The organism is uncultured Parabacteroides sp. (assembly GCF_905196875.1).
In the GTDB taxonomy this organism is placed as follows: Bacteria; Bacteroidota; Bacteroidia; order Bacteroidales; family Tannerellaceae; genus Parabacteroides.
In genome coordinates, this window is record NZ_CAJJWO010000045.1 from 1 (window position 1) to 42553 (window position 42553).

Genomic DNA, 42553 nt, shown 5'->3' on the forward strand with positions numbered 1-42553 from the left:
TTTACGTACCTGGATGTATCCCAACGGAACGCCTGCCTCTCTAGCTTCGTCCTTATTTTCACGAAAGATGGCATCTGTTGAATAGAGATAGAAAGTATCCCCTATCTTCCGGCAAGCCGGATCATGTACATTATAAGTTCCCCACGAACGGTAATCTTTCATGGAGGAGACGGATGTATAATCGTCTTTCCACGGATTAGGGTTCTTTTCCGGTGCTACCGGTTGCCTGCTCAGGCTGCATCCGGAGACAACAAGGGTGGTAGCAGCCATTAGAATGGCTGCCTTAATGAATGTATTACACATGAATGATACGTGTTTAAATTATTTCAGCTCGATCGTTACCAGTGATTTGGCAGGGATCTTCACGGTCAGTTCTCCGTTTTTATACTTTGCTCCTTTGAAGTTTGCCAAACGCACGTTTTCAGGTTTGTCAAATGTGTTGCATGCACGTACATTCTCTCCCGTAATGATCTGTGCATTGCTTACATTAACATCATTCGTTCCACGTACGGCACAGGATATTTCAATATCGTTTGCCGGATCGATATTAACCAGCGAAATATGTATCGCTCCGTTTTTATCTTTAGAGGCAGAAGCACTTACAGCAGGAAGACTGCGTCCCAGGCGTTCATAATTGCCGCATTTCACTTCGACAGGGAGCAGGGTTGCATCCTGATGAACTTTATACATATCGAATACATGGTATGTCGGTGTCAGGATCATATTTTCGCCTTCGGTCAGGATCATAGCCTGCAATACATTGACCATCTGTGCGATGTTGGCCATTTTTACGCGGTCACAGTGTTTGTGAAAGATATTCAGGGAGACACCGGCCAGCAAAGCATCACGTAATGTATTCTGCTGATACAGGAATCCAGGGTTGGTTCCCGGTTCTACATTATACCAGGCACCCCATTCGTCAATGATTAATCCCAGACGTTTTTCCGGATCGTACTGATCCATAATTGCAGTATGACGTTCGATCAGTTCTTCGATATGTGCAGCATTCTCGATTGTGCGAAAGTATTCGTTATCATCGAAACCGGTAGCATTCCCTTTATTTGTCCAACTATCGGCGAACGTATAATAATGCAGAGAGATACCGTTCATCATGTGACCGGGGATATTCTTCATTAAAGTACTAGTCCAGTTATAGTCGTCCACATTCGGACCACCGGCTATTTTAAACAAATGATTTGTTCCGTAATCGCGACAGTAAGTTGCGTAGCGGCGGTAGTTTTCTGCATAACCTTCGGGGGACATATTTCCACCACAACCCCAGTTTTCATTACCAACTCCCCAGAACTGAACCTTCCAGGGTTTCTCACGACCGTTCTGTTTACGCAGGTTTGCCATAGGGCTTTCTCCATCGAAGGTGATATATTCGACCCACTTCGACATTTCCTCTACAGAACCACTCCCCATATTACCACAGATATAAGGCTCCGTTCCCAGTTCTTCGCAAAGATTCAGGAATTCGTGTGTTCCGAAACTGTTATCTTCTGTAACGCCTCCCCAGTGGGTGTTGACCATTTTAGGACGTTGATTACGTGGACCGATACCGTCACGCCAATGGTATTCGTCGGCAAAGCATCCGCCCGGCCAGCGCAAATTGGGTATATTAATATGTTTAAGGGCGGCGATAATATCGTTTCTGACTCCATTTGTATTAGGGATTTTTGAGTTTTCCCCTACCCAGAGACCATCATAGATACATCTTCCCAAATGTTCGGAAAACTGTCCGTAAATGTGTCGGTTGATCGTTTCTGTCCCCAAATCGGCATTAACAACCATCTGGGCTTTCTCTTGCGCGGATATAAATGGTATTGCCACAAAAAGCAATAATCCGGCTAACAAATTCCGTTGTGTATTCATGTCTATTAAATTTATGTGTCATATTAACAACAGCAAATGTAGAATAAACACTTTAGGAGAAGGTGGATATATTGCTTTTTGTGGTGGATAAAAGTGTATTTAGCACATTGAACATATCATTTCCCAATTATGTTCTATCTTTGTAACGACGATATGGGAAAATACTGGCAAATTCTTAAACGATATAAAGTGGGATTGTTGATCAGCCCGCTCCTTGTACTGATCACTGTGCTGTGTGAAACGGTCCAGCCGATGTTTATGGCTGAAATCATTGACAACGGGGTCATGCCACGTGACCTGTCGGTTATTACCCGGATCGGAACCTATATGGTGTTGGTATCCGTCGGGGGATTATTAGTCAGTATTGTGAATACTTACATTTCTTCCCGCATCGGAATCGGTTTCGGTACAGATCTACGAGGAACACTTTTCAATAAAATACAGCAACTATCCTTTTTCGATATCGACAAATTCAGTTCAGCTTCGCTGGTCACAAGGCTTACAAGCGATATATCTCGCATACAGCAGATCGTTCTGATGTCGATGAGACTTTTACTGCGCTCCCCGTTGATGCTCATTATGGCTGTATTCTTTGTCGTCAGCATCAATAAGCAACTGGCATTAGTTTTGATAGCTGCCATCCCGATACTCGGAGGAAGTGTCTATCTGATCTTAAGCAAAGGATTTCCCTTTTTTCTGAAAGTACAGCAAAAAGTAGATCAGCTGAACGGTGTGGTTAGGGAGAATCTCATCAATATCCGTGTCGTCAAATCATTTGTCAGGGAAGACTTTGAGACGGATAAATTTGTCAAAAGCAGCGAAGAGTTGCGTGACATGGTGATCCGGGCTTCCAACATCGTCGTTTCCATCTTTCCGGTCATGCAACTGGTCATGAATCTATCCATACTAGCTATCCTCTGGCTGGGCGGACAGAAAGTGATGCACGGCGAACTGAAAGTGGGCGAACTGATCTCATTCGTAAATTATCTCGCTCAGGTATTAATGGCTCTAATGATGCTTTCCATGATCATCATGTCATACGCCCGCGCTTCCGCATCTTCCAAACGGATCATGGAAGTACTGGAAACGGAACCTTCCCTGACGAACACCAAAGAAGGACTTCAGAACAAACACCGGATAAAGAAAGGAGAAGTGACATTTAATAACGTCAGTTTCCGCTATATCGGTGGAGAGAATGATATTCTACAACATATCAGCTTCCGGGCGGAACCCGGCGAAACGATCGCACTGGTCGGCGCTACCGGCTCTGCTAAAAGCTCCCTGGTACAACTGATACCGCGGTTATACGATGTTACTGCCGGAGAAATCCAGATCGACAATATCCCGATAAAAGACTACAACCTGGATGAACTTCACCAGGGGATCGGCATGGTTCTTCAAAAGAACGAACTGTTCACCGGTACGATCATCGAGAACCTCAAATGGGGAAAACCCGACGCATCGATGGAAGAGATAGAAGAAGCCACCCGTGCCGCCGAAGCACACGATTTTATCCAGTCCTTCACAGACGGTTACAATACGTTGCTGGGACGCGGAGGTATCAATCTTTCCGGCGGACAGAAACAGCGTATCTGCATCGCCCGTGCTCTACTCCGTAAACCCAAGATACTGATCCTCGATGATAGTACAAGTGCTGTCGATACGGAAACCGAACTGAAAATACGGAACAACCTAAATAAGTTGTTGCACGACACGACTGTATTTATCATCACCCAGCGAATCAATACGATGCAATCGGCTGACCGGGTGATCGTACTTGAAGACGGTGAGATCAGCGCCATAGGTACTCCGGATGAATTGATCGAAACATCTACCGTTTATCAGGAAATATATCATTCACAACAAGTATTATTATAATAGGATATGGCACACGGAGATCATTTAAAAGAAAATGCAAAGCCCCGGGAAGGAAAGAAAACTTTCTTCCGGCTGATTTCGTACCTGTCCTGTGACAAGCGTCTATTGTTAGTGATCGGCTTCCTTATCATTGTCAGTATCGTGGCTAACCTGTTGGGCTCATACATGTTGCGCCCGATTATCAATGATTACATCCTTCCCGGAGACTTCCACGGATTGATCAGGGTTTTGGCTATCCTTGCCTCCATTTACCTTACAGGAGTCGCCGCCGTCTATATCCAATATATCCTGTTGAATAAGATTGGTCAGCGCACCGTTACCCGTATGCGTGCCGACCTTTTCCGGAAAATGGAACATCTGCCGGTTAAATATTTCGATACCCATCAGCATGGTGACCTAATGAGTCGTTACACGAATGACATAGATAAGATCAGCGACGCACTGACCGACAGTCTGTCGGATATGCTATCGAGCGCCCTTACCCTGATCGGTATTTTCTGCCTGATGTTATATATCAGTCCCATACTGACCCTGGTAACACTGGTTACTGTTCCGCTGATGTTCCTTTTTGCCAAAGGGATCGTGAAACGAAGCCGCAAATACTTCAAAGCCCAGCAGGAATCTATTGGTACCCTGAACGGGTATATCGAAGAAATGATAAGTGGGCAGAAGGTGATCAAAGTATTCGGACACGAAAAGAAAGTCCAATCCGATTTCGACACACTCAACGACGACCTGAAAGGTAAATCGGAGAAAGCCCAGTTCTATTCCGGCATGATGATGCCCGTTATGCAGAATCTGAATACGTTGAATTACGTCTTTATCACGATTGTGGGTGCTTTACTCGCCATCTTTCGTGGTTTCGATGTCGGCGGTCTCGCAGCCTTCCTGCAATATTCCCGCCAGTTCGGACGTCCGATCAATGAATTGGCCAGCCTTTACAACAGTATCCAGGCTGCCATCGCGGGAGCCGAACGTATCTTCGAAGTGATCGACGAAGCACCGGAAACACCGGACGCTCCTGGAGCCATCGCTTTACAACAGGTACAGGGAGATGTTTCTATGAAAGATGTTTATTTCGGATACAAACCGGAAAAAACAATCCTGAAAGGGATCTCGCTCCATGCCTCCGCCGGTTGTAAAATAGCATTGGTCGGTGCTACCGGAGCCGGAAAGACAACTATCCTGAACATGCTCCCCCGTTTCTTTGATATCCAGTCGGGCGAAATTGCCATAGACGGTCACCCGATACAACAGATCAAACGAAACAGCCTCCGTCAATCCATGGCGATCGTTTTACAGGACACCCATCTGTTCACAGGAACTGTCCGCGAAAATATCCGCTTCGGACGCCTGGACGCTACCGATGAAGAAGTCATACAGGCGGCCAAACTAACCGCCGCCCATTCTTTCATCAAACGTCTGCCCCAGGGATACGACACCTTACTGGAAAACGATGGTACCAACCTTAGCCAGGGGCAACGGCAGTTGCTCAATATCGCCCGTGCCGCCATTGCAGATCCTCCTATCTTGTTATTGGACGAAGCGACCAGCAATATCGACACCCGTAGCGAGATACTCATCCAAAAAGGTCTCGACCAACTGATGCAAGGACGCACGAGCCTGATCATCGCGCATCGTCTCTCCACCATCAGAAATGCAGACGTGATCCTGGTACTCGAACAAGGACAGATCGTAGAACAGGGAAATCACGAAGAACTTCTACGTTTGAAAGGGAAATATTACTCGCTGAATCAGGAGCAGTTCAAGTAAAGACAGCCAGAAAATCGTGTATGAACGGTTTTGCCTGAAGAGTAACATTAAATCCTACGATAAACATCCTCAAACGGCAGTCTGCACCGCTCTCCCCAGATCCCTTTATTTCCATCCCGTATTCCACAGGGAATAACCATGTTTATTTCAGCGCCATGAGGTAATTTCAATGCTTTTTTCAGCCGACGACTGTCCAAACCTTCTAAGGGACAGGTGTCGTACCCTTCGTTTGCCATCGCAATCATAAACGTCTGGGCGGCAAGTGCACATGATTTATGAGCAACCACACGCACATCGTTCTCGGACACTTCAAGCATCATCGGACGAAAGATACTGATAGTATTAGCCAGCAGTTTTCTGAACAACCCCAAAATCCCGAAGAACCGGGCATAAATGAACGGCATCAATTTCCCGTAGTATAATTCCCGATCTTTGATACGTTTATCCTGACGTTCTTTCGGACTGTTCCGGCGAATATTCTCCCGTTCAAAATCGAGAACGAACCGAGCATGCTTCTTGTACAAGTCTCGCCGTACAACGAAAACAACAATTTGCGAAGCTGTTGAAGCCGCTTTCTGGTCGAGACAAGCTCTTGAAACTTCCGCCAACAATTCGGGCTCCGTTATATGGTAAAACTCCCACAACTGCATATTCGAACTGTTGGGAGCCAATGTCGCCAGTTCCAGACAATACTTTACCCTTTCCGGATCTATCGGTTTTGCTTTATCATACGCCCGTACGGAACGACGGTAATCGAGGACTTCTTCTAAATTCATAATGCTGACTTATTTAATTAAAAAACTTTTCTATATCACTACAAAATTAAAACATTCCTGCAATATGTTTGTTTACCAGCACAACATCTCTATCCTTTACTTTATGTTTCTTTAGCGGATAACCCTCAGGACTGATAATCACTTTTACCTCTATCTGCTGATTTAACAAAGTTACCCTCAATCCATCATTGCTGAACTCCGGATTGAGGGAAGACTAATATTTTTGAATTATCCCTCTACACTATGTAAAGGAATAGTTCGTAATTAATAAAATGTCAAAAAGCTATGCGATAAACAGAAAAACTTAACGGGAGAAGTACTACTTCTGCAGCCGGAGCTTCCAGTTCGATTTCCGAAACAACAGGCACTACCTGGTCCGGTTTGCAGATCGTATTTTTAGCTTCCAGATCAGAGGCGTGAAGTACAGTTACCGTACCTTTATGTTTTCCACCGGAAAGGCCGTTCAAATCCAGTTTGACTTTTCTGTTTTGAATACCGGTATTGGCGATCTTAATGATCAACTCACTTGTCTTCTTATCGACTGCAGCCGTTGCATACAAATCATTTTGTCCGGTAACAGATTCATTCTGCATAGTCAAAGGCACGACATTTGTACCGGCATTATGACCGTAAAGTTGCTGCACATAGTAATTCGGAGTTTTCACCAAAGAAAGATTATCAAACCATATCAAATCCGGACGCCACTGCCAGGCATCCACATGGGCAAACAGAGGTGCATAAGTACAGATCTGTACTACATCCGCATTACGCTCAAAGCCAGTCATAAAAGCAGCCTCAGCCAATGCTGTAAGGAAACTATTCTCGCGATTGTTCGGATGGCAGGCATATTCACCGGCAAAAACCTTAGGACCGTTACGATCGTATGAGTCATAGCGTTTCGCTCCCTTCAGGAACCATTCCGGAGAACGGTAATAATGCTCGTCCACCAGGTCGACTTTCATGCGCTTCATCTCCGGCCATAAGAAGTCGAAGTCTTCGCCTTCTGCCTGCGGGCCGGAACTACCAATAACTTTGATATCCGGATATTTGGCGCGAATAGCCTTTACAAAAGGTTCCAGGCGTTCGGTAAACAAAGTACCCCACTGCTCGTTACCAATAGCAATAAACTTCAGGTTGAAAGGAGCCGGATGTCCCATATCGGCACGCAGTTTTCCCCATTTAGAGGTCACAGGACCGTTGGCAAACTCGATCAGGTCGAGCGCATCGTCGATATAAGGTTGCAATTTATCGACCGAGCAGTTTTCTTTCGGATCATCATTTTCATACTGACAGGAAAGACCGCAATTCAATACAGGAAGCGGCTCGGCACCAATATCCTCACTCAACTGGAAATATTCGAAGAAACCTAAACCGTAAGACTGATAATAATCGGAGAACTTCTTATGAGGAAATGTGTAATTCCAACGATTGATATTGATCGGACGGTTTTCAACCGGACCAACCGTATTTTTCCACTGATAACGGGTAGCCAGGTTTGTTCCTTCTACGATACAACCTCCGGGGAAGCGGAATACACCCGGCTTAAGGTCTTTCAATGCCTGCGCAAGATCGGCACGCATACCGTTCGGACGATTATTGAATGTTTTCTGAGGAAATAAAGATATATGTTCGAGATCCGCCGTTCCCTGTGTAAGCATCGTGATACGTAAACGGGAATGGGCTTCTGTTGCCTCGGGAGTAAGGACTACGGAATACTTTTTCCAATCTTTACCGTTTATCTCAACTTCCTTTGTTTCATAAATATCATGCTCACTATTTACCAGATTTATACGAAACTTGATCGTACCGTTAGTTACCGTACGAGCATAAAAAGAAAAGTCATACTTCTCCCCTGCCTTAATACCAATGCCCTTAAAACCTTCGTTATCCAGTCCTGTACCGGTCAGTTCTTTATTATAAGAAAGTCGTACATAATGCGGGTTCTTGTCAAAACAAGGGGATTTGGTTTGTACCGTTATATTTCCAAAAGGAACCCAGCCCCCGAAAGGATTTTCAAACTCAAAAGAACGGTTCTTAATCAGCTCTGCATACAATCCTCCATCCGCTCCGAAGTTAATATCTTCAAAAAAGATACCGTACATGGTGGATTGGATAGGCGCACCCGTTTGCTGCACGTCTATTTTGAACTCATTAATCTGTGCCATCAGGCTGCTTACCCCCATGCTTAAGAGGAACAGGGAGATAACGTTTTTCATGCTTCTTCTCATATCAAGTGTTTTTCTGTGAAATAAAAGATTTATTTAGTTGCAAATATACACTAATCACCCATACACAAGGTGGACAAATACACCTATTTGGTGGACAAAAAACTATTTTATGCTCTATAACATCTTTTCATACATCTACATTACGAAGAAGTAGGCTAATTTTACACGCAATTTTGATAACATTACATACATGAAGAACAAGAGTACGCTGTCTGGCTTGACTGTAGCAAACTTCAGCAAGCTTATAGACGGAAAGGAGACGATGCTATGTATCCTGACCAATAAAAAAGGTGCAGAACTTACCATTACCAACTACGGTGCAAAAATTGTATCGCTTATGGTACCGGATCGGTCCGGCAAGTTAACCGATGTAGTCACCGGACACAATTCCCTCGATGAATATCTGGTCTCTGAAGAACCCTATTTCGGAGCTATTTGTGGACGTTACGGAAACCGTATTGCCAAAGGTACATTCACTCTGGATGGTGTTGTGTACGATAAACTGGCGATAAATAATGGCCCGAACAGTCTTCATGGCGGAATTAAAGGATTCAATTCTGTCGTTTGGAATGCAAACCAAACGGATGACCAGACCGTAGAACTGAAATATACTTCAGCAGACGGCGAAGAAGGTTTCCCCGGTAATTTAAAAGTAACTGTTACATATCATCTGACCGACGACAACGAAGTCGTGATCATGTATCATGCTGTAACAGATAAACCGACCGTATTAAACCTGACCAACCACTCCTACTTCAACCTCTCAGGAGCCGGTGACCCGTCAGTTGCAGACCATACATTGACAATCAACGCAGACCAATATCTACCTACGGACGAGACTGCCATTCCTTACGGTGCTCCTGAAAAAGTAGAAGGTACGCCGATGGACTTCCGCACTCCATATCTGGTAGGTGCCCGTATCGACGAACCGACCGACCAGCTCACCTGGGCACGAGGTTATGACCATACCTATATATTAAATAAAGAACAGGGAGAACTAGGTTTCTGTGCCCGTTGCCAATCCCCCAAGACCGGTATTATTATGGAAACATATACAACTGAACCCGGCGTACAATTATATACAGGTAACTGGATGACCGGTAATTTTGAAGGTAAGAACGGACAACGCTATCCGGCAAGAGCTGCTTTATGCCTGGAAACACAACATTTCCCCGACAGTCCGAACAAACCGGAGTATCCCTCTACCGTACTTCGTCCGGGAGAAGTATTCGAAAGCAAGACTATTTATAAATTCTCTGCTGAATAACAAACTCGATTCATTAATAATCTAAATAATCAAAAGAAATGGAATCTACAAAAAAGAAGAATTATGCACTACCCATTGCGATGATGTTCGCATTATTCGCAATGATCTCTTTCGTTACCGGTCTGCCGGCACCTTTCGGTGCAATTGTGCAGAGCGAATTCGGAGCAACAAACCTGCAAGCTACGCTGGGTTTTGCTGCTAACTTTATCGCTTACGCCTTTATGGGTATCCCTTCCGGTCTGTTATTACAGAAAATCGGTTATAAGAAAACAGCATTGATCGCGATTGTTGTTGGTTTCGTGGGTGTAGGTATTCAGGCTCTCTCGTCTACGATGGGATTTGCCGTTTATGTAACCGGTGCATTTGTTTCTGGTTTTTCTATGTGTATGTTGAATACAGTAGTTAACCCGATGTTGAATACATTAGGTGGCGGTGGTAAAAAAGGTAATCAGTTGATCCAGATGGGTGGTTCACTGAACTCTTTGTCAGCTACAATCGTTCCTGTATTGGTTGGTTACCTGATGGGTACAGTTGTAGAAGAACGTACGATTGCAAAAGCATTACCGGCATTGTATATCGCTATGGCTATCTTCGCTATTGCATTCCTGGTATTATTCATCATGAACATTCCGGAACCGAACTTGTCTGTCGCTAAGAAAGATGTAAAAGATACTCACAGCCCATTGTCATTCCGTCACTTCAAACTGGGTGCTTTGGCTATTTTCGTATACGTAGGTATTGAAGTTGGTATCCCTCACTTCGCCGGTCTGTTTATGATGACTCCGGAAGCTGGTGGTGGTCTGGCTATTGACTCTACTATCGCAGGATCAGTTGTAGGTACTTACTGGTTCCTTATGTTGATCGGTCGTTTAGTAGGTGCATCACTGGGTGCTAAATTTTCTAGTAAACAAATGCTTACTTTTGCTTCTACCTTAGGACTGATCTTTATCGCTTTAGCATTCGTTTGCCCGATTACAACACACGTAAGTATGCCGGTATTTATGAGTGATATCTCATTCGGTATGGCACAGGTTCCTATCAGCATCATGTTCTTTGCGCTTTGCGGACTTTGTACTTCTATCATGTGGGGTGGTATTTTCAACCTGGCAGTTGAAGGTCTGGGTAAATATACAGAAGCAGCTTCCGGTCTCTTTATGGTATTAGTTTGCGGTGGTGGTTTGTTACCATTACTTCAGGGTGCAGTATCCGACTCAGTTGGATTCATGGCAAGTTTCGTAGTAATTATCATTGCATTGGCTTACCTGTTGTTCTACGCATTGATCGGATGTAAGAATGTAAATACAGATATTCCTGTTAAATAAAAAATAAGTGTAAAATTTATGATTGAAGAAATTATCTAACTATATTTGTGGTCGGATAATTTCTTCATCTTTTATATAACCTTTAAAAGTAATAATATCATGCAGAAAAAAATCAGAGATAAATTTCAAGAGTTATTTAATACAGAAGGTAGTGTATATGCTTCTCCAGGTCGTATTAACCTGATCGGTGAACACACAGACTATAATGGCGGTTTCGTATTTCCAGGTGCTATCGATAAAGGTATGATCGCAGAGATCAAACCGAACGGCACAGGTAAAGTTCGCGCATTCTCCATCGACCTGAACGACTATACCGAATTCGGATTGAACGAAGAGGACGCTCCAAAAGCAAGCTGGGCCAGATACATCTTCGGGGTATGTCGCGAAATCATCAAACGTGGTGGCCAAATCCAGGGTTTTGACACAGTGTTTGCCGGTGATGTACCTCTGGGTGCCGGAATGTCTTCATCTGCCGCTTTGGAGAGCACTTACGCATTCGCATTGAATGATCTTTTCTCTCTGGGTATCGACAAATTCGAATTAGCTAAGATCGGTCAGTCTACAGAACACAACTATTGTGGTGTTAACTGTGGTATCATGGACCAGTTCGCTTCCGTATTCGGTAAAGAAGGAAGCTTGATTCGTTTAGATTGCCGTTCTTTAGAATATAAATATTTCCCATTCAATCCGGTTGGTTATAAACTGGTTTTGCTGGACTCTGTTGTAAAACACGAACTAGCTTCTTCTGCTTATAACAAACGTCGCCAGTCTTGTGAAAACGCTGCTGCAGCTATCCGTCGCAATCATCCGGAAGTTGAGTTCCTGCGTGATGCTACAATGGAGATGCTAAATGAAGTAAAAGGAGACATCAGCGCAGAAGATTACATGCGTGCCGAATATGTGATCGAAGAAGTACAACGCGTACTCGACGTTTGCGAAGCTTTGGAAAAAGGCGACTACGAAACTGTAGGTCAGAAAATGTATGAAACTCATCATGGCATGAGCAAGCTATACGAAGTAAGCTGCGAAGAGTTGGACTTCCTGAACGATGTAGCCAAGAAATGTGGCGTAACAGGTTCACGCGTAATGGGTGGTGGCTTCGGAGGTTGTACGATCAACCTTGTAAAAGACGAATTGCATGATGCATTCATCAAAGAAGCCTTCGATTCTTATACAAAGAAATTCGGTCACGAACCTAAAGTATACGAAGTAGTAATCAGCGACGGCGCACGCAAACTCGCTTAATAAATTAATTCAATATCCATAAAATCATGACAGCCGCATTTTATCAGAACGAAGTCAAATTTTTTGTTTCAGTAGATTGTATCATCCTGGGGTTTAATAACAGTGAACTCAATGTTTTACTTTACAAACGGAATTTTGAGCCACTACAAGGACAGTGGTCTCTGATGGGCGGTTTTATCAAATCCGGCGAAAGCATCGGCGAAGCGGCTTCACGCGTACTTACCGAATGCTCCGGTATCGATAATCTTTTTATGGAACAGGTAGGTGCTTACGGAGATGTTACCCGCGACTTAGGGGAACGGGTTATCTCCGTAGCATACTATTCGCTGGTCAATATGAATGACTTTAATCCGGAATTATTGAAAGAGCATAATGCCCAATGGACAAAACTCAGCGAAGTACCCAATCTGATCTTTGACCATAACCAAATGATCACCGACACGCTGGCTCGCCTGAAGAGAAAGGCAGCTACCCGTCCGGTCGGTTTTAATCTTCTTCCTGAGAAATTCACCCTTCCACAGCTTCAAAGTTTGTATGAAGCTATTTACCAGACTCCACTGGACAAACGTAACTTCCGTAAGAAACTCAACTCAATGGATATCCTTGAAAAGCTTGACGAGAAGGATAAAAAGAGCTCTAAAAGAGGTGCCTTCTATTATATGTTCAACAAAGAAAAATATGACAGGCTACTCGATCAGGGATTCTATTTCTCCCTATAGCCAGACATTGATATATAGCACTATAGTATCAGACTGCCAGGACAGTAGTGTCAACAAGTATAACACTATATTCCTAGCAGTTTATCCATATAGTGCCAGCTCCTGCCCTATAACCAGTATCTTCCTATCCGATTAATAGAAAAAAACACCAGCTATGTTCTATAACATAGCTTTTTTTGTGTAACCGAACGAATAAGGTGTTACTTTTACACCATCAAATAATAAGTGTACTTATTTATACTTATTATCAAATACAAAACTAGTTATTAAGTAAATAACAAACCACAAAACAATAACGGTAATGGTTGAAGAATTAAAAGAAAAGGTTTTCAAAGCCAACTTAGATCTGGTAAAACATGGATTAGTCATTTTTACCTGGGGAAATGTAAGCGCGATCGACCGCGGAAAAGGTTTGGTTGTGATCAAACCATCCGGCGTTTCGTATGAAACAATGAAAGCCAGTGATATGGTTGTTCTCGACTTACAGGGAAATATCCTGGAAGGAGCTCTAAAGCCATCATCTGACACTCCTACTCATCTGGTACTATATAATGCTTTTCCGGAAATCGGCGGCATCGTTCATACACATTCCACCTACGCGACATCCTGGGCACAGGCCGGACGGGACATTCCTAATATAGGGACGACACATGCAGACTATTTCAGCGATGCAATCCCTTGCACCCGCCAGATGACACAACAGGAGATTGAAGGGGAATATGAAAAAGAAACCGGAAATGTGATCGTTGAACGCTTTAACGGTTTAAATCCGGTCCATATACCCGGTGTACTGGTTGAAAACCACGGACCGTTTTCCTGGGGAAAAAATGCCGATGATGCCGTACATAATGCAGTCGTCATGGAGCAAGTAGCTAAGATGGCTTATATCTCCTATGGAATCAATCCCGGACTTACAATGAACAAACATCTGATAACTAAGCATTTTTACCGCAAACACGGTCCCAATGCTTACTACGGACAATAATAAAACAATCATTATAACTATTAAATCAACAAGCCATGAATTTTAAAGATTTAGAAGTATGGTTCGTTACAGGAGCCCAGCTTCTGTACGGAGGCGACGCAGTCGTACAAGTGGATGCACATTCCAATGAGATGGTAAAAGGTCTCAATGAGTCGGGAAATCTACCTATTAAGGTTGTATACAAAGGAACGGTCAACTCCGCCAAAGAAGTTACAGCAGCTTTCAAAGCCGCTAATAACGATGACAAGTGTGTAGGTGTTATTACCTGGATGCATACTTTCTCTCCTGCCAAAATGTGGATTCACGGATTACAGGAATTGAAAAAGCCGTTACTACATTTCCACACACAGTTCAACAAAGAAATCCCCTGGGAAACCATGGATATGGACTTTATGAACCTGAACCAGTCAGCACATGGCGACCGCGAGTTCGGTCACATGGTAAGCCGCATGCGCAAAAACCGCAAAGTAGTAGTCGGTCACTGGCAGGACGAAAAAGCACAGGCCCGTATCGCTGTATGGATGCGTGTCGCCGCTGCATGGGCAGACGCGCAGGATATGTTGATCATCCGCTTCGGCGACCAGATGAACAATGTAGCCGTTACTGATGGTGACAAGGTGGAAGCCGAACTGAAGTTAGGCTATCACGTCGACTATTGCCCGATAAACGATGTAATGGAGTACTACAACAAAGTAGACGACAAAGACACACGCGCCCTTGTCCAGCAATACTTTGCAGACTACGACCATGCACCCGAACTGGAAGACGAGAAAACAGAAGCCTATACAAAGGTATGGAACTCGGCAAAAGCCGAAATCGCTATCCGCCGTATCCTGAAAGAAAAAGGAGCAAAAGCCTTTACCACCAACTTCGACGACCTGGGTAATTTTGATCAGATTCCCGGACTGGCTTCACAGCGCCTGATGGCAGAAGGATATGGTTTCGGAGCAGAAGGCGACTGGAAAACTGCCGCATTGTTCCGCACGATGTGGTATATGGGACAGGGAATGCCGAAAGGCTGTTCTTTCCTTGAAGATTATACCTTGAACTTCGACGGCGAACAAAGTGCTATCCTGCAAGCCCACATGCTGGAAATCTGCCCGCTCATCGCTGAACAGAAACCGAAATTGGAAGTACACCGCCTGAGTATCGGTATCGATAGCGAAACAGCACGCCTTGTATTCACCAGCAAACCTGGTGAAGGAGTAGCTGCAACTATCGTAGACATGGGCAACCGTTTCCGCCTCATTGTAAATAAAGTTGATTGCATCAAGAGCAAGCCACTTCCCAAACTTCCGGTGGCCAGTGCTTTGTGGATACCACAGCCCAACCTCGAAATTGGAGCTGCTGCCTGGATTCTGGCCGGTGGAACACACCACACCAGTTTCTCATACGACCTGACTGTAGAATACCTGGAAGATTATGCTGACATAGCCGGTATCGAAATGGTAGTTATCGACAAGGATACAACTATTTCCTCTTTCAAGAAAGAATTGCAGTACAACGACCTGTATTATATGTTGAACCGCGCTTTACAGTCTTAAATCATGGCTAACGAAAGATATGTAATAGGCTTGGATTACGGTAGCGACTCTTGTCGCGCCGTAGTCGTAAACGCTGCCACAGGCGAAGAGCTAGCTTCCGCCGTTAAATATTATCCACGCTGGATGGAAGGTAAATACTGCGATCCACTCAAAAATCGTTACCGCCAGCATCCGTTGGATTATATTGAAGGACTGGAAACTACCATAAAAGAGTCATTGACTAAATGCCCGGCAGGTACTGCTGAAAAAGTAGTGGGTATTGCCTTCGATACAACGGGTAGTACCCCTGTCCTGACAGACAAAGAAGGTACTCCCCTCGCCCTTCTGCCTGAATTTGCAGAAAATCCGAATGCCATGTTCGTGCTTTGGAAAGACCATACAGCGATTAAAGAAGCTGCAGAAATCAACGAACTGGCAAAGCGTTGGGACATCGATTATACAGCCTATGAAGGTGGAATTTACTCCTCCGAATGGGTATGGGCGAAGATGGCACATGTACTTCGTGAAGATGAAAGCATCCGCAAAGTGGCTTATGCTTGGATCGAACATTGCGACTGGTTACCAGCCCTGATCACTGGAAAGAACAAACCGGAAGAAGTGTATCGCAGCCGCTGTGCAGCCGGACACAAAGCCATGTGGTTGGAAAAATGGGACGGTCTTCCTTCCGAAGAATTCCTGACAACACTCGAACCGCTACTGGCCGGTTTCCGTAGTCACCTGTTCGAAAAGACATATACCAGTGACACTTCCATAGGTCACCTGACAGAAGAATGGGCTAAACGCCTGGGGTTAACAACCAATGTAGCCGTAGCCGTAGGAGCATTCGACTGCCATATGGGTGCAGTAGGTGCTGAAATTACTCCACGCACATTTGTCCGCGTGATCGGTACTTCTACCTGCGATATCATGGTATCCTCTTATGAAGAGATGGGCGATAAACTGGTTCCCGGTATCTGCGGACAGGTAGACGGTTCCGTTATCCCCGGTATGATCGGATTGGAAGCCGGGCAATCCGGATTCGGCGACATCTATGCCTGGTTCAAAAATGTACTGGCATGGCCACTCGAAAACATTCTGTCTAAAAGCAGCCTGATCGACGAAGAGACAAAAGCTAAACTGATTGAAGAAACAGCCGGTAAGATCATCCCCATTCTATCCGAGGAAGCAGCCAAAGTTCCGGTAAGCGAAAGTACCATTCTGGCTGTAGACTGGATGAACGGGCGCCGCACCCCGGATGCCAGCCAACTGGTAAAAGGAACGATAACAGGCCTGAATCTGGCAAGCTCTGCTCCGCTTATCTTCCGTGCACTGGTTGAAGCAACCGCATTCGGATCAAAAGCCATTGTAGACCGCTTCCTGGAAAACGGTATCAAGATCGAAAGTGTGATCGGTATCGGTGGTATCTCCCTGAAATCACCGTTCGTCATGCAAACGTTGGCAGACGTACTGAATATGCCGATCAAAGTAGCCAAAGCGGAACAAGCCTGTGCCTTCGGTGCCTCTATGTTCGCCGCAGTAGCTGCCGGTGTATACGCTAAAATAGAAGATGCTCAGCAAGCTATGGGACAAGGATTCGCGAAAGAATATTATCCGAATCACGAGAATCACCAGGCCTATCTGGCTCTCTATGAGAAATATCGCAAGTTAGGAAACTTTACAGAAAATGAATTGTTTGTATGATATGGCGGTCTATATGAAGAGATTCCCTATCTTTGTACAAAAATTAAACTAATTCATCAAAATGAACGATATTAAAGTAATGAACAGAGCAGCGGACAATATCCGCGTCTTGGCAGCGTCAATGGTAGAAAAGGCTAATTCCGGTCATCCGGGTGGTGCAATGGGTGGTGCAGATTTTATCAATGTGCTATTCTCAGAGTATTTGGTCTATGATCCTAAGAACTCGGAATGGGAAGGCAGAGATCGCTACTTCCAGGACCCGGGACACATGTCGCCCATGCTTTATTCAGCCCTCGCTCTTACCGGCAAATTCACCATGGAAGAACTGTCACAGTTCCGCCAGTGGGGAAGCCCTACTCCGGGTCATCCTGAAGTAGACATCAAGCGGGGTATCGAAAATACCTCAGGTCCGCTGGGACAAGGCCATACATACGCAGTGGGTGCTGCTATTGCCGCCAAGTTCCTGAAAGCCCGCCTGGGAGATGTAATGAACCAGACTATTTATGCATATATATCCGATGGTGGTATCCAGGAAGAGATCTCGCAAGGTGCCGGACGTGTTGCCGGAACACTCGGACTCGACAACCTGATCATGTTCTACGACTCCAACAACATCCAGCTTTCTACCACCGTAGAAGAAGTAACAGCTGAAAATGTTGCCATGAAGTACGAAGCATGGGGATGGAAAGTAATCAGCATCAACGGAAATGACGTAAATGAAATCCGCAAGGCGTTGGATGAAGCAAAAGCTGAAGCCAACCGTCCTACTTTAATCATCGGTAATACCATTATGGGTAAAGGTGCCCGTGGAGCCGACGACAGCAGTTACGAAAATAAAGTATCCACTCACGGTCAACCTCTGTCTGCAGCCGGTGCATCTATCGAAGAGACAATCAAGAACCTGGGAGGTGATCCTAAGAATCCGTTCGCCGTATTCACAGATGTTGCCGAACTATATGCAAAACGTGCAAAAGAACTGGAAGCTATCGTAGCCGAACGTTATGCTGCTAAAGAAGTATGGGCTAAAGCAAATCCTGAACTGGCAGAAAAGATGGCATTCTGGTTCTCCGGTAAAGCTCCTAAACTGGACTGGGCAGCTATCGAACAGAAAGCAAACCAGGCAACTCGTGCCGCTTCCGCCACAGTATTAGGCGTATTGGCAACAAAGGTTGAAAATATGGTATGTTCTTCTGCCGACCTTTCCAACTCGGACAAGACCGACGGGTTCCTGAAGAAAACACATTCATTCAGAAAAGGTGACTTCAGTGGTGCCTTCTTCCAGGCCGGTGTTTCGGAACTGACAATGGCTTGTGTATGTATCGGTATGTCACTACACGGTGGCGTGATCGTAGCTTGCGGTACCTTCTTCGTATTCTCCGATTATATGAAGCCTGCAATCCGTATGGCAGCATTGATGGAGCAACCGGTTAAGTTCATCTGGTCGCACGACGCTTTCCGCGTTGGTGAAGACGGGCCTACTCACGAACCGGTTGAACAGGAAGCACAGATCCGCCTGATGGAAAAACTGAAGAACCATAAAGGACACAACTCTATGCTGGTTCTCCGTCCGGCCGATGTCATTGAAACGACCGTTGCATGGAAGATGGCTATGGAAAACACAGCCACTCCTACCGCTTTGATTCTTTCCCGTCAGAACATTACTGACCTGCCCGCCAAAGAAAATCGTTACGACGAAGCTTTGCAGGCTGAAAAGGGTGCCTATATTGTAGAAAGCGACGCAAACCCAGATGTTATTCTGGTAGCTTCCGGTTCGGAAGTCTCTACGTTGGAAGAGGGAGCAGCATTGCTTCGTGCCGATGGCGTAAAGGTTCGTGTCGTATCGGTTCCTTCCGAAGGGTTGTTCCGCAACCAAAGCAAGGAATACCAGGAATCTGTTATTCCTACAGGAAGTAAAGTATTTGGTCTGACAGCCGGTCTGCCTGTCAATCTGGAAGGATTGGTTGGAGCAAACGGTAAGGTTTGGGGGCTCGAGTCATTCGGCTTCTCCGCTCCTTACAAGGTTCTGGACGAAAAACTAGGCTTCACCGGAAAGAATGTATACAATCAGGTAAAAGAATTATTAGCATAAGAAACCATTAATAAAAAGGGATTCTATATCCCTTTTTATTAACCTCTAACAGATAAAGATGAAAACACTAGGTTTATGTTGTGACCACGCAGGTTACGAATTAAAAGAGTTTGTAAAACAATTACTGGATTCTAAAGGGATAACCTATAAAGATTTCGGAACCTGTTCAACAGAAAGTTGTGATTATCCGGATTTCGCCCATCCGTTGGCATATGCATTAGAAGCCGGAGAAGTATATCCCGGAATAGCCATTTGCGGATCAGGAAACGGTATTGCAATGACTTTAAACAAACACCAGAAAATACGGGCCGCACTGTGCTGGCAGGAAGAGATCGCGAAACTTGCTCGCGAGCATAACGATGCCAATATACTTGTCATGCCCGGTCGATTTATCAGTCAAGAGGAAGCCACTCGCACTGTCGAGGCCTTTCTGAACACCCCGTTCGAAGGCGGTCGGCATATACGACGAATTGACAAAATCCCGTTGTAAAAACAACGGGTAATATCATGTAAAACACTATTATGGTAACATTAGATTATATTGTAATAGGGCTATTCGCTTTAGCTCTAATTGGGATTATTGTATGGGTATTTAAACAAAAACAAGACAGTTCCGGCGACTACTTCCTTGCAGGTCGTGATGCCACCTGGTTAGCAATCGGAGCTTCTATTTTCGCATCAAACATTGGTTCAGAACACCTTATCGGCCTTGCCGGAGCAGGAGCTTCCAGCGGTATGGCGATGGCACACTGGGAAATCCAGGGGTGGATGATCCTTATCCTCGGTTGGGTATTTGTACCTTTCTACGAACGAAGTATGGTATTGACCATGCCCGAATTTCTTGAGAAACGTTATAACAAAGAATCACGAACCATCCTCTCACTTATCTCGCTGGTCAGTTATGTATTGACCAAGGTGGCCGTTACAGTGTATGCCGGAGGTTTGGTGTTTAAAGAAGTATTCGGCATCCAGGAACTCTGGGGAATCGATTTTTTCTGGATCGCAGCCATCGGGTTAGTAGTACTGACAGCCCTTTATACAGTGGTAGGTGGTATGAAATCCGTTCTTTACACCTCTGTATTGCAAACTCCTATCCTGCTTCTGGGTTCAATCGTTATCCTTGTATTGGGATTGAAAGCCGTTGGCGGATGGGATCAGGTCCTGGCAGCTTGTAGCCTGACCCCGGCTAACGAATATGGAGATACGATGGTGAACCTGATCCGCGACAACCGCGATCCGGATTTCCCCTGGCTGGGAGCTTTGATCGGCTCTTCCGTTATCGGTTTCTGGTACTGGTGTACCGACCAGTTCATCGTTCAACGCGTATTATCAGGTAAAAATGAGCAACAGGCTCGTCGCGGTACTATCTTCGGTGCTTACCTGAAACTGACTCCGGTATTTTTGTTCCTTATCCCGGGCATGATCGCTTTTGCCATGCAGAAGAACGGTGTGACGATCAATGGTATTCCTTTCACGATGAGTACAGCCGATGCAGCTTTCCCGTCATTGGTAGCACAGTTGCTTCCTGCCGGATTCAAGGGCTTGGTTGTTTGCGGTATCCTGGCGGCTTTGATGAGCTCGCTGGCTTCTCTGTTCAACTCGTCGGCCATGTTGTTTACGATCGACTTCTATAAGAAATACAAACCGGAAGCCAGTGAAAAAACGTTGCTTTATGTAGGACGTATAGCAACAGTTGTTGTCGTTGTCCTGGGTATCCTCTGGATACCAGTGATGAAGAGTGTAGGATCGGTATTGTATAACTATCTGCAGGACGTACAATCTGTACTGGCACCGGGTATCGCAGCAGCATTCCTATTGGGTATCCTGTCTAAACGAACTACCCCTCTGGGAGGTATGTGGGGATTGATTATCGGTTTCATTATCGGTATTACCCGTCTTGGAGCAAAGGTTTATTATACAACGGCTGGTGTCGATGCCGGCGACAGTTGGTTCAAAGCTTTGTTCTTCGATACGAACTGGTTGTTCTTCTGCGGTGGCATGCTGGTATTCTGTCTGGCTGCGATTGCTATCATCAGTAAGTTTACCCCAGCTGCACCGGAAGCTCAGATACAAGGACTCACATTCGGATCATCTACTCCGGAACAACGAGCAGCGACCCGTGCCAGCTGGAATAAATGGGATGTGATACATTCTTGCATTATTCTCTTGATTACAGTGGCATTCTATATCTATTTCTGGTAATAAAAACCCATCATATAACGCTTTGCGTTATCTTAAAATAGCCGATACTGTCTGTTTTTACAACAGTATCGGCTATTATATTGTTACTTATCTGTCATCAAACTAAAGGCATACTATCCCGGAACTTGTCTTTCTTCCGTTTTGTCAGGAAGTTGCGGGCTACCATGGGGAAGAGTTCGAGTAATAAAACTTCTTTCTCATTTTCGGCTACCAATATACCCAGTTCTTCTATGAAGGGGTTTTCTTCCATTTCGTAATCGGAGGCGTCATAGAAATGCTCTTCTCTATCACCTGTTATCTGAAGGCGAAATTCGGGATCGATAGGAAGCGGAGTTTTTCCATACTCACCACGTACCAGGGAGACGAAAGGATAAACAGGTTTGCTGTATATTGGTTGTCCGTTCATTTCGCACAATGCACTCGATACAGCTTGGGAAGCTATTACTCTGTTTACAGGAGTAACCAATGGAGGAAGACCGGCGTCCATCCGTATCCGCGGGATCAGCAACATAGTTTTCTCCAAGAGCTCGGGATGACTTTGCTGTTTTAGCTGGGCAACGATCTGATTGAACATACTGGCCGGTATCTGCGATTTCTGTACAATCTCATCGGGGGAAGGGAAGTTGAAATATTCCTCGATGGCATGACAGAAGATCAACAGGTCTTCTTCTTTATCTTTACGAGCGGCATCGATAGCATCGTTAAAGAAACGGTCGATCTCGGTAGGCAATTTATCTGTCAGCGGATCGAAGGGGTTGGGTAATTCTTTTGAGGTGTCGTAGCCTTTTAACTCTTTACGTATCTTTAATAATTCGGAGTTGATGCGGGCGATAGCTTCCATATCGATCTCCAGTTCTATTCCCATCTTCTTACAGAACACGTAGATCAATTCGATAGCGGGGGCGGAATAACCTCCGGCAAAATACCAGATATTGGTATCTACAATATCTACGCCGTTGACGATAGCAGAGAGCATAGAAGCAAGGCCATAACCGGCTGTACAACGGGTATGGAAATCGATCGGGGCTTTCAGTTCCTTCTTAAAGAGGCGGACAAGTTCAGCAGTCTTTCGCGGAGTAATCAGTTCGTTAGCATCTTCAAGAGTGATGATGTCGGCAGTGATATGCTCCATCTGTTGTGCTTTTGACAAGAAATAATCGTTGGTAAAGACCGGTTTATGTAATGGATGACCGTGCAAGGCGGCTTCGATACGCTCTAATGCCGAATGGTGGGGATCTATTGAATAGCAAACTGCACAATCCACCATTCCTCCATACCGGTCAGTATATTTAATTGCTGATTTCATATTTTCAATATCGTTCATGGCATCGAAAATGCGCATAATGTCGATACCCGACTCAATCGTATTACGGCAAAGACTTTTTACAACAGCATCCGGATAGGGATTATAGCCAAACAAATCACGTCCTCGGCAAAGGGCGGCAAGTTTGGTGGATTTACCTACGACTGCCTTGATCTTCTCCAGCCGTTCCCATGGGTTCTCATTCAGATAACGCATAATGGTGTCCGGTACGGCTCCTCCCCACACTTCCATTGCATAGAAACCTACATTTTTATAGAAAGGGAGTACACGGTCGATTTGCTGTTGTGACATGCGTGTTGCAAAAGAGGATTGCTGACCGTCACGAAGCGTTACGTCACGGATAAATAGTTTATGTGCCATAATTCTTTTTGTTTAAGATGGTTGTCATACTTTATATATAAAACATTGGCGTTTAAGGTTTGGTTCCTGTTTTAAGGAATATGCTAAGGGAGGGAAATGTTAAATGATAGTCCCCGTAGGGAGTGGGATTGAATATTCTCCCCCTACGAGGTTATATCTTTCTATTTTAGATTCCACCATAAAGGTGTTGTCGTCAGATCGGGTCCTCCCAACAACTCTAATGCTTTCTGGTAACCTTCCTGATTGTTGGTCTGGATATTGGCCGGATAGCGGTAGCGTTTCGGATAGAAATCCAGGCGACATTCTTTAGCGGTTGCCATCGTCAGAGGAACCTGATTCAACGGGTTGTAGTCCTTTTCAACTGCCTGATTCTCAAAGAACGGCAAACCAAGACGACGGTGATCGCTCCATGCTTCTTCTGGTAACCAGGGTACCTGTGCGATATATTTCTGGGTGATGATCTTTGTCAACGCATCGTTATTATAAGAACCGCCACGATAGATCGAATTCTTCGGATAAGTATAGGTCATCGTCTTATTTTCTTTAGTATATGGATCTACATAATTGATAGTGTAAGGCTGTGCTTCGGTTGTATGATCGAAACTAACGGAAGTACCTACACGGTTATAATCGGTAGAAGCCAGATATTTACCGACTTCGCTTATTATGCCATGATACTGGAAGCTGGCGGTGATACCGTTTTCGTAATTCGACTTCGCTGTTCCCGGAACAGTCCACCCCTTTACTGCAGCTTCTGCCATCAGGAAATAACTTTCCCACGGACCGAAGAATACACGTTTCATCGTACTCATACGATACTGTTTAGCCATAGAAGGATAATTGTAATTCTTTCCCGTCAGTTCGCTGACCAGACCGGCCAGGTCATTCCATTCTCCGGCAACCCAGGTACCCCAGGTATATTTGGGATCGATGGAAAGCATTGGCTTGGAATTATCGCTCGGATCCATCAGGTTCACAGGTACTACGCTGTTGGCTGCACCGATATAGTCGGAATAGACTACACCATCATTCCATCCCACCACACTGAACAGTTTCGGAGCACGCGGATCGACATACTGAGGTATACCGTCAAAATAGAATCCGGCACACGGATCGTTTGTGTTCAGCGGGAAATGTTTATTCAGATATAATCCCATATAGGTATGAGGATCTTTCAGATGACTTTTCAAAGAGTCGGGTAACGGAAACTCAGTATTACCCAGACCGACTACCAGATTCTTGAATGTTACCGACATCGGTTGCGCATTCCATGTACGCGACATAACTCCGGTCAGGTCGCTCCATCCGTCTTTTTCCTGTACGGCAGCCATATCGTCGAGTGTAGAGATAAAAGTCTTACTTGCCGCATCTTCAAACTCTGTCTTTGCCAGAGCCGGTGAAACGCCGGAGATACGCATGGCGAAACGCATACGCAGGGAGTTCGCATACTTCTTCCATTCATTGATATTACCGGCATAAAAAGCATCTTCGTTTGCCATATCCGACATATCGATAGATGGATCGAGAGCAGCCTCGGCCTCCTTCAATTCTTTCAGGATAAATCCATAGATCGTTTCTACGCTATCATACTCAGCCGGAACACCAGTGAAGGCTGATAAGGCAGGGATCGGTCCGAAACCGTCGGATACTTCCGAGTTGAGGTAGGCACGCCAGATACGGGCCATTTGGATGACATTCTTATAATAAGGATACTGTTCGGCTTCACCTTCAGCCACTTTCTTTTCACCCAACTCAATCGCTTTAGTGGCTTTGTTCAGCCAACTTACAGCATAAGAGTTACTCAGATAGAGCGTGATGTAGTCGTTATTATCGGTACCGATAGTAAAACCGCTTCCGCGATTGAAGCGTGAAGCACGATTCCATTCGGCAATAAAGATACGTTCGGCAATTTCCGGGTTCATCTGTGCGCCGATAATGGAGGCATTGAGGAACCATTCGGGCTTCACCTTACTCTCTCCCACCTGGTTTGGGTCTTCGTTGATCTCCTCGAAATCGGAGCAGGAAGACAGCAAGGCAGCTATAGAGAATAGACCGGCTAATAATATATTTTTTGTATTCATCTTACTTTATTTCTTTATTGTTATTTCTACTTATCAGCTTTAAATTTGTTTACGATGTCCAAACAGCAGTGTTTATGATGTCCAAACAGGAGTGTTTGCGATATACAAACAGAAGCGTTTAGGGTGTCTAAACAAATTCAAAAGGAAATGTATTAAAACCCTACCGTCACATTAAACGTAAACGACCGGCTGGTCGGAGCAGCTCCATTTTCAAATCCGGTTGCATTTGTATTCGTTGCCGATACTGACTCAGGGTCGATACCCGGCAGGTTGTAATGGATCATCCATACATTATTACATGTTGCCGACAGACGCAAACGCTGGAATGGTGTACTCTTTAACATTGCCCGGTTAAAATCGTATCCGAGCGTGATATTACGCAGACGGATATTTGTTGCATCATAGGTGTACATTTCCGGCAGGCCATAGTTTCCGGTCGAACCGATACGTTCCCAATAATTCTGCGGAGTCACAGCGACATTATTTTCTTTATATCCATCAGGAGTCTGAACGACTGAGTTCGGTACAACAAAGTTTTCACGGCCACCGTTCACAACCGTTCCGGCTGCATTACCACGAGCATACAGATTGGAAGCTGTTGCCGAATAAAGATCACCACCAATGCGGAAATCGATCAGGAAACTCAGGTTGAAACCTTTGTAGGCGAAATTGTTGGTAAGACCGAGCATCCAGTCAGGACTTTGGTTACCCACTTTCGATTTACCGGTCGTGATCAGAGGAAGTCCGTCCTCCCCTACAATTTGTCTACCATAGTAAGGACTATTCTTATCTTCTACACGCTGGAAAGTCTGACCGTAAATATCACCATAGTAACTACCCTGCACGGCTACGATCTGGATCGCATCGAGTGTTTTGATGTCATACAGGCTGACACCCGGATAAAGGTCGATGATTTTATTACGGTTCAGGGAGAATTGTGCTGTTGCATTCCAGCTCAGTCCTTTCGGATTGTCTAGTATCGAACCGTTCAGAGAAACTTCAACCCCTTCATTCTGAATATTACCGGCATTCACTTTACGGGAACTATAACCGGAGAATGGGTCCATCGGCAGGTTCAATAACTGACGGGTAGCATTAGTCTTATACCAGGCTACATCCAAACCTAAACGATTATTGAAGAAACGTACATCGAAACCGGCTTCCCAAGACTTGATCAACTCACTACGAACACTCGAGTCGAACAACACATTTCCCGGAGCGGCTGTCGTATTACCGTTTTCATCTTTTCCAACCGTAAAGTTATTGTATAACTGGTACGGATCAAGGTCGTTACCAACTTCTGCATAAGAAGCTCTTACCTTGGCAAAGGTAAACCATTCGGGCATCGAACTTCCTATTTTAGGAAGCATATCGGAGATCACTGCCGACAAACTTACTGAAGGATAAAAATAAGAACGGTTGGCTTTCGACATGGTAGACGACCAGTCGTTACGGGCCGTTACATCCAGGAACAGATAACCATCCCAGTTCAACTGCAATGACCCGTAAAGAGAATTCATCTTACGGCGGATCAACTCGGAAGTAACGGTCGGTTTATTTATACCATTGTTCAGGGAGAAAAGGTTCGGAACAAGCAATTCGCCTGCCGAAGCATTCATCTTCGTACGTTTCTGCATCATCAGGTTACCACCGAAAGTAACGAAACCACCCAAGCGATCCAGGAGGTTATCCTTACGGGCTGTAGCCAGGAAGCTGTAATTGTTTTCGTAGAACGTTTCAGAACCTTCATTATACAAACCACGGGGAGATGTGTTACCTCCAGCGTACACTTTTTCGTTCTTGGTAGTAGTATAATAGTCGGTACCGCCGCGGAGTTCGATATCGAACCAATTGGTCGGTGCATATTTCAAAGCAATGTTGCCCAATAAACGATTACGGGTATCGTTGTTTTGTCTGTATTTAGTTACCCAGTACGGGTTTTCCTGTGGATTCTTGGAAGCATCCCACCAGATCATATTGCCTTCTTCGTCGACACTGTTCTTAAACTCTTTCACATTCAACGAACGTGGCAGGTTATAGATTGTGTTAAAAGCATTCGATGGATTGACACCCTGGATCGGACGATTGTGAGCATTCATATTAATGTAGTTCACCTTGGCATCGATTTTCCACTTCTCGGCTTCATCCAGGAAAGTGGTTGCACGCATAGTGATATTGGTCTTGTTCAGCTTCGACTCGGGAGTGATACCGGCATCATCCGAACGGTTGATAGAGGTAAAGACGGAAGTCCCTTTTATATTCTGCTGAAAGCTAACGCCTTCGTTGAAGGAAGTACCGGTACGGAAAAAGGCATCAATATTATCGTAGGTCTGCAAAGGAACTTGACGGCCCAGCCAGTCGGTGACCATCTGTCCTTCTGCTTTCGGTCCCCAGCTAAGACGCGACTGGTTATCGTATGCACCGACCGAACCTTGACCGAAGTCGTTCTGCAAATGAGGTTTCAGAAAAATCGACTCGGTAGTGATACCGGCATTTACCGTAATTCCCAAGCCTTCATTCTTCTTTCCAGACTTGGTAGTGATCAGGATCACACCATTACCGGCACGCGATCCATACAGGGCGGCAGCCGAAGCTCCCTTTAATACCGTCATTGACTCAATATCTTCGGGGTTGATATCCGAGAGTCCGTTCCCCATATCGGCACCGGAGTTACCCCATACATCATCTACCCCACCGGTGAAGTTATCCATCGGCGTACCGTCTACTACGATAAGTGGCTGGTTACTACCTGTCAGGGAGCTGTTACCACGAAGCACGATCTTGGATGATCCTCCTACCCCGTTACTGGAACGGACAATCTGCAAACCGGAAACTTTACCTGAAAGGGAGTTTGCGAGGTTAGGTTCGCGAGAGGACAATAGTTCGTCACCTTTCAACTCCTGCATAGCATAACCTAATGCTTTCTTGTCGCGCTTCATACCTAATGCCGTAACGACAACCTCATCCAGTTTCTGCGCATCTTCCTGCATTTTTACATTCAGAGTGGTCTGTCCGGTGTAAGGAATATCTTGTGTGGCAAAACCAATAAAAGAGATTTGGATAATGTCTCCCTTCTTTACGCCCTCGAGAGTGAAGTGACCGTCCATATCGGTCATCGTACCGTTAGTGGTTCCTTTTATTACAACAGAAGCCCCTGCTACGGGTCCGAACTCATCTTCAACTACTCCCGTAACTTTCGTATCCTGTTGGGAAATGTCAATAGCAGGATTCCCGGCCTCCGGATTAGCATAGGCGTTTCCGGTGAAACCCAACGCCCCCGCGAGCAGAATCATGCTGACAGATTTGAATCTTTTCAACATACTGATGTTTTTTGTTTAATTTATTAGACAAATGTGTTTGGCGTAAACCAACGTCATTTGCTAATTGAAACAGAAAAAAACAGGAGTTGTTGCAAGATTAACACTGTAAAAAAAAAACAATGTGTCTTATCAGATATTTATAGAATAAACAGAAAGGAAATAATTCAGGGGATATAGAACTAGCAGTTCACACATCCCCTGCTTATTACAATAATATTTTTTTAGATATACTTACAAATAGAAAAGAAAAGATACATACTTATAAACCCATACAATAATTTGTCAATTCAATTACCTGTTGCAGATTTTTCATATTAACATTATGTTCTTTTATATACTTCTTTATCAACTCTTCTTTACCAGGAAAAAGTTTCAACAAAGATTTTTCATTACGAAATTTAACAGGCTTGTTATCATGGAAAAGCCAATAATCATTCTCGTTGATATTTTCCATTATATCCGGATTTTCTACTTTATAATAATTTTTGTTATAATAACCGGTATTGATTGAAGTAGTTGTCGTACTTTGATTTGCATACCCATAAGCTCCGGTTCTTCCTTTATAAAGTTCCCTCAGCAACCAGTTAACATAAAGATTCCCATTAGGCATTTCTATTACCTCCAGAAAGCTACGATTGTAAGGAATGAATTTATGTGAATTTAAGTAAACGCATACTACTATTGATTAGCCGACTTAAAAGGGAAGGAATGTTGCCGACTTGATTTACTTATATATAGAGTTAGGTTGGCAAAGAAGAAGTATTTAGAGAAAAAGCGGTGTGTCAAATACTATTACTGAATGCAGATGCTGCAGAATACGCAAAATATTGCAGACCTATTTTTGACACACCACCTTCTCTTTTATAACCCCAGGCAATAATTGACTAGTGTGATGACATCTTTCGCATTCTTCATGTCTGTTTTCGTTTCTTTAATATAAGTTTCGATGAGGTTCTCTTTGCCAGGAAAGAGCTTTAATAACGACTTTTTATTTTTGAACTTGAAAGGGGTGCCATCACGGAAAATACAATATTCATTCTGATTGGCGAGTTTATAAACTTCAGTGTATTGATTTTCGTAAACACCGTAATTCAACTGGTTTGTGTTTAAACTTTCCACTTTAGCCTGTTGGGTTACGCCGAAAGCATTTTTATATCCCTGGGAAGCATTCTTCAACAACCAGTTAATACCGATAGTGCCATTCGGTATCTGAAGTATCTCATAGAAATTTTCCCTGGAACCGGTCGGAATGAATTTGGCATTCCCAATATAAACCGTGTCAACCTGGGCTATGTTTGTAAGGAGCATTTCTTCCGAACCGTTTTTGAACATCATCTTCTGATTGCCGGCATCATAGTTCAGCTCCGCCGGTGTCTTCGAGTTGTTCTTCATTAACACGACACCTTTCGAGTAATCTTCGAAAAGCATCTGACGCTTCTTTTGTGCATTAGCACTACCTAGAGTAGCTATACAGCACAGGATGGTAATTAAAAGGTATGTTCTCATTGCAGTAGAATGTGGGAAAGAGTAGTTGCTTTTTTGCAACTACTCTTTTAGGTTATTATTAAAACAAATTAATTCTTCGGTCCTTCCCCCCATTGCGGAGCACCCTGATCCTGCCAGGTACGTTCTGAGTTCAGGATAGCTGTATTGGCATCGCCGGCACCAGTAATGGTATAGCCCTGTGCTGCATAAGCATCCCTTTGAATCTGATACAGCTGGCTCGTTTCATTAGGTACACCTGTCTGGAAACGACGCGGGAAGTTAGTTACAGGAATAGCACTGTAATTCTCACGGCTGATCAATTGTGAGTTGAATTTAGGCAAACCGGAACGACGAGCTGTTACAAACTGGTCGTAAGGATACATGATGAAATGTATCATTTGCTGTAAATAGACTTTTTCCAATTGGTCGCTGATAGAACCGGTCAGGTTGTAATCGGGAGATGCCAACATCTCATCGATTTCTCCATCTTTCAGTTCGATAGAAACTTCATTCGGATCATAATCGTAAGTAGTTCCGTAATAAGGGATCTGATTTAATCCGGCTGTTTTATCATATTCCTGAACAGAAAGTCTTATACCTTTTTTGAAATAATCTTCTGCCGTACCTGGTAAATTAGCTCCTAACAGCTTGAACTCTGCCAGATACAGGTTTACTTCACTACCACCCAGATACATTCCATACCAGGGACGGTTTTCTGTTCTAGTGATTACCGGACCTCCCGGAACTGTCGGCAGGGTAAAGGTGTAATAACGTCCGATCACCATCATGTGTTGATACAAAGAGTACGGACGATATGATTTTGCACTCTGACCGTTTTCATCGGTAATCAGATAGCGGTTACTATAATCAAACCATTCACCATAGACAGCCGAATTATTGGCCGCATTATATTCAACCGGAAGACCTTCATAACGTACCCAAGGTTCGCCTAATCCTTTCCATCTTACAAACGTTTTCTTTCCGCTGGCATCTGTAGTGTATTCAACGTTTTCTTCAATATAAGAAGGAATAGCTTTCCCCTGATTGTAGAATTCTTGAATGATTGTCGAGTTCCAATCGTTTTTCCGGTAACAGAAACGAACGCGCGGGTCCTTGTTTTTAAGCATGAAGTCTACTACGCGCTGGCTGGATGCTCTTCCATCCATAAAACCATTACTCCAGTGATAGATATAATCATCACTACTTGAGTTTACAACACTCTTATTAAACAACATAGCCTCTTCCAGCGAATCGATATAACCGCAGGAAGCATTTGCTACTTCCGAAGCGATTGTCAGCGCTTTTGCTTTATCTTGATGTATCAGACGGGCAGCAATTCTTAGTTTCAAAGAGTTTGCCATTTTAGCCCACTTTGTCAAGTCGCCTCTGTAAACGATATCCTGATTGCTTGTGAAAATCTGATCGGTAGCCGTAGTAAATGTCGTGATAGCGGCATTCAACTGACTTAACCACAGGTCGTACAAATCAGCAATTCTGTCGTAAGCCGGAGTCAACGTACCACCATGCAGAGCATTACCGGCTTCCGTAAACTGGATATCACCATTGATATCGCTACTTGAAATAGCAAGATAAGCAGTGAGAACATCCACACAAGCAGCAGTTGCAGCATGTTTGGCTGACTCTTCTTCACTCATGTTCGAGCGCAGATAGGTGATTTCGTGTGCCAGTTTTAATGTATTCACATAGTTTACACCACCTGTAACAGTCGTCAATGCGGTACTTTCAACAAAGCTACCTGTAGGTACAGCCATCTGGCTCCATGCGGTCAACATAGGGGCATCATAGAACCAAAATGTATAATCGAAAGGATCGAAATCCATAACAGCTTTTGCAAATAAATAGGATGGCTCGGCCTTCGTTACTTGCGAAGGGCTGGAGTTGATATCCGCGAAATCGTCACGGCATCCGGTGGTGCACAATAAGGCTACACCCAATCCGAATCCCATTAATATATTATGATAATTGTTCATGTCTTAATTAATTAAAAGTTTCTTTTTCAGGTTTAGAATCCAACATTAATAGTAAATGTGTAATTAGCAGTCAGACCGTTGAAAGAACGGATACGGAACTCGGAAGCAGATGTACCGCGGACAGATTCCGGGTTGATCTTATTCGGCATTGTATTCAGCAGATAACCCAGGTTACGTCCGGATACTGATAAATTCAAGTGCTGGGCTCCCAGTTTGTGTGCAATCTTGTTCGGCATTCTGTATGATACGGTGATTTCGCGTAAAGCAATATAATTCAATTTCTTCACCCAGTCGTCATTGACAACTCCTGTTCCCCATGCATTGTTCCAGTAATGCCATGCGGAAGCGTGTTGCGGGTCAACAAGTCCTTTATCATGTAAAGCCTGGTACGTTTCGCCGCCATCGGCTACAGTGTAAGAAGTTCCGTTCGGTAGAGGAATAGACGTTCCGCCTTCGATCAATCCGACAGGGATCAATCCGTCATGGTAAGTCTGACCGTCCCAGATAGAGGTATAAGTCATACCACCATTTTCTGAATCACGCCATTTCAAAGAACTTTCAGTAAAACCGTATGCCAAGCCGTAACGGTTTGCATAAGAAGCGACATAACCTCCAAAGCGCATATCGAATAAAGCACGCAGGCTCCAGTTCTTATAAGTAAGTGAAGTACTTACAGAACCCAGGAAGTCCGGAACCATTGAACCAACTACTTCGGCTTCACCGCTACGTTGGTAATACATGGCATGCATACCTCTGTCGCCACCGTAATAAGATGTTGCATTTAATATAGGTAAACCTGTCTTTTCATCGACTTTGGCTTTAGAGTCACTCATCAATACACCGTAGGATTCGCCAACTTTAGCAACTGAACCGATACGATAGTTACCATAAGCTACACTACCTGATAGTTCAATATAATCAGCCACATTAGGATGCAATTCTACGATCTTATTGTTGTTTTTGGTGTAGGTAAAGTTCAAACCCCATTCCCAATCTTTGTTTTTGAACGGAATTGTATTCAATGCTATTTCAAGACCCTTGTTCTCGATATTACCGGCATTGATATGCTGGTTGCTGATACCTGAGATACTCGGAACGCTGATAGACATGATCTGATTCTTCGTATTTTCCTTGTAATAAGTAGCATCGATACCGATACGGTTGTTCAGGAATCTCCAATCCAAACCTATTTCCCACGCATTCTTACGTTCCGGTTTCAAATTGGTTGAATAAGCAGTAGTCGGAAGACTCAACGCATACACATTGGATCCACCTTGCAATTGGGCAGTCAGCAATGAATAAGCCGAGTTGATCGTATAAGAATCCGTATCATTACCTACCTGTGCCCATGAACCACGTAATTTGGCAAAAGAGATCCAATCGGGAAGTTGATCACGGAACGTTTCGTGAGCCAGCCAGGATGCGGAAACAGACGGATAGAAATAAGAGTAGTTGCCATGAGTATCTGAATAAACCAGAGCAGAAGACCAGTCGTTACGTCCGGTTACATCCAGGAATAACTGATCTTTCCAGCTGGCACTAGCCTGGAAGGATAATGATAACATTCTCTTTTCTCCTTCAATTGCACCACTGTAAGAAGGTGTATTGATGGAGTTTGCTATAAAATATTGGTTAGGTACAACCAGACCTCCATTCGTGTTTTCAGCCATCGTCTGTTGAATATTATTGAAATATTCACCACGGATAAAACCACCGAAGGTAAAATCGCCTACACTTTTGTTGAAAGTGAATGCGGCATTCAGGTTGGTTTGTTCCTTAGAGTATAATCCCATGCCATAATATCCACTATTAGTATTCGCATAACCGGTACCGGGTTGTTTACTTTCGTAACGTCTGTAGTAATAGTTATAGTTACCTTCAGCGCGGAATTTCATCCAATCGGTTAATTCTACATTCAGCACCAATGTCGGACGAACGGATGTTTCTTTCTGTGAATAATCATTTTCATAAATATTCCACCAAGTATCCCTTCCCGGATTGCTACCATACTCGTCACTGTAGTCTGAGCTGGCCAATCCTCCGTGAGACCCTTTATAACGTTTGCGGAAGTAATTCGTATCATAAGTACGTCCCCAAGTTCCGTCTACAAATAACTCACCGATATTAGGCTGGGCATTTTTAGGATTCGAGTTGGCGAAAGAAATAGATGCTTCTACTTCAACTTTGTCGGTTATCTTATGAGATGCTTTAGCCAGGAACGACGTACGGTCGAAACTGTTGTTGGGCAATGTACCGCTGGCATACTTATAAGACAGGGAGGTGTAGAAAGATGTTTTCTCGCTGCTTCCACTCACTGAAACATTGGTATTGCTGTTGAAACCCAAGTTGTATGCATCCTTAAAGTTGTTCTCAACCGGGCTGTATGCGATGGTCGAATAATCATAGTTTTCGATATTGCGTCCGTCGAATGCCGGCCCCCAGTGACGTCCTGTTCCACCACGAAGCGTTGGATCTCCGGCAGAGTTCAGATTGAACTGTCCGATGTTATCATACAGATAGTAGTTCCCATTTGCATCGGTTTCTCCATAACCGACATTACCGGTGTACTGTCCGCGGCCATACTTGTTCTGTAATTTAGGTTGTTTGAACATGTGATCGATACCGAAAGTCTGCGAAACATTCACACCGATACCTTGTTTACCCTTACCTGATTTAGTAGTGATAACGACTGCACCATTCAAACCGCGTGAACCGTAAAGAGCAGTAGCTGCCGCACCTTTCAGTACAGACACCGTTTCAAAATCATCCGGGTTCAGGTTCTTCAACTCGTTACCGTAGTCGTAGTTGTGGGCTGTCCAGTCTGCATCACCATCTCTGATGGCATTGTCCAGGATAACGCCATCCACTACATAGATAGGCTGGTTGTTTTTACCCAGTGTAGAAGCACCACGGATCTGGATCTTGGTAGCACCGAACATACCACCGTCGGAACCTGCAATTTCAACCCCTGCCACTTTACCTTGTAAAGCAGAAACCGGGTTGATCGCGTTGTTCAGCAGTTCTTCACCTTTTAATTCGGTAACTGCATATCCCAATGCTTTCGTTTCGCGTTTCATACCTAAAGCGGTAACAACCACTTCGTCAAGAGCTTGTGAATCTTCCTTTAACTTTATGTTAAGAGAAGATTGACCGGTATACCTGATCTCCTGTGTGGCATACCCGATAAATGAAACTTGGATGGTTGTTCCGTTTTGCACACCTTCCAAAGTAAAATTACCTTCCATGTCGGTAATTGTACCATTTGTGGTTCCTTTCACTACGATAGAGGCTCCGGCAACGGGACCGAAGTCATCCTCTACTACCCCGGTAAGTCTCCCGCTTTGCTGGGAAATCCCGGTACTTTGCTTACTTGGCGTCAGATCTGCGTACACGTTTCCGGAGAAACTAAGTGCTCCTGCGATCAGAACTAAGCTAACAGGCTTTAAGTTTTTCAACATAATTGATAGTTTTTAGATTACCGAAGTGTTATTTTGGCGAATAAGCACTTCTTTGTTTAAAATGATATATAATGTATAAGTCTTGTATTTTAACGTCTGTGTGAAAATGTGTTTTGTTGCTCCCGTAGTTCTAAAAGAACCATTTCAAATTTAACATCATATATTGCTGATAATCAATTATACCACACTGAAATGATACATATATTAACATTTAAGCAAGGAAGAAAAGAACCCTTTTTCTATCGTTTTGGGGACTAGGTTATTAGTAAATATTAATTAATATGATTATTGTGATTTTTAGGATGGAAGAATTCATCTCTATTATGTAAATTTAAGCAAACTCAACATCACTCGTTTTTATTGTCGTTACAAACAACTGTATAACAAAAGCATACAGGCAACAATACGGTATCAAAACTACATCACTCCCTTTGTTTTACAAAATACATGTTGCATGATAGCAATTACCGGTTTTAGCCTGTTTTTGATTACACTATTTTCAGGTAATCTCGGACCGGATAAAACCATCTACCGGCTACCTGCTTTTTATCTTGTCGCGATGTAAACCAATACCCTTCGCTATTGTATAATGCGACTGTTGCCTGAACATATAATCGTTTACGATTCACCTTCATATTATAGTCGATATTATTGTAGTAATTCTATGCCTATGAAACGTTAGCTTCCTGTCCAGAATCTTCTGATATTATTGTCTATATCGGAGTACTGATTTGATACAACCGGAAGTCAATCTTTATCAGGAGGATAATAATTAATTCTTCTATTGAAAACATAGATGGAATCTATTGTGTTTCTACCAGTTTTTTATATCTTTGGTCCTATCTCTTTAATCTTTCGACCAAGATCGAAGATGTTGTTGACCTGGGTCGAATTGAAATTTCCCCTTGGTCAACTATGTGGTTTCCCAGGGTCAAATACTTAATATGTCCTTTCTTTTGCTTTAAAAGCATATAGGGAGGACAATAAAAACACACTGGTATGACAGCAATTTACAAAATGGAGAAAAATCCGCCGAAAAAGGGTTCGAGTAAAAAAGTGGTATTACATCCCCGTATCATTCCCTGGAGTACACTAAATACTGAAGCATTGATAAGTGAGGGCTCTAAACGTTCCACTTATACAGGTGGCGATTTAAAAGGGGCTGTTCGCCTGATTGCAGATATGTTGGCGGAAAAGCTGAACGATGGTTACAATGTCTATCTGGATGGGATCGGCTATTTCAGTGTGTCGCTGCATTCGCGTCCGGTGGAAGATAAAAAGGAGTTACGAAGTGAGTCCGTCCATTTCAAGAACGTCAACTTCCGTTGTTGTGCCCAACTAAAGAAGAGATTGAAAAATATACCTCTGGAACGTTATAAAGAGCCTAAAAAAAATGATTTTTCACAGGAGGAGAAAGAGAGACGTTTGTTATGGTATCTGGGACATCATGCCTATATTACTACGGTAGGGTATCAGGGGTTGAATGGTTGTACGCAGTATATGGCTCGTAAAGAGTTGAAACAATTTGTGACAGACGGCCTTTTGATAGAGGACGGGACGAAGAGGATGTGTATTTATTCAAAGCGGCAGGAGTTGGTGGAATTATCGGATAACTTTGTGGGCAATTCGAATGCAGGGAAGGTATGATAAAATAAAAAGATGCAAGCAAGTGGCATGCATCTTTTTATTTTATAGGATATGATCAATGTTTAGCCCACCATAACGGTGTAAATACATCATCTTCTCCATTCAGCATTTCTACTGCTTGTTTATAACCTTCGGGGCTGCTGTTTGCCAAACTGGAAGGGAATTTCAGGCGTTGCGGAAAGAATTTGATTGTCTGATCCATATAATTGGTCTTTGTCAGAGTCGGCATATAAATCAATGGTTGTTCAACTGCCGGTGTTTCAAAGAACGGAAGTCCCAAGCGGCGATGATCGCTCCAGGATTCCATCGGCAACCAAGGCATATTAGCGATAAACTTCTGGGTGATAATCTTAGTAAGTTTATCATTCAGAGCTTTGCCATATAAAGTTTGAGATGCTACCGGATATTTATAGGTATATGTGCCTTCGGCTTTTGTATAACCGTCAATCATTTTCATGATCTTTGTCGGAGCCGGTTCAGTAGTATGATCCCAAGCCACTGAAGTTCCTACATTGTTATATTCCGTTGATATCAGATAATCTTCTACAAATTTGGAAACCCCGTTATATTCAAAGCTCGCACGGACACCAGCTTCATAAGCCTCCTTGCCTCCCATAGAAGCAGCCCAGCCTCTTACGGAAGCTTCTGCAATCAGCAGATAAGACTCCCATGCGCCGAAGAAAATACGAGAACTATTGCTGTCTCTGTACTTCAATACCAGACGCGGATTTGTCCCGTTGAATGTATAAACCTGATTCAATGCCCCTTTATCTCCATGTGAGCCGATGGCTGGTGCATTCCATGTGAAAGTAGCATCGATCTCTTCCAAAACAGTTTCCTTGTCCTCTTTCAACAGGTTGCGTTTTACGGTTTTAGCCGTGTTATCCCATGAAGGATAGTTACAGAAATTATCATTATCTACATCACCCGGAAGATAGAATAACGCATAAGCACGCGGATCTATCATATTGCGTAAGCCGTCGAACCAGAAGCCCGCTCCGGGTTCGTTGGTATATAATGAATAATGCTTTTCATAACGTTGTCCCATATAATCAGCCGGTTTGATATATGGCTGGTATTTGGGGTCTGTCAGTTGGTCGGCTGTTTTGATACCTCCCAAGCCGATCAGCAAGTTATTCAAGGTAGCGGATAGCTGCTGCGAATTCCACTCACGTGACATAACACCGGTTAAGTCGTCCCATCCTGGTCTTTCTGCTACAGTAAAGTTCTCGCTATTGCTGGCGATATAACTACCTTTTACTGCATCTTCAAACTCAGACTGTGCTTTAGATGGATCAACTTCAGATAAACGCATGGCCAAACGCATACGCATAGAGTTTCCGAACTTCACCCATTTGCTGAGATCAAAATTGTAAGCACGATCGTATTTCTTTTCGCCGTCATCGGGAGTTACGCTAACATCCAAGCTGTTTACTGCCTCTTTCAGTTCATCTAACATAAAATAATAGATATCCTTGGTACTGTTGAACTCTGGGTTTATTCCCTGGAAAGCGTCTTTAGGAAGTGCACCGAAATTATCGATAAACTCGCTCATCAGGTAAGCGCGCCAGATACGGGCAACTTGTTTCATATTAGGAATCATAGCCGCATCATGCCCGCTCAGACCTTTCCCGATTTTATCATCTGCCAATGTAATAGCCAGAGTGGCCGATTTCTGCCAGTCCGCCGATTTATTATAGTAGGCGGAAATCCAGTCATCGTTGTAAGAACCAACAGCTAAGCCCGAAGTGAAATGTTGGCGTCCGGCTGTTTTCCAGTTCAAAACGAAAGCACGTTCTGCTACATCCGGATTCATCTGAGCGCCCGTGATAGAACTGTTTATAGCGTATTCGACACGTGCCTGATCAATCGTTGTTGCTGTAGGGTCGGTATTCACCTCTTCAAAGTCCGAGCATGCGGTAAATAGCAAAGACCCTATACCTAGTGTATAAATGAATTTATTTATATTTTTCATATTGCTTATTCTTTTGTGTAATTAGAAACCAAGTGTTACGTTAAACAAATAGCTACGCGATGTAGGAGAACCTCCATTCTCGAAACCGGTTGCATTTGTACTTGTTGCATATACTGATTCTGGATCTACTCCGTTTAAATGGCTCTTAATCATCCATACGTTGTTACAGGAAACACCTAATTTAATTTGTTGGAACGGGGTCTTTGACAACATTTGCTTATTAAAAGCATAGTTTAATGAGAGATTACGCAAACGGATATTAGTTGCACTGTAAATATTTGCTTCACCAATACCCAGGTTACCGGTAGAACCAGTGACAGCTTCCCAATACTGTTGGGTGGTAATTGATGAACCGTTCGGCTGATAAGCCCCATTATCATCAACAAAGACTGCGTCTAATGTCATATCCGGTCGTTCGCCGTTAACGACAGTTGCAGCTGCAGTACCGGAAGCCTGCATTGCACGGTTTGTTCCTGAGAAAATTTCACCACCGAAGCGACTATCAATCAAGAAACTGAGTGACCATCCTTTATAAGCAAAGGTAGAAGTGATACCTAGCAGTGCATCCGGTTGCTGATCTCCAATTTTTACCTTTTCCGTATTACCGGTAGGCAGACCGTCCTTTGTAACAATCATTTTACCATAATAAGGAGAACTCTCATCTGTCACTCGTTTAAACTGGGTTCCCCAGATTTCACCATAGTTACCACCGGCTGTTGCATAAATCTGTACATTATCGTAACCTCCTAAAGAATACAGAGAGATGTCCGGAGTCAGTTCAATGATCTTATTACTGTTTTTCGAGAAGTTCACCATCAAATCCCACGTGAAACCGCCTGCTGTTTCAATTGGACGGGCGTTCAGCATTAATTCTATACCTGTATTCTGAATATCACCGGCATTGATCTTTTTATTAGAGTAACCAGACAACGGATCCATAGGTAAATTCAATAACTGACGACGTGCATTAGACTTATACCATGCCAGATCCAAGCCTAAGCGGTTGTTGAAGAATTTTACTTCCAGACCGGCCTCCCATGAAGAAATAAGTTCGGAACGAACATTTTCATCATACAAAGTGCCTTTTGTGTTGACCGTAGTGTTTCCTTCCGGATCACTACCGATAGAATAAGTATTATACAGTTGATAAGCGTCCATGTCATTACCTACCTGTGCAAATGAAACACGTGCCTTGGCGAATGTAAACCACTCCGGCAATGGCTTGTCCATTTTGTTCATCATATCTGATACTACCCAGGCGGCTGATACAGACGGATAAAAGAATGAACGGTTTTTCTTGCTCAGTGAAGAAGACCAGTCGTTACGGAATGTTGCATCTAAGAATAGAAAACCATCATAGTTGGCCTGTACTGTACCATAAAAAGAGTTGATCTTTTTTCGGTTGAATTCTTCAGATCCATTAATTTTATTTTTTGCATTTCCTAAAGTAAATAAATCAGGAACATTCAGTTCATCCGGAGATGCTGTTACTTTCTTTTTCTGTCGCATCATCAAGTTTCCACCGAAAGTCGCCGATCCTCCCCATTTGCCAAACAAGTTATCTTTTTGGGCGGATATCAGGAAGCTATAATTGTTTTCGTAAAAACGATCTTGTCCGATACTGTAACGTCCACTGTTTGTTAAAGAACTTCCTGCGTATGTTTTAGATACGAAATCCGTAAAATACATATCACTACCAGCTTTAACTTCTGCGTTCAACCAGTCGGTAAAGCGATATTTTAAAGAACCGAACATCAGGAAACGGTCGCGAACATCCTGATTATAAACATAACGCGAAGACCAGTATGGGTTGATTTGCTGGCCGCCGCCGTACCAGATCATCTTACCGTTTTCATCTCTCGCGGCAGAGAAATCACGAATATCCATTGAGCGTGGTAACTGGTAAATAGTATTAAATACGTTTGAAGAGTTATCCCCAGAGATTGGACGATTTTCTGCATTTGAATTGATATATTGAATCTTAGCATCCAATATCCAGCGTTCGTCTTTACCGAATTTCGATAATGCACGCATTGTTAAGTTTGTGCGGGCCAAAGAAGCTCCCGGTATCTTACTGTTATCATCCATGCGTGTCACAGAAGTATAGACCGATGTGTTGTTATACTGCTGTGCAAATGAAATATTTTCTGTCAGATTCGTACCCGTATCAAAGTAGTTACTAACATTGTCGTATGCCTGCATATTTGCGGTAGTACCATCCCACTTCTCGTAAGACTGACCGGTTATTTTCGGTCCCCAGCTAGATGATTTCAAAGCATCATATACCCCCAGAGTACCTTGTCCGAAACTATCCTGCATCTTAGGATTCATAAAAATAGTTTCTGCGGATACGGAACCGGAAATAGTAATACCCAGTCCGTCACTCTTTTTTCCAGTTTTTGTTGTAATCAAAATAACGCCATTACCTGCACGAGAACCGTACAAAGCGGCAGCAGAGGCTCCCTTTAAGACTGACATGCTGGCAATGTCTTCCGGGTTGATATCCGAAAGCCCGTTACCCATATCGGCAGAAGGATTCCAGTAGTCATTATTGCTACCTCCTGTGAAGTTATCCATAGGGATACCATCGACAACAATTAGAGGTTGGTTTAATCCGGTAACAGAGTTGCTACCACGTAATTGGATTTTGGATGAAGCTCCGGGACCATTACTTGAACGAATAATCTGTACTCCGGATACTTTACCTGATAGTGCATTTGCCACGTTTGTTTCACGGGCGTTCACCAAATCATCTCCTTTCAATTCCTGCATTGCATATCCCAGCGCTTTCTTCTCGCGTTTGATACCTAAAGCAGTAACAACCACTTCATCTAATTTCTGAGCATCTTCCGTAAGTTTGATTGAGAGGGTGGCTTGTCCTTCATACTTGATTTCCTGAGTAGAGTATCCAATAAAGGATATCTGAATAATATCCCCATTCTTTACACCTTCCAATGTAAAGTTACCGTCCATGTCGGTAATATTACCATTGGTTGTTCCTTTCACTACGACAGATGCTCCGGCAACGGGACCGAAATCATCTTCAACTGTACCTGTGACTTTCCCGCTTTGCTGGGAAACACTCGTACTTTGCTTGGCTGGAACTAATTCTGCATGCATGCCTTTTGGTAAACACAATGCGCCAACAAGCAAAATAAAGCTAACTGGTTTAAAGTTTTTCAACATAATTGATGGTTTTAAGATTGAAGAAGTGTTATTCTTGGCGTTATAAGCACTTCTAAATTCATTTTGATACTAAATTCATAGCCCTTTTGGATTAAAGCTTGCGTGAAATAGTATTTTTAATAGCTTTTAGTCCTAAAAGAACT

25 protein-coding genes and 1 pseudogene are annotated in these 42553 nt (G+C 43.8%); 13 read left to right on the plus strand and 13 right to left on the minus strand.

The genetic code is table 11. The features are described from left to right. Together QZ076_RS14630 and QZ076_RS14635 are read right to left on the minus strand one after the other, a co-directional pair. Positions 1–303: pseudogene (locus QZ076_RS14630) on the minus strand (arabinan endo-1,5-alpha-L-arabinosidase); the annotation flags it as partial. Between the two features lie 18 nt (positions 304–321). Further along, positions 322–1875, minus strand: coding sequence for an alpha-N-arabinofuranosidase (locus QZ076_RS14635; RefSeq protein WP_293714252.1), 1554 nt, complete (start codon positions 1873–1875; stop codon positions 322–324). 153 nt (positions 1876–2028) lie between these two features. On the opposite strand from QZ076_RS14635, the gene QZ076_RS14640 reads away from it, so the two are divergent. Together QZ076_RS14640 and QZ076_RS14645 are read left to right on the plus strand one after the other, a co-directional pair. Next, positions 2029–3753, plus strand: a complete 1725-nt coding sequence (locus tag QZ076_RS14640) for an ABC transporter ATP-binding protein (RefSeq protein ID WP_293714297.1) — start codon at positions 2029–2031, stop codon at positions 3751–3753. A gap of 6 nt (positions 3754–3759) precedes the next feature. Further along, a complete protein-coding gene (locus tag QZ076_RS14645; RefSeq protein WP_293714253.1) occupies positions 3760–5526 on the plus strand; it encodes an ABC transporter ATP-binding protein in 1767 nt (588 codons plus the stop codon). Positions 5527–5573: 47 nt separating this feature from the next. Here QZ076_RS14645 and QZ076_RS14650 read toward each other — a convergent pair whose 3' ends face one another. Both QZ076_RS14650 and QZ076_RS14655 read right to left on the minus strand, forming a co-directional pair. Next, positions 5574–6302: a nitroreductase family protein gene (locus tag QZ076_RS14650; RefSeq protein WP_293714254.1), complete on the minus strand. Its 729-nt coding sequence runs from the start codon at positions 6300–6302 to the stop codon at positions 5574–5576. Between the two features lie 275 nt (positions 6303–6577). Continuing rightward, positions 6578–8530 (minus strand): alpha-L-arabinofuranosidase C-terminal domain-containing protein, encoded by a 1953-nt coding sequence (locus QZ076_RS14655; RefSeq protein ID WP_293714256.1) that lies wholly within the window; start codon positions 8528–8530, stop codon positions 6578–6580. A 190-nt stretch (positions 8531–8720) separates the two neighbouring features. Here QZ076_RS14655 and QZ076_RS14660 point away from each other — a divergent pair, with 190 nt between their 5' ends. The 10 genes from QZ076_RS14660 to QZ076_RS14705 all read left to right on the plus strand — a co-directional run bounded on the left by QZ076_RS14660 (position 8721) and on the right by QZ076_RS14705 (position 21583). After that, positions 8721–9797, plus strand: a complete 1077-nt coding sequence (locus tag QZ076_RS14660) for an aldose epimerase family protein (protein WP_293714258.1) — start codon at positions 8721–8723, stop codon at positions 9795–9797. Between the two features lie 38 nt (positions 9798–9835). Further along, positions 9836–11119, plus strand: a complete 1284-nt coding sequence (locus QZ076_RS14665; RefSeq protein ID WP_293714260.1) for an MFS transporter — start codon at positions 9836–9838, stop codon at positions 11117–11119. Positions 11120–11218: 99 nt separating this feature from the next. Continuing rightward, positions 11219–12364, plus strand: a complete 1146-nt coding sequence (galK, locus tag QZ076_RS14670) for a galactokinase (RefSeq protein WP_293714262.1) — start codon at positions 11219–11221, stop codon at positions 12362–12364. A 26-nt stretch (positions 12365–12390) separates the two neighbouring features. Then, positions 12391–13083 (plus strand): NUDIX domain-containing protein, encoded by a 693-nt coding sequence (locus QZ076_RS14675; RefSeq protein WP_129734338.1) that lies wholly within the window; start codon positions 12391–12393, stop codon positions 13081–13083. Positions 13084–13384: 301 nt separating this feature from the next. Further along, positions 13385–14068 carry an L-ribulose-5-phosphate 4-epimerase gene (gene araD / locus QZ076_RS14680; RefSeq protein WP_293714266.1) on the plus strand — a complete coding sequence of 228 codons (684 nt, stop codon included), beginning with the start codon at positions 13385–13387 and terminating at the stop codon, positions 14066–14068. A gap of 35 nt (positions 14069–14103) precedes the next feature. Beyond that, positions 14104–15612, plus strand: coding sequence for an L-arabinose isomerase (araA, locus tag QZ076_RS14685; RefSeq protein WP_293714268.1), 1509 nt, complete (start codon positions 14104–14106; stop codon positions 15610–15612). A gap of 3 nt (positions 15613–15615) precedes the next feature. Next, positions 15616–17292, plus strand: a complete 1677-nt coding sequence (locus QZ076_RS14690; RefSeq protein ID WP_293714270.1) for a ribulokinase — start codon at positions 15616–15618, stop codon at positions 17290–17292. A 61-nt stretch (positions 17293–17353) separates the two neighbouring features. Further along, positions 17354–19381: a transketolase gene (locus QZ076_RS14695; RefSeq protein WP_293714272.1), complete on the plus strand. Its 2028-nt coding sequence runs from the start codon at positions 17354–17356 to the stop codon at positions 19379–19381. A gap of 58 nt (positions 19382–19439) precedes the next feature. Further along, complete coding sequence (gene rpiB / locus QZ076_RS14700) at positions 19440–19871, plus strand: ribose 5-phosphate isomerase B (RefSeq protein ID WP_293714274.1); 432 nt, start codon at positions 19440–19442, stop codon at positions 19869–19871. Between the two features lie 32 nt (positions 19872–19903). Continuing rightward, positions 19904–21583 carry a sodium:solute symporter gene (locus QZ076_RS14705; protein ID WP_293714276.1) on the plus strand — a complete coding sequence of 560 codons (1680 nt, stop codon included), beginning with the start codon at positions 19904–19906 and terminating at the stop codon, positions 21581–21583. Positions 21584–21680: 97 nt separating this feature from the next. Here the strand turns inward: QZ076_RS14705 and QZ076_RS14710 are convergent, their stop codons facing one another. The 7 genes from QZ076_RS14710 to QZ076_RS14740 all read right to left on the minus strand — a co-directional run bounded on the left by QZ076_RS14710 (position 21681) and on the right by QZ076_RS14740 (position 35602). Next, positions 21681–23267, minus strand: a complete 1587-nt coding sequence (locus QZ076_RS14710; protein WP_293714278.1) for a carboxylase — start codon at positions 23265–23267, stop codon at positions 21681–21683. 161 nt (positions 23268–23428) lie between these two features. Next, positions 23429–25348 carry a SusD/RagB family nutrient-binding outer membrane lipoprotein gene (locus QZ076_RS14715; protein ID WP_293714280.1) on the minus strand — a complete coding sequence of 640 codons (1920 nt, stop codon included), beginning with the start codon at positions 25346–25348 and terminating at the stop codon, positions 23429–23431. Between the two features lie 152 nt (positions 25349–25500). Beyond that, complete coding sequence (locus QZ076_RS14720; protein ID WP_293714281.1) at positions 25501–28668, minus strand: SusC/RagA family TonB-linked outer membrane protein; 3168 nt, start codon at positions 28666–28668, stop codon at positions 25501–25503. Positions 28669–28927: 259 nt separating this feature from the next. Continuing rightward, positions 28928–29278, minus strand: a complete 351-nt coding sequence (locus tag QZ076_RS14725; RefSeq protein WP_293714283.1) for a hypothetical protein — start codon at positions 29276–29278, stop codon at positions 28928–28930. A 251-nt stretch (positions 29279–29529) separates the two neighbouring features. After that, on the minus strand, positions 29530–30174 hold the full coding sequence (locus tag QZ076_RS14730; protein WP_293714285.1) for a hypothetical protein: 645 nt from the start codon (positions 30172–30174) through the stop codon (positions 29530–29532). 68 nt (positions 30175–30242) lie between these two features. Further along, on the minus strand, positions 30243–32144 hold the full coding sequence (locus tag QZ076_RS14735; protein WP_293714287.1) for a SusD/RagB family nutrient-binding outer membrane lipoprotein: 1902 nt from the start codon (positions 32142–32144) through the stop codon (positions 30243–30245). Between the two features lie 32 nt (positions 32145–32176). Beyond that, complete coding sequence (locus QZ076_RS14740; protein WP_293714289.1) at positions 32177–35602, minus strand: SusC/RagA family TonB-linked outer membrane protein; 3426 nt, start codon at positions 35600–35602, stop codon at positions 32177–32179. Between the two features lie 999 nt (positions 35603–36601). Between QZ076_RS14740 and QZ076_RS14745 the strand changes: the two genes are divergently transcribed. Beyond that, entirely contained in the window at positions 36602–37249 is a 648-nt protein-coding gene (locus tag QZ076_RS14745; RefSeq protein WP_293714291.1) for an HU family DNA-binding protein, read from the plus strand. 55 nt (positions 37250–37304) lie between these two features. Here QZ076_RS14745 and QZ076_RS14750 read toward each other — a convergent pair whose 3' ends face one another. Both QZ076_RS14750 and QZ076_RS14755 read right to left on the minus strand, forming a co-directional pair. Next, a complete protein-coding gene (locus QZ076_RS14750; RefSeq protein ID WP_293714293.1) occupies positions 37305–39224 on the minus strand; it encodes a SusD/RagB family nutrient-binding outer membrane lipoprotein in 1920 nt (639 codons plus the stop codon). Between the two features lie 21 nt (positions 39225–39245). Then, the gene (locus QZ076_RS14755) at positions 39246–42410 is read right to left on the minus strand and encodes a SusC/RagA family TonB-linked outer membrane protein (RefSeq protein WP_293714295.1); all 3165 of its coding nucleotides are present in this window, start codon (positions 42408–42410) and stop codon (positions 39246–39248) included. Positions 42411–42553 lie beyond the last annotated feature (143 nt).

Bases quoted from the DNA above. Each gene is read 5' to 3' on its own strand.
- QZ076_RS14695 (WP_293714272.1), top strand. From the start codon at position 17,354: ATGAACGATATTAAAGTAATGAACAGAGCAGCGGACAATATCCGCGTC.
- QZ076_RS14640 (WP_293714297.1), top strand. From the start codon at position 2,029: ATGGGAAAATACTGGCAAATTCTTAAACGATATAAAGTGGGATTGTTG.
- rpiB (WP_293714274.1), top strand. From the start codon at position 19,440: ATGAAAACACTAGGTTTATGTTGTGACCACGCAGGTTACGAATTAAAA.
- araD (WP_293714266.1), top strand. From the start codon at position 13,385: ATGGTTGAAGAATTAAAAGAAAAGGTTTTCAAAGCCAACTTAGATCTG.
- QZ076_RS14735 (WP_293714287.1), bottom strand. From the start codon at position 32,144: ATGAACAATTATCATAATATATTAATGGGATTCGGATTGGGTGTAGCC.
- QZ076_RS14635 (WP_293714252.1), bottom strand. From the start codon at position 1,875: ATGAATACACAACGGAATTTGTTAGCCGGATTATTGCTTTTTGTGGCA.
- QZ076_RS14730 (WP_293714285.1), bottom strand. From the start codon at position 30,174: ATGAGAACATACCTTTTAATTACCATCCTGTGCTGTATAGCTACTCTA.
- QZ076_RS14665 (WP_293714260.1), top strand. From the start codon at position 9,836: ATGGAATCTACAAAAAAGAAGAATTATGCACTACCCATTGCGATGATG.
- QZ076_RS14755 (WP_293714295.1), bottom strand. From the start codon at position 42,410: ATGTTGAAAAACTTTAAACCAGTTAGCTTTATTTTGCTTGTTGGCGCA.
- QZ076_RS14655 (WP_293714256.1), bottom strand. From the start codon at position 8,530: ATGAGAAGAAGCATGAAAAACGTTATCTCCCTGTTCCTCTTAAGCATG.
- QZ076_RS14650 (WP_293714254.1), bottom strand. From the start codon at position 6,302: ATGAATTTAGAAGAAGTCCTCGATTACCGTCGTTCCGTACGGGCGTAT.
- QZ076_RS14720 (WP_293714281.1), bottom strand. From the start codon at position 28,668: ATGTTGAAAAGATTCAAATCTGTCAGCATGATTCTGCTCGCGGGGGCG.
- QZ076_RS14645 (WP_293714253.1), top strand. From the start codon at position 3,760: ATGGCACACGGAGATCATTTAAAAGAAAATGCAAAGCCCCGGGAAGGA.
- QZ076_RS14710 (WP_293714278.1), bottom strand. From the start codon at position 23,267: ATGGCACATAAACTATTTATCCGTGACGTAACGCTTCGTGACGGTCAG.
- QZ076_RS14745 (WP_293714291.1), top strand. From the start codon at position 36,602: ATGACAGCAATTTACAAAATGGAGAAAAATCCGCCGAAAAAGGGTTCG.
- QZ076_RS14675 (WP_129734338.1), top strand. From the start codon at position 12,391: ATGACAGCCGCATTTTATCAGAACGAAGTCAAATTTTTTGTTTCAGTA.
- QZ076_RS14715 (WP_293714280.1), bottom strand. From the start codon at position 25,348: ATGAATACAAAAAATATATTATTAGCCGGTCTATTCTCTATAGCTGCC.
- araA (WP_293714268.1), top strand. From the start codon at position 14,104: ATGAATTTTAAAGATTTAGAAGTATGGTTCGTTACAGGAGCCCAGCTT.
- galK (WP_293714262.1), top strand. From the start codon at position 11,219: ATGCAGAAAAAAATCAGAGATAAATTTCAAGAGTTATTTAATACAGAA.
- QZ076_RS14750 (WP_293714293.1), bottom strand. From the start codon at position 39,224: ATGAAAAATATAAATAAATTCATTTATACACTAGGTATAGGGTCTTTG.
- QZ076_RS14690 (WP_293714270.1), top strand. From the start codon at position 15,616: ATGGCTAACGAAAGATATGTAATAGGCTTGGATTACGGTAGCGACTCT.
- QZ076_RS14660 (WP_293714258.1), top strand. From the start codon at position 8,721: ATGAAGAACAAGAGTACGCTGTCTGGCTTGACTGTAGCAAACTTCAGC.
- QZ076_RS14740 (WP_293714289.1), bottom strand. From the start codon at position 35,602: ATGTTGAAAAACTTAAAGCCTGTTAGCTTAGTTCTGATCGCAGGAGCA.
- QZ076_RS14705 (WP_293714276.1), top strand. From the start codon at position 19,904: ATGGTAACATTAGATTATATTGTAATAGGGCTATTCGCTTTAGCTCTA.
- QZ076_RS14725 (WP_293714283.1), bottom strand. From the start codon at position 29,278: ATGCCTAATGGGAATCTTTATGTTAACTGGTTGCTGAGGGAACTTTAT.